At 73.4% G+C, this 57671-nt stretch carries 42 protein-coding genes, 2 pseudogenes and 1 riboswitch (1 of these 45 only partly in view); of the genes and pseudogenes, 16 read left to right on the top strand and 28 right to left on the bottom strand.

The genetic code is table 11. The annotated features are described in order from the left end of the window. Positions 1 to 212: the start of a cell division protein PerM gene (locus ACZ5CZ_RS23430; RefSeq protein WP_468945636.1), read on the bottom strand. It extends 1651 nt beyond the left edge of the window; only the first 212 of its 1863 coding nucleotides appear in the window; its start codon is at positions 210 to 212; the stop codon falls past the left edge of the window. Positions 213 to 274: 62 nt separating this feature from the next. Between ACZ5CZ_RS23430 and ACZ5CZ_RS23425 the strand changes: the two genes are divergently transcribed. Further along, positions 275 to 1246 (top strand): RNA polymerase sigma factor, encoded by a 972-nt coding sequence (locus ACZ5CZ_RS23425; protein WP_385843449.1) that lies wholly within the window; start codon positions 275 to 277, stop codon positions 1244 to 1246. A gap of 115 nt (positions 1247 to 1361) precedes the next feature. Here ACZ5CZ_RS23425 and sucD read toward each other — a convergent pair whose 3' ends face one another. The 5 genes from sucD to ACZ5CZ_RS23400 all read right to left on the bottom strand — a co-directional run bounded on the left by sucD (position 1362) and on the right by ACZ5CZ_RS23400 (position 8486). After that, positions 1362 to 2246: a succinate--CoA ligase subunit alpha gene (gene sucD, locus ACZ5CZ_RS23420; protein WP_450788581.1), complete on the bottom strand. Its 885-nt coding sequence runs from the start codon at positions 2244 to 2246 to the stop codon at positions 1362 to 1364. Between the two features lie 28 nt (positions 2247 to 2274). Beyond that, on the bottom strand, positions 2275 to 3453 hold the full coding sequence (sucC, locus tag ACZ5CZ_RS23415) for an ADP-forming succinate--CoA ligase subunit beta (RefSeq protein WP_385843446.1): 1179 nt from the start codon (positions 3451 to 3453) through the stop codon (positions 2275 to 2277). Positions 3454 to 3778: 325 nt separating this feature from the next. Beyond that, positions 3779 to 4969, bottom strand: a complete 1191-nt coding sequence (locus ACZ5CZ_RS23410) for a VWA domain-containing protein (RefSeq protein WP_468945631.1) — start codon at positions 4967 to 4969, stop codon at positions 3779 to 3781. After that, positions 4966 to 7359 (bottom strand): DUF5682 family protein, encoded by a 2394-nt coding sequence (locus tag ACZ5CZ_RS23405; protein WP_468945629.1) that lies wholly within the window; start codon positions 7357 to 7359, stop codon positions 4966 to 4968. Before ACZ5CZ_RS23405 ends, ACZ5CZ_RS23410 begins: the two co-directional genes overlap by 4 nt. Then, on the bottom strand, positions 7356 to 8486 hold the full coding sequence (locus ACZ5CZ_RS23400) for an ATP-binding protein (RefSeq protein WP_468945627.1): 1131 nt from the start codon (positions 8484 to 8486) through the stop codon (positions 7356 to 7358). The genes ACZ5CZ_RS23405 and ACZ5CZ_RS23400 overlap by 4 nt, the downstream gene beginning before the upstream one ends. A gap of 131 nt (positions 8487 to 8617) precedes the next feature. Here ACZ5CZ_RS23400 and ACZ5CZ_RS23395 point away from each other — a divergent pair, with 131 nt between their 5' ends. Then, positions 8618 to 9988, top strand: a complete 1371-nt coding sequence (locus ACZ5CZ_RS23395; protein WP_468945625.1) for an SWIM zinc finger family protein — start codon at positions 8618 to 8620, stop codon at positions 9986 to 9988. Between the two features lie 58 nt (positions 9989 to 10046). Beyond that, complete coding sequence (locus tag ACZ5CZ_RS23390; protein WP_385843438.1) at positions 10047 to 11669, top strand: DUF5691 domain-containing protein; 1623 nt, start codon at positions 10047 to 10049, stop codon at positions 11667 to 11669. Between the two features lie 263 nt (positions 11670 to 11932). Here ACZ5CZ_RS23390 and ACZ5CZ_RS23385 read toward each other — a convergent pair whose 3' ends face one another. Continuing rightward, complete coding sequence (locus ACZ5CZ_RS23385; RefSeq protein WP_385843437.1) at positions 11933 to 12355, bottom strand: cobalamin B12-binding domain-containing protein; 423 nt, start codon at positions 12353 to 12355, stop codon at positions 11933 to 11935. A 223-nt stretch (positions 12356 to 12578) separates the two neighbouring features. On the opposite strand from ACZ5CZ_RS23385, the gene ACZ5CZ_RS23380 reads away from it, so the two are divergent. Together ACZ5CZ_RS23380 and ACZ5CZ_RS23375 are read left to right on the top strand one after the other, a co-directional pair. Beyond that, positions 12579 to 13430 carry an esterase/lipase family protein gene (locus tag ACZ5CZ_RS23380; RefSeq protein WP_468945621.1) on the top strand — a complete coding sequence of 284 codons (852 nt, stop codon included), beginning with the start codon at positions 12579 to 12581 and terminating at the stop codon, positions 13428 to 13430. A gap of 220 nt (positions 13431 to 13650) precedes the next feature. After that, complete coding sequence (locus ACZ5CZ_RS23375) at positions 13651 to 15084, top strand: M23 family metallopeptidase (RefSeq protein WP_468945618.1); 1434 nt, start codon at positions 13651 to 13653, stop codon at positions 15082 to 15084. A gap of 288 nt (positions 15085 to 15372) precedes the next feature. Here ACZ5CZ_RS23375 and pcrA read toward each other — a convergent pair whose 3' ends face one another. After that, positions 15373 to 17841 carry a DNA helicase PcrA gene (gene pcrA / locus ACZ5CZ_RS23370; protein ID WP_385843432.1) on the bottom strand — a complete coding sequence of 823 codons (2469 nt, stop codon included), beginning with the start codon at positions 17839 to 17841 and terminating at the stop codon, positions 15373 to 15375. 262 nt (positions 17842 to 18103) lie between these two features. Further along, a riboswitch (cyclic di-AMP (ydaO/yuaA leader) is annotated at positions 18104 to 18276 on the top strand. 7 nt (positions 18277 to 18283) lie between these two features. Here pcrA and ACZ5CZ_RS23365 point away from each other — a divergent pair. Continuing rightward, positions 18284 to 19642 carry a C40 family peptidase gene (locus tag ACZ5CZ_RS23365; protein ID WP_468945614.1) on the top strand — a complete coding sequence of 453 codons (1359 nt, stop codon included), beginning with the start codon at positions 18284 to 18286 and terminating at the stop codon, positions 19640 to 19642. Positions 19643 to 19689: 47 nt separating this feature from the next. On the opposite strand, the gene ACZ5CZ_RS23360 is transcribed toward ACZ5CZ_RS23365, so the two are convergent. Both ACZ5CZ_RS23360 and ACZ5CZ_RS23355 read right to left on the bottom strand, forming a co-directional pair. Then, entirely contained in the window at positions 19690 to 20043 is a 354-nt protein-coding gene (locus tag ACZ5CZ_RS23360; RefSeq protein WP_385843430.1) for a hypothetical protein, read from the bottom strand. Between the two features lie 86 nt (positions 20044 to 20129). Continuing rightward, positions 20130 to 20549 (bottom strand): hypothetical protein, encoded by a 420-nt coding sequence (locus tag ACZ5CZ_RS23355; protein WP_468945612.1) that lies wholly within the window; start codon positions 20547 to 20549, stop codon positions 20130 to 20132. Positions 20550 to 20924: 375 nt separating this feature from the next. On the opposite strand from ACZ5CZ_RS23355, the gene ACZ5CZ_RS23350 reads away from it, so the two are divergent. Beyond that, positions 20925 to 21992 (top strand): C40 family peptidase, encoded by a 1068-nt coding sequence (locus ACZ5CZ_RS23350; protein ID WP_468945710.1) that lies wholly within the window; start codon positions 20925 to 20927, stop codon positions 21990 to 21992. A gap of 11 nt (positions 21993 to 22003) precedes the next feature. Here the strand turns inward: ACZ5CZ_RS23350 and ACZ5CZ_RS23345 are convergent, their stop codons facing one another. Both ACZ5CZ_RS23345 and ACZ5CZ_RS23340 read right to left on the bottom strand, forming a co-directional pair. Beyond that, positions 22004 to 22717, bottom strand: a complete 714-nt coding sequence (locus tag ACZ5CZ_RS23345; RefSeq protein ID WP_385843427.1) for a LuxR C-terminal-related transcriptional regulator — start codon at positions 22715 to 22717, stop codon at positions 22004 to 22006. Then, positions 22714 to 24003: a PspC domain-containing protein gene (locus tag ACZ5CZ_RS23340; protein ID WP_385843425.1), complete on the bottom strand. Its 1290-nt coding sequence runs from the start codon at positions 24001 to 24003 to the stop codon at positions 22714 to 22716. Before ACZ5CZ_RS23340 ends, ACZ5CZ_RS23345 begins: the two co-directional genes overlap by 4 nt. 212 nt (positions 24004 to 24215) lie before the next feature. On the opposite strand from ACZ5CZ_RS23340, the gene ACZ5CZ_RS23335 reads away from it, so the two are divergent. Continuing rightward, positions 24216 to 25769: a PspC domain-containing protein gene (locus tag ACZ5CZ_RS23335; RefSeq protein WP_468945610.1), complete on the top strand. Its 1554-nt coding sequence runs from the start codon at positions 24216 to 24218 to the stop codon at positions 25767 to 25769. Continuing rightward, positions 25756 to 25971: a hypothetical protein gene (locus ACZ5CZ_RS23330; RefSeq protein ID WP_468945607.1), complete on the top strand. Its 216-nt coding sequence runs from the start codon at positions 25756 to 25758 to the stop codon at positions 25969 to 25971. Before ACZ5CZ_RS23335 ends, ACZ5CZ_RS23330 begins: the two co-directional genes overlap by 14 nt. Here ACZ5CZ_RS23330 and ACZ5CZ_RS23325 read toward each other — a convergent pair. Both ACZ5CZ_RS23325 and ACZ5CZ_RS23320 read right to left on the bottom strand, forming a co-directional pair. Then, positions 25962 to 26492 carry a DoxX family membrane protein gene (locus ACZ5CZ_RS23325; protein WP_468945605.1) on the bottom strand — a complete coding sequence of 177 codons (531 nt, stop codon included), beginning with the start codon at positions 26490 to 26492 and terminating at the stop codon, positions 25962 to 25964. The two genes, ACZ5CZ_RS23330 and ACZ5CZ_RS23325, sit on opposite strands and share 10 nt — an antisense overlap. 102 nt (positions 26493 to 26594) lie before the next feature. Further along, a complete protein-coding gene (locus tag ACZ5CZ_RS23320; RefSeq protein ID WP_468945602.1) occupies positions 26595 to 27875 on the bottom strand; it encodes a hypothetical protein in 1281 nt (426 codons plus the stop codon). 190 nt (positions 27876 to 28065) lie between these two features. Between ACZ5CZ_RS23320 and ACZ5CZ_RS23315 the strand changes: the two genes are divergently transcribed. Next, positions 28066 to 28956, top strand: a complete 891-nt coding sequence (locus ACZ5CZ_RS23315) for a DUF4429 domain-containing protein (RefSeq protein ID WP_468945599.1) — start codon at positions 28066 to 28068, stop codon at positions 28954 to 28956. A gap of 106 nt (positions 28957 to 29062) precedes the next feature. On the opposite strand, the gene ACZ5CZ_RS23310 is transcribed toward ACZ5CZ_RS23315, so the two are convergent. Next, positions 29063 to 29857: a class II aldolase/adducin family protein gene (locus ACZ5CZ_RS23310; RefSeq protein WP_385843417.1), complete on the bottom strand. Its 795-nt coding sequence runs from the start codon at positions 29855 to 29857 to the stop codon at positions 29063 to 29065. 189 nt (positions 29858 to 30046) lie between these two features. Then, entirely contained in the window at positions 30047 to 31627 is a 1581-nt protein-coding gene (gene guaA, locus ACZ5CZ_RS23305) for a glutamine-hydrolyzing GMP synthase (RefSeq protein WP_385843416.1), read from the bottom strand. Between the two features lie 387 nt (positions 31628 to 32014). Here guaA and ACZ5CZ_RS23300 point away from each other — a divergent pair, with 387 nt between their 5' ends. Further along, positions 32015 to 32272 carry a chorismate mutase gene (locus ACZ5CZ_RS23300; RefSeq protein ID WP_385843415.1) on the top strand — a complete coding sequence of 86 codons (258 nt, stop codon included), beginning with the start codon at positions 32015 to 32017 and terminating at the stop codon, positions 32270 to 32272. Between the two features lie 452 nt (positions 32273 to 32724). Further along, the gene (locus ACZ5CZ_RS23295; protein ID WP_468945595.1) at positions 32725 to 33807 is read left to right on the top strand and encodes an LPXTG cell wall anchor domain-containing protein; all 1083 of its coding nucleotides are present in this window, start codon (positions 32725 to 32727) and stop codon (positions 33805 to 33807) included. A 153-nt stretch (positions 33808 to 33960) separates the two neighbouring features. Here ACZ5CZ_RS23295 and ACZ5CZ_RS23290 read toward each other — a convergent pair whose 3' ends face one another. The 4 genes from ACZ5CZ_RS23290 to ACZ5CZ_RS23275 form a co-directional block, all read right to left on the bottom strand. Next, the gene (locus ACZ5CZ_RS23290) at positions 33961 to 35739 is read right to left on the bottom strand and encodes a GMC family oxidoreductase N-terminal domain-containing protein (protein ID WP_468945593.1); all 1779 of its coding nucleotides are present in this window, start codon (positions 35737 to 35739) and stop codon (positions 33961 to 33963) included. Positions 35740 to 35812: 73 nt separating this feature from the next. Then, the gene (locus tag ACZ5CZ_RS23285) at positions 35813 to 37426 is read right to left on the bottom strand and encodes a succinic semialdehyde dehydrogenase (protein ID WP_385843411.1); all 1614 of its coding nucleotides are present in this window, start codon (positions 37424 to 37426) and stop codon (positions 35813 to 35815) included. Between the two features lie 137 nt (positions 37427 to 37563). Next, positions 37564 to 38436, bottom strand: a complete 873-nt coding sequence (locus ACZ5CZ_RS23280) for a serine/threonine-protein kinase (protein WP_468945589.1) — start codon at positions 38434 to 38436, stop codon at positions 37564 to 37566. Between the two features lie 54 nt (positions 38437 to 38490). Then, complete coding sequence (locus ACZ5CZ_RS23275; protein ID WP_468945588.1) at positions 38491 to 39399, bottom strand: MBL fold metallo-hydrolase; 909 nt, start codon at positions 39397 to 39399, stop codon at positions 38491 to 38493. A gap of 71 nt (positions 39400 to 39470) precedes the next feature. On the opposite strand from ACZ5CZ_RS23275, the pseudogene ACZ5CZ_RS23270 reads away from it, so the two are divergent. Beyond that, positions 39471 to 40388: pseudogene (locus ACZ5CZ_RS23270) on the top strand (AraC family transcriptional regulator); the annotation flags it as partial. Between the two features lie 5 nt (positions 40389 to 40393). On the opposite strand, the gene ACZ5CZ_RS23265 reads toward ACZ5CZ_RS23270, so the two are convergent. The 5 genes from ACZ5CZ_RS23265 to ACZ5CZ_RS23245 form a co-directional block, all read right to left on the bottom strand. Beyond that, the gene (locus ACZ5CZ_RS23265; protein ID WP_385843407.1) at positions 40394 to 42163 is read right to left on the bottom strand and encodes a serine/threonine-protein kinase; all 1770 of its coding nucleotides are present in this window, start codon (positions 42161 to 42163) and stop codon (positions 40394 to 40396) included. 108 nt (positions 42164 to 42271) lie between these two features. Further along, positions 42272 to 43975, bottom strand: coding sequence for a serine/threonine-protein kinase (locus ACZ5CZ_RS23260; RefSeq protein WP_468945584.1), 1704 nt, complete (start codon positions 43973 to 43975; stop codon positions 42272 to 42274). A 127-nt stretch (positions 43976 to 44102) separates the two neighbouring features. Continuing rightward, entirely contained in the window at positions 44103 to 46667 is a 2565-nt protein-coding gene (locus tag ACZ5CZ_RS23255) for a protein kinase (RefSeq protein ID WP_468945582.1), read from the bottom strand. A gap of 186 nt (positions 46668 to 46853) precedes the next feature. Continuing rightward, positions 46854 to 48911 (bottom strand): serine/threonine-protein kinase, encoded by a 2058-nt coding sequence (locus ACZ5CZ_RS23250; protein ID WP_468945579.1) that lies wholly within the window; start codon positions 48909 to 48911, stop codon positions 46854 to 46856. A 231-nt stretch (positions 48912 to 49142) separates the two neighbouring features. Beyond that, positions 49143 to 50849 (bottom strand): glycerol-3-phosphate dehydrogenase/oxidase, encoded by a 1707-nt coding sequence (locus ACZ5CZ_RS23245; protein ID WP_385843402.1) that lies wholly within the window; start codon positions 50847 to 50849, stop codon positions 49143 to 49145. Positions 50850 to 51131: 282 nt separating this feature from the next. On the opposite strand from ACZ5CZ_RS23245, the gene ACZ5CZ_RS23240 reads away from it, so the two are divergent. After that, positions 51132 to 52340 carry a nucleotide sugar dehydrogenase gene (locus ACZ5CZ_RS23240; RefSeq protein WP_385843401.1) on the top strand — a complete coding sequence of 403 codons (1209 nt, stop codon included), beginning with the start codon at positions 51132 to 51134 and terminating at the stop codon, positions 52338 to 52340. Between the two features lie 170 nt (positions 52341 to 52510). Then, entirely contained in the window at positions 52511 to 53071 is a 561-nt protein-coding gene (locus ACZ5CZ_RS23235; protein WP_385843399.1) for a hypothetical protein, read from the top strand. 84 nt (positions 53072 to 53155) lie between these two features. Here ACZ5CZ_RS23235 and ACZ5CZ_RS23230 read toward each other — a convergent pair whose 3' ends face one another. From ACZ5CZ_RS23230 to ACZ5CZ_RS23220, 3 genes are all read right to left on the bottom strand, one after another. Next, on the bottom strand, positions 53156 to 54280 hold the full coding sequence (locus tag ACZ5CZ_RS23230; protein WP_450788628.1) for a GuaB3 family IMP dehydrogenase-related protein: 1125 nt from the start codon (positions 54278 to 54280) through the stop codon (positions 53156 to 53158). A gap of 161 nt (positions 54281 to 54441) precedes the next feature. Beyond that, on the bottom strand, positions 54442 to 55947 hold the full coding sequence (gene guaB / locus ACZ5CZ_RS23225; RefSeq protein ID WP_450788630.1) for an IMP dehydrogenase: 1506 nt from the start codon (positions 55945 to 55947) through the stop codon (positions 54442 to 54444). 163 nt (positions 55948 to 56110) lie between these two features. After that, positions 56111 to 56698 carry a sigma-70 family RNA polymerase sigma factor gene (locus ACZ5CZ_RS23220; RefSeq protein WP_385843395.1) on the bottom strand — a complete coding sequence of 196 codons (588 nt, stop codon included), beginning with the start codon at positions 56696 to 56698 and terminating at the stop codon, positions 56111 to 56113. 653 nt (positions 56699 to 57351) lie between these two features. Here ACZ5CZ_RS23220 and ACZ5CZ_RS23215 point away from each other — a divergent pair. Next, positions 57352 to 57671, top strand: a pseudogene (locus ACZ5CZ_RS23215) (hypothetical protein); the annotation flags it as partial.

Raw genomic sequence — 57671 nt, 5'->3', positions numbered from 1 at the left:
AGGAGCCACAGCGCGGCGGCGACATGCAGCGCGCCGTCCGGTCCGCTGTCCGGGTACGGAGAGCTGATCCACATGCCGAGGACGAGCACGGCGAGCGAGCCGAGGCCGAGTCCGGCCGCGACCACGCCGGCCAGGAGGCTCGCGGCCAGCCCGGGCGAGCGGTCGCGCACCCGGGCGAGCAGGGATGTCGGCGACGGTCGGCGAGCGGTCATCTGGGTCACCCCGCCATGCTCCCAACGACACGCGCTTTCCTGTCGTAACAGGCGAACCCCCGATGTGTCGCTCAATATACGTTTATGTTCTTTTTCGCACGGAAGGACGGTGCCGCACGGTGACGACGCAGAGCACTGCCGGCCCGCTGCCGCCGCCGAAGGAACGCCGACGCCTGCGCGCGGCCCGCTCTCTGACACGGGATCAGGAGCCGTCGGCGCCGGAGGCGGAGGGTCCGGCGCCGCTGACGCCCGCTCAGGCCTTCGACGCGCTGTACGCCTTCTGCGCCCCCGCCCTCGTACGCCAGACCTATCTGCTCACCGGGCGGCGCGAACTGGCCCGCGAGGCCGTGGAGCGGGCCTTCCAGCTCGCCTGGCAGCGCTGGCCCGAGGTGGCCGCGGACCGGGACCCGGCGGGGTGGGTGCGGGCGGTGGCGTACGACTGCGCGCTCTCCCCCTGGCACCGCTTCCGCCCGCGCTACCGCGCCCCGGAGCCACCGCCCGCCGACCCGGCGGACCGGGCGCTGCTGCACGCCCTGCTCCGGCTCCCGCCCTCCTACCGCCGCACCCTCGTGCTGTACGACGGGGTGGGCCTCGATCTGCCGGAGACGGCGGCGGAGACGGAGGCCAGCACTCCGGCGGCCGCCAACCGGCTGACCCATGCGCGCGAGGCGGTGGCCGCGCGGGTGCCGGAGCTGGCCGACACCGCGCTGCTGCACCGGCGGCTCGCCGAGCTGGCCTCCACGGAGCGGCTGCGCGCGGCGCGGGCGGAGCCGGTACGGCGGGAGTGCGAACGCCGGAACGCGTTCTGGACGCGGGCGGCGATCGCGTTCACGGTGACGATCATCGGCGCGACGACGCTCACGCTGCGGACGGCGCCGACGCACTACGAGGCGCCGATCGCCCCGGCGCAGGCGGTGCGGGGTGTTCCGGCGCCGGTCGCCCTGGGGCCGCTGTCGCGCGAGCAGCAGGCCCTGCGGGCGAAGCTGCGCGCGGCGCCGGGCGGGCGGGAGAGGGTGCTGCCGGAGGCGTGGTGAGGGCCGGTTGTGCCTCTCATGGGCCCCGTGGGGCTGGCCGTGGGGCTGCCGATACGCCGGTAGGCCCGTCCCGGGGAAGCGGGACGGGCCTACCGGCGTTCTACTGCTGCGACGCTCAGGCGCTCAGGATCTCCCGAGCCAGCTTCGCCGTCTCGGTCGGCGTCTTGCCGACCTTGACGCCGGCGGCCTCCAGGGCCTCCTTCTTGGCCTGTGCGGTGCCGGAGGAGCCGGAGACGATGGCGCCGGCGTGACCCATGGTCTTGCCCTCGGGCGCCGTGAAGCCCGCGACGTAGCCGACGACCGGCTTGGTCACGTTCTTCGCGATGAAGTCCGCGGCACGCTCCTCGGCGTCGCCACCGATCTCACCGATCATGACGATCAGCTCGGTGTCGGGGTCGGCCTCGAACGCGGCGAGCGCGTCGATGTGCGTGGTGCCGATGATCGGGTCGCCACCGATGCCGACGGCGGTCGAGAAGCCGATGTCACGCAGCTCGTACATCATCTGGTACGTCAGCGTGCCGGACTTCGAGACCAGGCCGATGCGGCCCGGCTTGGTGATGTCGCCCGGGATGATGCCGACGTTCGACTGGCCCGGGGTGATGATGCCGGGGCAGTTCGGGCCGATGATCCGGGTCTTGTTGCCCTTCTTGCCGGCGTACGCCCAGAAGTTCGCCGAGTCGTGCACGGCGATGCCCTCGGTGATCACGACGGCCAGCGGGATCTCGGCGTCGATGGCCTCGACGACCGCGTCCTTGGTGAACTTCTCCGGCACGAAGATGACGGAGACGTTGGCGCCGGTCTTCTCGATGGCCTCGGCGACCGTCCCGAAGACGGGTACCTCGGTGCCGTCGAAGTCCACGGTCTGACCCGCCTTGCGCGGGTTCACGCCGCCCACGACGTTCGTGCCGTCCCCGAGCATGAGCTTGGTGTGCTTCATGCCGGTGGCGCCGGTCATGCCCTGGACGATGACCTTGCTGTCCTTGTTGAGCCAGATAGCCATGGTGTGTTGGTGTCCTCGTCCTGAGTGCTTACTTGGCGGCGTGGGCCAGCTCGGCGGCCTTGTCGGCCGCGCCGTCCATGGTGTCGACGCGCTGCACCAGCGGGTGGTTGGCGTCGGTGAGGATCTGCCGGCCCAGCTCGGCGTTGTTGCCGTCGAGGCGGACGACGAGCGGCTTGGTGACGTTCTCGCCGCGGTCCTCGAGGAGCTTCAGGGCCTGCACGATGCCGTTGGCGACCTCGTCACAGGCGGTGATGCCACCGAAGACGTTCACGAAGACGGACTTGACGTCCGGGTCGCCCAGGATGATCTCCAGGCCGTTCGCCATCACCTGGGCGGAGGCGCCACCGCCGATGTCCAGGAAGTTGGCGGGCTTGACGCCACCGTGGTTCTCACCGGCGTACGCGACGACGTCCAGGGTGCTCATGACGAGACCCGCGCCGTTGCCGATGATGCCGACCTCGCCGTCGAGCTTGACGTAGTTGAGGCCCTTCTCCTTGGCGGCCGCCTCGAGCGGGTTGGCGGCAGCCTTGTCGTGGAGCTCGTCCCACTCGTGACGGAACTCGGCGTTGTCGTCCAGCGACACCTTGCCGTCGAGGGCGATGACGTCACCGGAGGCGACCTTGGCCAGCGGGTTGACCTCGACCAGGAGGGCGTCTTCCTTGATGAAGGTGTCCCACAGGCGGACGAGGACGTTCACGACCTTGTCGGCGACCTCGGCCGGGAACTTCGCGGCCTCGACGATCTCACGGGCCTTCGCCTCGTCCACGCCGTCGATGGCGTCGATCGGCGTCTTGGCGACGGCCTCGGGGCGGGTGGCCGCCACCTCCTCGATCTCCATGCCGCCCTCGACGGAGGCGATGGAGAGGAAGGTGCGGTTGGCGCGGTCCAGGAGGAAGGAGACGTAGTACTCCTCGACGATCTCCGGAGCCGTCTCGGCGATCATCACCTTGTGGACCGTGTGGCCCTTGATGTCCATGCCGAGGATGTTCTCGGCGTGCTTGACGGCCTCGTCCGTGGAGGCGGCCAGCTTGACGCCGCCGGCCTTGCCGCGGCCACCGACCTTCACCTGGGCCTTGACGACAGACTTGCCACCGAGGCGCTCGGTGGCTGCGCGGGCCGCCTCAGGCGTGTCGATGACTTCACCGGCCAGCACCGGTACATCGTGCTTGGCGAAGAGGTCCCTCGCCTGGTACTCGAACAGGTCCACGCGCTTCCGTCCCTATCAGTGATCTCGCGGTTCGTTGGATGCGTGGGCGTGCCGCGAAGGGCAACGTGACGTCCGCTTGTCACAAGGGAGGCGCACACGGTGTCCGAGCGCGCGGCATGTCCGTCTCGCAGGTTATCTCTGCTTGCGGGGGCCCTCTAAATCGCGGGTCACACCCGAGCGGTGATACCTGTCACATGATGCCGGGTTTCCTGACACAGGGTGCCGTAATCCATGTGAATCGCAGTGATCTGCCCCGCACGGACCGAGGGCGTTCGGCCGTCCGGGTGCACCCGCCGCGGCGGCCTCCTGCCGCTGCGGAGCCGCGTCACGCCGGGTCCGGTATCGGCAGCGGCCGCTTTTCCAGGGCCGCCGCCATCACCTCCGGGAACAGATCCGGGGTGCAGGCGAAGGCCGGCGCGCCGAGCGCCGCGAGCGCCGCCGCGTGCTCCCTGTCGTAGGCGGGCGCGCCCTCGTCGGACAGCGCCAGCAGCGCCACGAACTGCACGCCGGACGCCTTCATCGCCGCGACCCGCTTGAGCATCTCGTCGCGGATGCCGCCCTCGTACAGGTCGCTGATCAGCACCACCACGGTCTCGGCGGGCCGGGTGATCTGCGCCTGGCAGTAGGCGAGCGCCCGGTTGATGTCCGTGCCCCCGCCCAGCTGGGTGCCGAAGAGCACGTCGACCGGGTCGTCCAGCTGGTCGGTGAGGTCGACCACCGCGGTGTCGAAGACGACCAGCCGGGTGCTGATCGACCGCATGGAGGCGAGGACCACGCCGAACACCGACGCGTAGACCACGGACGCGGCCATCGAACCGGACTGGTCGATGCAGAGGACGACCTCCTTCTTCACTGATCGCGCCGCCCGCCCGTAGCCGATGAGCCGCTCCGGTACGACCGTGCGGTGCTCGGGGAGGTAGTGCTTGAGGTTGGCCGCGATGGTGCGGTTCCAGTCGATGTCGTGATGGCGCGGGCGGTGCACCCGGGCGCTGCGGTCGAGGGCGCCGGTGAGCGTGGCCCGGGTGCGGGTCGCGAGCCGCTTCTCCAGCTCCTCGACCACCTTGCGCACCACCGCGCGCGCCGTCTCCCTGGTCGTCTCCGGCATGGCCTGGTTGAGCGAGAGCAGGGTGCCGACCAGATGGACGTCGGCCTCAACCGCCTCCAGCATCTCCGGTTCCAGCAGCAGCGAGGCGAGCCCCAGCCGGTCGATGGCGTCGCGCTGCATGACCTGGACGACGGAGGACGGGAAGTAGGTGCGGATGTCCCCGAGCCAGCGCGCCACGGACGGCGCCGACGCCCCGAGCCCCGCCGCACGGTCCCGCCCCGCCTGCGGTCTGTCCCCCTTGCCGTAGAGCGCGGCGAGTGTGCCGTCCATCGCGGCGTCCCGGCCGGACAGCGCGCATCCGGTGCCGTCGGCCTGGTCGCCGCCGAGCACCAGCCGCCAGCGCCGCAGCCGCTCCCGCGCCGGGTCACCGCCCGTCTCCAGCGCCGTCGCCGCCGGTTCGCTCGTCGTCATGTCCCCACCCCCGCAAAGCTGTTGTCGTCCCTTGTCGCCGGCTCCCCGTCCAGGCCCAGCAGCAGCCGCAGCACCGGCAGCACCGCGTCCGCGCGCTCGGTGTCGGGCTCGGCGGCGAAGCCCGGTGCCGGGGCGGTCCCGGCCGGCCGGCCGTCCGGCGCCCCGGGTCCGCGCCGGACCAGCTCGCCGAGCGTGCGGCGCACACCGGGGTCGTACGCCGCGAAGGTGCGCCGCAGCAGCGGCAGCACGTCGACGAACGCCTCCGCCGGTACGGCCGTCAGCCAGCTGTCGACCAGGCCCAGCAGCCGCTCGTCGTGCACCAGCAGCATCCCGCCCCCGCCGCCGACGAAGCCCTCGATCCAGGCGGCGGCGTCGGCGGGCGGGGTGCCCGGGGACAGCGCCAGTCCCATGAGCCGCGCCGCCTCCTCGGGCCGCACCGCCCCGTCGTCCAGCAGCAGCCGCACCGCCCGCCCCCGGACCACTCCGGGCACGCTGTCCCGCGACGACAGCGTCCGCAGCACGGCGCGCCAGCGGCCCCGCAGATCGCCGTGTCCGCCGGCGGCCGGTGTCTCCGCCAGCATGGCGACCGCGGTGTGCACGGCGTCCACATGGCCGCGCATCTCCTCCGCCGCGTCGGCGTCGAGGGCGGCGCAGGCCGGTGGCAGGCCGACGAAGATCCGCTCGGCGAGGCCCGCCGCGACCCCGCTCAGCGCGCCGGTGTCGGTGCCGCGGACATCTCCGTAGCGCAGCGAGCGGACCAGGGCGGGCAGCGCCTGGGCGAGGTGGCCGACGTCGGTGGCGAGGGCCGCCCGGTCGGCGAGCACCCGCATGACCACGGGCAGGACGTCCGGCAGGCCGGCCAGCAGGCACCGCTCGGCGAGGGCGGTGACCTCGGCGAGGGCACGCGCGGCGGTGGCGTCGGCCTCCGCCCTCGCTTGTGCCGCGGCGAGCACGGTCGTCCCCCAGACTCCCGCCTCGGCCACCCGCACCGACAGCTCCGGCTCCCAGCGCAGCCGCCAGGTCTCCCGGAAGGTGCCCGTGCTCCCCCGGGACCGGGACGGCTCGCCCCAGTCGATCCCGAGCAGCCGCAGCCGGTGCAGCAGTCTGCTGCGGGCCGTGTCGGTCTCCTTGCGCAGGTCCAGCTCCAGCTCGCGCTCGAGCGCCTCCGGCTTGAGCCGCAGGGTGCGCTGCTGCTTGGCCAGGTCGCGCTGGAGGGGTACGGCGGGGGCCGCGTCCGGGACCACGCCGAGGACGTCCCCGACCACCAGCCGGTCGTGCACCAGCGCCAGCGGCACGTCCGAGCCGTCGCACATCACCGCGCGCACCGCGTCGGTGGTCTCACCCAGGCCGGGCAGCGGGCGGCCGCGCATCGCCGCGAGCGTCTCGGCGAGCCGTACGGCCTCGATGACGTGCGCGGAGGACACGATCCGGTCCTCCTCGCGCAGCAGCCCGGCCACCTTGGTCAGCCACCGCTCCACGGGGCGGTCGGGGGCCCGGAACAGATGGCCGTACCAGCCCGGGGAGTCGATGCCCGCGCCGTATCCGCCCGCCCGGGCCAGCCGGCGGTGGGTCCAGGGCACCCAGGTCATGTCCGTCTTGACCTTGGGCAGCCCCTTGAGCAGGGCGCGGTCGGCGGTGACGGTGGTCCTCTGCCGCAGCGCGGGCACATGCCAGGCTCCGCAGACCACGGCCACCGCGTCGCCGAACTCCTTGGCGGCCGCGCGGAGCCGGAGCCGCATGTGCGCCTCCCGCACCAGATCCCGGGGGCGCCCGCCCGCGCCGTACCGCTCGCGCAGCGCCTCCATGGCCTCGGCCAGCGCCGCGAAGGGGGCGAAGGGCTCCCGGTCGCCGGGGCCCCGGTGCTCGACGACGTCCTCCCACCAGCGCTCGGGGTCGTCGTACCCGGCGGCCTCGGCCAGCACGGCGAGAGGATCGACCCGGACGTCCTCCGCGGCCCCGGCCGCGTCCGCCCCGGCCTCTGCGTCGGCGGCGCGGGGCTCCCCACCCTCCCCGGCCTCCTCTGCCTGCTCCCGGTCCTGCCAGGCGAGCGTGTGGGTCGCCGGGAGGTCGATGAAGCGGGCCGGGACCCCGTGCTCCAGGGCCCAGCGGACGGCCACCCACTCGGGGCTGAACTCGGCGAACGGCCAGAACGCCGAGCGGCCCGGCTCGTCCACGGCATGGGCGAGAAGCGCGACCGGCGGCCGCATCCCCGGGTCGGCGGCCAGCGGGATCAGCGCGTCGGCCTCGGGCGGGCCCTCGATCAGGACGGCGGCCGGGCGGGCGGCGTCCAGCGCGGCCCGCACCGCGCGCGCGGAACCCGGCCCGTGGTGCCGCACGCCCAGCAGGAGCGGCCCGCCCCCCGATCCGGTGGGCCGGCTCGGGCCGGTCATGCGCTCACCTCCCGGCAGGCCCGGTAGAAGTCGGTCCAGCCGTCGCGCTCGCGCACCACGGTCTCCAGGTACTCCTGCCAGACGACCCGGTCGGCCGCCGGATCACGGACGACGGCACCGAGAATGCCGGCGGCGACATCGCCGGGGCGCAGCACGCCGTCGCCGAAGTGGGCCGCGAGCGCCAGGCCGTTGGTGACGACCGAGATCGCCTCGGCCGTGGACAGCGTGCCGCTCGGCGACTTCACCTTCGTACGGCCGTCGGCGGTGATGCCGTCGCGCAGCTCGCGGAAGACGGTCACCACCCGGCGGATCTCCTCGATGCCGTCGGGCGCGGCCGGCAGGTCCAGGGAGCGGCCGAGCTGCTCGACCCGGCGGGTGACGATGTCGACCTCGGCGTCGGCGCTCTCGGGCAGCGGCAGCACGACCGTGTTGAAGCGGCGGCGCAGGGCGCTGGACAGGTCGTTGACGCCCCGGTCGCGGTCGTTGGCGGTGGCGATGAGGTTGAAGCCGCGGACCGCCTGGACCTCCTCGCCCAGCTCGGGGACGGGCAGGGTCTTCTCGGACAGGATCGTGATCAGCGTGTCCTGCACATCGGCCGGGATCCGGGTCAGCTCCTCCACCCGGGCCGTCATGCCCTCGGCCATGGCCCGCATGACGGGGCTGGGGACGAGCGCGTCGCGGCTCGGACCGTGCGCGAGCAGCTGCGCGTAGTTCCAGCCGTACCGGATCGCCTCCTCCGGGGTGCCCGCGGTGCCCTGCACGAGCAGCGTGGAGTCGCCGCTGACGGCGGCCGCCAGATGCTCCGACACCCATGTCTTGGCGGTGCCGGGCACGCCCAGCAGGAGCAGCGCCCGGTCGGTGGCGAGCGTGGTGACGGCGACCTCGACGATCCGCCGCGGGCCCACGTACTTCGGTGTGATCACGGTGCCGTCCGGCAGGGTGCCGCCGAGCAGGTACGTCGCCACCGCCCACGGCGACAGCTTCCAGCGGGCCGGGCGCGGCCGGTCGTCCTGCACGGCGAGCGCGGCGAGTTCGGCGGCGAAGGCGTGCTCGGCATGCGGGCGAAGCACCTGTGCGCCCTCGCCGCGCTGCGTTTCAGCGGTCGTCGGTTCCACGGTCACGGTCATGGCTGAGGCCCCCTCCAGCTCGGCCGGTTCGGTCTGGCATCCACCGTGCACCACGCCACTGACAATCGCTCTGACCTGCGCAAACGTGCCCGCCGGGCCGATTGTCAGTGGGGGGACCTACCGTCGGTGGCATGACTGAGCACGGGGAGCGCTGGACCGTGGAGCAGGTGCTGACACTGGCGCCTGACGCCGCGTCACGCACAGCGGGGAGCAGGCTCGCTACGGCCGGGCCGTGGTCCGGGACGGGGTGCGGGAAGGAGACGGTGTGGGGGCTGTGCAAGGGCAGCGGCAGCAAGCCGTACCAGACGGTGGTGGACCTCACCGGGCCGGCGTACAGGTGCAGTTGCCCCAGCCGTAAGTTCCCGTGCAAGCACGCGCTCGGGCTGCTTCTGCTGTGGGCGGACGAGGGCGGCACGGTGCCGCGGGCGCAGCAGCCCCCGGACTGGGCCGAGCAGTGGCTCGCAGGCCGCCGCAGCCGGACGGAGAAGGGGGACAAGGGGGAGAACGGCGAGGACGGGGAGGACGGTCGGGCGTCGGCCGACGGCGGTTCCGCCGACCCGGAGGCGGCGCGGCGCCGGGCCGAGCGCCGTGCCGAGCGGGTCACGGCGGGCGCCACGGAGCTGGAGCAGCGCCTGGCCGACCTGCTGCGCGGCGGCCTGGCCGCGGCCGAGCAGGCGGGGTACGGCCTGTGGGACGAGACGGCGGCCCGCATGGTCGACGCCCAGGCGCCCGGACTCGCTGCCCGGGTACGGGAGTTGGGGGCGATACCGGCCTCCGGCGCGGGCTGGCCGGCGCGGCTGCTGGAGGAGTGCGCGCTGCTGCACCTGCTGGACCAGGGCTGGCTGCACCGCGACCGGCTGCCGGACGCGCTCGCGGCCACGGTCCGCGCCCGGATCGGCCTGCCCGGCACGGCGGACGGCCCGCCGGTGCGCGACCGCTGGCTGGTCCTCGCCCAGTACGACACCGTGGACCCGAAACTGACGACGCGCCGGATCTGGCTGCACGGCGCCGCGTCCGGAGACACCCGGCTGCTGCTGTCCTACGGCGCGGCCGGCCGCGCCCCGGAGCTGTCCCTGCCGGTCGGCCTGGCGCTGGAGGCGGAGCTGTCCGCGTACCCGGGCGGCGGACAGTCCCGGTCCGCACTGGGCGAGCGGTTCACCGCGCCCGCACCGGCCGGGTTCCGCCCGTCGGGGGTGGACACGGGCGAGGCGGCCGCCCGGTACGGCGCGGCGCTGCGCGACGACCCGTGGCTGGAGGCGGTCCCGGTGACGCTGGACCGGGTGATACCGGTCCAGGACGGCGACCGGTGGCAGCTGGCCGACGCCGACACCGACAGCGCGCTTCCGCTGACCCCGGCCGCCCGCTCCCGCCCCGGCCTGTGGCGGCTGGTCGCCCTGTCCGGCGGCGCGCCGGTACGGGTCTTCGGCGAGTGCGGTCACCGCGGTTTCACCCCGCTCACCGCCTGGGCGGAGGGGCCGGGCGAGGCGGTGCCGCTGTGCTGACCGGGCCTGCCTCCACGAAGACGAGCGGACACCGCGCACCCCACCGGAAGGGACGGCCATGAACGCGTTCTCCCCCACCAGCCCGTCACCCGCCCCCGCCTGGGACGACCTGGTCACGGCCGCCCTCCTGGGCACCGACCGGCGGCCGGCGGCCCGTGGCGCGGCCGGGCGGCCGGCCCCGGTCGCCCTGCTGGACGAGGCCGCCCTGGCGACCGTACGGCGGCGGGCCGGGCTGCGTCCCGGGCGCGCCGCGCGGCGGCCGGAGCGGGCGCCCGAGGACCCGCGCCCCGCACTGCCCGCGCCGGCGGAGCGCAGACTCGTGACGCTGCTCGCCGACCGGTCCGGCGGCGCGTCCGGGGGCCGCCGGGGCAGCTCCCCGGACCTGACGGAACTGCTCCCGCAGTGGCTCGCGACAGCCAACGCACAGGGGTACGCGGCCCCGCCGCAGACCCTCCCCGCGCTGCTGGACGCGGCCCGCGGCCGTACGGATCTGCGCCCGGCGGCGCTGGCGTTCGCGGGCCCGCGGGCGCTGTGGCTGGCCCGGCTCAACCCGGACTGGCGGTTCGCCCTGCGCGCGGCCCCCGGCGGCGGCATGTCGCTGCCCGGCCCCGAGGACGACGAGGGCACCCGGCGGCTGTGGCAGGAAGGGCTGTTCGCCGAGCGGGTGGCCCTGCTCGGCGCGCTGCGCGCCCGGACCCCGGCACACGCGCGCGAACTGCTCGCCTCGACCTGGGCGACGGAGCGCGCGGAGGACCGGCTGATGTTCCTGGACTCGCTGCGCCTCAACCTGTCCGCGGCGGACGAGCCGTTCCTGGAGCAGGCACTGGCCGACCGCAGTCGCAACGTCCGGGCGACCGCCGCCGAACTGCTGTCCGCGCTGCCGGGTTCGGCGCTGGCCGCGCGCATGGCCGTACGGGCCACCGCGTGCGTGGCCGTGGACCGTACCGGGGACGCTCCGGTGCTCGTGGTGGAGGCGCCGCACGAGTGCGACGCCGGCATGGAGCGGGACGGCGTCGTGGCCAAGCCGCCCACGGGCCGGGGGGAGCGGTCGTGGTGGCTGGGGCAGCTGGTGGAGGCGGCCCCGCTCGGGATCTGGCCGGGGCGGCTCGGCGGGCGCACGGCCGAGCAGATCGTGGCGCTGCCGGTGGCGGACGGCTGGCAGGGCGAGCTGCACGCGGCCTGGTGCCGGGCGGCGGTCCGGCAGCGGGACGCCGAGTGGTCACGGGCGCTGCTCGGCTCGCCGTCGGCGCCGGAGGCGGGCGGCCCGGGCGCGGTGTCGCTGGCGGAGCGGGCCAAGCTGCTGGCCGCGCTGGAACCGGCGGAACGCGCCGAGTGGGTCGCCGGGTTCATCGCCGTGCACGGCCTGTCGGAGGCGTTCCAACTGCTCGGCGTGTGCGCGGTGCCGTGGGCCGGCCCGCTCGGCCGGGCCGTCGTGGACGCCCTCAACATCGCCCGGGACGCCGGGAGTTACCCGTGGAGCTTCAGCGGGGTGATGGGGCTGGCCGAGCGCTGCCTCGACCCGGCGGAGGCCGGCCGGCTCCAGGCGCTGCTCGCGATACCCGACGAGCGCGAGGACGCGGCGCCGGGCGCCGGGGGCTACTGGGCGGAGGCGTTCCAGCGGCTGGTCACCACACTGCGGTTGCGGTCCGCCATGACCGAGGAGCTGACGAGGGCCGAGTGAGCCGTCCCGGCCATCGGGCACCGGGCACCGGGCACCGGGCACCGGGCACCGGGCAGTGCGTACCGGTCACCGGCCATCGAGCACCGGGTTTCCGGCTCGCGCAGCCCGGCGATCACGTCGCCCGGCCGTCGCGTCCGCAGCCCGGTCCGCGGCGGACGGCACCGCACAGCTCCCGGCGCGCCCCGGCCGGCCGGTGGTGCCGCTCGCCGGCCCGGCCCGGTCCGCGGCGGCCGGGCTCCCGGCCGCATCCCGGACCTGCCCGCTCAGTTCCCGGACGCCGCCGGCTGGCGGACGTTCTCCCGCACCCACTCCACGATCGACGTGGTCGTCGCGCCCGGCGTGAAGATGGCCGCGACGCCCTTCTCCTTCAGCGGCGCGATGTCCTCCTCCGGGATGATGCCGCCGCCGAAGACCAGGATGTCCTCGGCCTCGCGCTCCTTGAGCAGGTCGATGACCGCCGCGAACAGCGTGTTGTGGGCGCCGGAGAGGATGGACAGACCGATCGCGTCGGCGTCCTCCTGGATGGCGGTGTCGACGATCTGCTCCGGGGTCTGGTGGAGCCCGGTGTAGATGACCTCCATACCGCCGTCGCGCAGGGCGCGCGCGATGACCTTGGCGCCGCGGTCGTGGCCGTCGAGCCCCGGCTTGGCGACCACCACGCGGATCGGACCGGCTGCCACACCCATCACTGCCTCCATCACAGGACCACGGAAGCGATCGCTTCCGTCCGTACCGACAAGTACCGCACTTTTGATGCGTTCCGCCACCGTCACGAAGTGAACGAACGTTATCCACAGCATCCCGCAACCGGCAGTTTTACGGGGGGCACCGAGGGGGAAATCACATGGTGGGACATGAGGGCACACGGGGGAGCGGGCCGTCCCCCGGCGTGCCGACAGGAGGTCGGCCATGAAGGTCACCGGGGTAGTGCCGCTGTTCCTCCCGCTGTGCCGTCGGCTGTGGCCGGGCAGACTGGCCGGACTCTCCGTGGCGCTGCTCAAGGCGACCGCCCTCGAGGCCGCGATCCTGACCGGACATCTGCTGCTGTATCCGACCGGCCTGTCCCAGGAGCGCCGCCCGGCCGGCCCGCCCGCCGCGGACGGCACGGCACAGCTGCCGGTGCGGCCGGGACCGCCGGTGGTGCTGCTGCACGGCTTCATCGACAACCGCTCGGTGTTCGTGCTGCTCCGCCGCCATCTCGCCCAGCACGGCCGGCAGCGGGTGGAATCGCTCAACTACTCTCCGCTGACCCGGGACATCCGCACCGCGGCGGAGCTGCTCGGGCGGCACATCGAGGAGCTGTGCGAGCGCACCGGCAGCGCGCAGGTCGACATCGTGGGGCACAGCCTCGGCGGCCTGATCGCGCGGTACTACGTGCAGTGCCTCGGCGGCGATCTGCGGGTGCGCATGCTGGTCACCCTCGGCACGCCGCACTCCGGGACCCGGGTGGCGCCGCTGGCCGACGCCCATCCGATCGTGCGCCAGATGCGGCCGGGCTCCGCGGTCATCGAGGAGCTGGCCCGGCCCGCGCCCGGCTGCCATACCCGCTTCGTCAGCTTCTGGAGCGACCTGGACTCCATCATGGAGCCGCTGGAGACGGCCTGCCTGGACCATCCCGATCTGGACGCGCAGAACATCCGGGTCTCCGGCATCGGGCATCTCGCCCTGCCGGTGCACCCGGCCGTCGCGGCGGGGATACGCGAGGCCCTCGACTCGGCACCCGCCGGGGACCTGAGCGCGGGCGGTCTGACGGTGGCCTGAGACGCGGTCCGGCACCGGCCCGCCGGTGACGCACGGTCACCCGACCTCGAACGCTCATCGAACAGAAGGCCAAGGTCGCGTCCGGCCTCCCCCGAAACACGGCCGATTGCCCGTTTCCCGCCACCTCGAAACCAGCCGAAGATTGTCGCGCCCGTATACCGCCGGGTACAGTCGCCGCACTGCTCTGGCAGCCCCTGTTGTCGAGGCGAAAGAGAAGTTGGTGAACGACCGTCACCCGTCGGGGACCATGACCACCCCGGCCCCGGCTTCCGACGCCTCGACCGCGCACTACGCGCCGTACGGGACACCGGAAGTCCATTACGACGACCTCACCACGTACGGCGGCCACGGCGCCACCGGATTTCCCGGCGGGGCCGGGAACGGCACGGCCTTCGACACGGACCCGCTCTTCGGCAGCCTCCCCGGCGACCCGCACTCCACCGGCGCGTACGACACCACGCAGTGGCAGACCGGCACCGGCCAGGTCCCGGCCCACGACGCGTACGCGGCCCAGCACCACACCGGCTACGACTCCGGCGCCTACGACAGCACCGCCTGGACCTTCCCCGCGCAGGCCACGGGCAACGACGTCAGCGGTGAGTGGGACGCGAGCGCCTGGCTCCAGCCCGAGCAGTCCGGCGCCGCCGACGCCACCCAGCAGTGGGAGTGGGGCACCCAGGCCTTCGACACCGGCGCGTACGACGCCACCCAGTGGAACCCGGCCGAGCAGACGGCCGTACCGGCGGAGCCCGAGCAGGGTGCCGAACCGTTCGACCAGCAGCCCACGGCGACGTTCGAGCAGGTGGCGTACGACGATCCCGCCGCGGACGAACTCCCCGAGCAGCCCGAGCTGTTGGAGGAGCAGGAAGAGGTCACCCCGGCGCCGGTGACCCGCGCGGGTGCGCGCGGCGGGACGCGTTCCCGGCGCCGTACGCCCGCCAAGCGCTCCGCGCTGCTGACCATCGCCGTGCCCTCCGCGTGTGTGATGGGGGTCGCCGGGATCGCCGCCGCCTCCGTCGGCGCGCTGACGGACGACGGCGGCAAGGACACCACCGCCACGGCCTCGGACGCGCACGCGGTTGCGCCCTCGGTCGCCAACAGCAAGCTGGACACCCAGCTGCGGACGCTCTCCGCCGGCGCCGACGACTTCGCCGACCGGGCGAGCCGTACCCAGGAGCGGATCGACCTCAAGAACCAGCAGGAGCTCCAGAAGAAGAAGGCGGCCGCGGAGGCCGCGCTCAAGGAGCGGCTGCGGCCCAAGTTCGTGCTGCCGGTGACGCAGAAGGGGCTCAGCGCCTACTTCGGGCAGGCGGGCGTGAACTGGATGTCGGTGCACACCGGCATCGACTTCCCCGTCGCCTACGGCACCACGGTGATGGCCGCCACCGACGGCACCGTCACCACCAAGTGGAACAGCGCCTACGGCAACATGCTGATCCTGACGGCGAAGGACGGCACGCAGACCTGGTACTGCCACCTGTCCAGCTATCGCGTCCCCTCCGGTACGACCGTGAAGGCCGGCGATCCGATCGCCTACTCCGGCAACTCGGGCAACTCCACCGGCCCGCACCTGCACTTCGAGGTGCGGCCGGCGGGCGGGGCGGCCATAGACCCCCTGCCGTGGCTGCGCAGCCACGGCCTGGACCCGACGTAGGGCACCGGACGGAGGGCCCCCCGGTGCGACGTAAGGCACCGGACGGACGGCCGCCGGTGCCGTCCTGCTAGGGCCTTTCTTTCGGATCAGGTCGGCTGCGGTGCCGGTGCCTTCTGGCTAACCCGAGCGGGGTCTGGTGCGTGCAGATGCAAGGCGGAGGACCGAGTCGACGCGATGGGGGTCCCCCCGCGCGAGCGAAGCCGAGCGTGGGGGAGTCGGCGAGGGACGACAACGCCGCAGATGTGCGTGCCAGGGCCCGCGACGCCGGCAAGATCGGAAAGAGAGGCCCTAGAGCTTCTCGACCGGCGCGTACCGCAGCAGCAGCCGCTTGGCCTTGCCGTCGCCGAAGTCGATCGTCGCCTGGGCCTTGTCGCCCACGCCGGACACGGCGACGACCGTGCCGAGTCCGAACTGGTCGTGCGTGACCCGGTCGCCGACCGCCAGGGACACCACCGGCTTCTCGGAGGCGCGCCGGGTGGCGAATCCGGAGGCACCCGACGCCGAGGAGCGGGAGCGGGTGGTGGACAGCGAGGCCGCCACCCCGGACGAGACCGGCGCGGTCGCCCCGGTCCGCTTCCACTCCACATGGGTGGGCGGGATCTCCTCCAGGAAGCGGGAGGGCGGGTTGTACGACGGCTGACCCCAGGCGCTGCGCATCGCCGACCGCGTGAGATACAGCCGCTCCCGCGCGCGCGTGATGCCGACGTACGCCAGGCGCCGCTCCTCCTCCAGCTCCTTGGTCTGGCCGAGGGCGCGCATGTGCGGGAAGACGCCGTCCTCCATGCCGGTCAGGAACACGACCGGGAACTCCAGGCCCTTGGCGGTGTGCAGGGTCATCAGGGTGATGACGCCGTCGCCGTCCTCCTCGTCGGGGATCTGGTCGGAGTCGGCGACCAGGGCGACCTGCTCCAGGAAGTCGGCGAGCGTCCCCCGCTCCTCCTCGCCGCGCTCCTGCTCGAACTCCAGGGCGACGGAGGCGAGCTCCTGGAGGTTCTCGATCCGGGTCTCGTCCTGCGGGTCGGTGGAGGCCTGCAACTCGGCCAGGTAGCCGGTGCGTTCGAGCACCGCCTCCAGGACGGTCGCGGGTCCGGCGCCGGACTCGACGATCGTGCGCAGATCCTCCATCAGCGTGTTGAACCGCTTGACCGCGTTGGTGGAGCGCGCGGCCATGCCGTACGCCTCGTCCACCCGCTTCAGTGCCTGCGGGAAGCTGATCTTCTCGCGCTGGGCGAGGGCGTCGACCATCGCCTCGGCGCGCTCGCCGATGCCCCGCTTGGGGACGTTGAGGATCCGGCGCAGCGGCACCGAGTCCTCCGGGTTGGCGAGCACCCGCAGGTAGGCGAGGACGTCCCGGACCTCCTTGCGCTCGTAGAAGCGGACGCCGCCGACGACCTTGTAGGGCAGGCCGACGCGGATGAAGACCTCTTCGAAGACACGGGACTGGGCGTTGGTGCGGTAGAAGACGGCGACGTCTCCCGCGCGTGCCTCGCCCGCGTCCGTGAGGCGGTCTATCTCGTCGGCGACGAACTGGGCCTCGTCGTGCTCGGTGTCGGCGACATAGCCGGTGATCCGGGCGCCCTGGCCGGCGTTGGTCCACAGGTTCTTCGGGCGGCGGGACTCGTTGCGCTCGATGACCGCGTTGGCGGCGGACAGGATGGTCTGTGTGGAGCGGTAGTTCTGCTCCAGCAGGATCGTGGTCGCGTTCGGGTAGTCCTCCTCGAACTGGAGGATGTTGCGGATCGTCGCACCGCGGAAGGCGTAGATCGACTGGTCCGCGTCACCCACGACGCACAGCTCGGCGGGCGGGATGTCGTACTCGCCGGGCGGGACGTCCTCGTCGTGTTCCCCGGTGCCGACCAGTTCGCGCACCAGCGCGTACTGGGCGTGGTTGGTGTCCTGGTACTCGTCCACCAGGACGTGCCGGAAGCGGCGGCGGTAGTGCTCGGCGACGTCGGGGAAGGCGCGCAGCAGGTTGACCGTCGTCATGATCAGGTCGTCGAAGTCGAGCGCGTTGGCCTCGCGCAGCCGCGACTGGTAGAGCGCGTAGGCCTGGGCGAGGGTCTTCTCGAAGCCGTCGGTGGCCTGGGCGGCGAAGTCCTCCTCGTCGATCAGCTCGTTCTTCAGGTTGCTGATCTTGGCGCTGAAGGACTTCGGCGGGAAGCGCTTGGGGTCGAGGTCCAGGTCGCGGCAGACCAGGGCCATCAGGCGCTTGCTGTCGGCGGCGTCGTAGATCGAGAACGACGAGGTGAAGCCGAGCTTCTTCGACTCGCGGCGCAGGATGCGCACGCACGCGCTGTGGAAGGTCATCACCCACATCGCGTTCGCGCGCGGGCCGACGAGCTGCTCCACGCGCTCCTTCATCTCGCCCGCGGCCTTGTTGGTGAAGGTGATCGCGAGGATCTGGCCGGGGTGGACATGCCGCTCGCCGAGCAGGTGGGCGATGCGGTGGGTGAGCACGCGGGTCTTGCCGGAGCCGGCGCCGGCGACGATGAGCAGCGGGGAGCCGGCGTGCACGACCGCGGCGCGCTGGTTCTCGTTCAGCCCCTCCAGGAGGGCCGCCGAGTCGATGGCGGGACGCGGGGCGCCGTCGCGGTAGTAGGAATCCCGGTCCGGCGGCACGTCGAACTTCCCGCCGAACAGATCGTCCGGAAGCGGCTCCGGAGCGTGATCGTCCTCGGTCGGCGGCGGGGGCTCCTCCTCGTGCCCACGCGGGGGCTGGAGGTCCGCCAGGAAGCTGTCGTCAAAGAGGCTGCTCATCGCTCTCCGAGTCTAGGGTGCCCCACCGACAACCGGTCGCCGTCCCCGGAACCCGGCCGACCGACGACCCCGCCGATCACGGCCCGCGGGGCGCCCGCCGACCGCTCACGCTGCGGAAGCGCCTGCTCACGCGCGTAGACAAGCGCCCCCAGGTCACGGAAATGTATCGGACATACCTCGCACCAACCTTCACAGGACGCACACGAGTTGGCTAGGTTGCCGTCAGGCCGCACGACCCCTCTCCGGCGAACCTCGCCGGGCCGCGCGGCCTCCGCCGAATCCGGCGCGCCCCGCAGGGTGCCCGGAGCCGGGGACCCACCGATCCTGGGGTGAATCGGCCGACCTCCCGCCCGGGACGACGCCGTAGGGCAACCCTTCCGAAGCACCCGCCCGAACCCGACAGCTAACCCGGTAGGCGGCGTGTTGGAAGGAGTCGCCTCTTTTGGCGTCGCACCGCAAGCCGTGGCCCGGCGGCACCCATGGACCGGGCCTGCGCGGCCCCGCCCTGGCCACCGCCGCGTTCACCTCCGTGGCCGTCCTGTCCCAGACGGCCGAGGCCGTCCCCGCCCCCGACGGCAGGCCCAGCCTGGAGGAGATCGAGAAGAAGATCGACGAGTTCTACCGCCGCGCCGACTCGGCCGCGGAGGCGGAACCGGCGGCCCGGCAGCGCGCACGCTCGCAGGAGTCGGCGGCCGCCCGCCAGCGCGCCCGCGCGGAGGCGGCGGAGGCTGCCCGGCAGGGGGCGCCCTTCGAGGAGCGGGGAGCCGCCCGGCAGGGCACCCGCTTCGAGGAGCCGGGAGCCGCCCGGCAGGGGGCCCATGCCGCTTCCGCGGAGGCGTCGGCCGCGCGGCGACCGGCGCACGCGGCGGAAGCGCGCCGGGACGACCCGGGCCAGGACGACCCGCGCGCGGGGGGCGCCCGGCCCGCGGGGCGGCACGCCCGGGCCCGCGCGGGCCTGGTGCCGTTCGCCGCTGCGCCGGACGTGGCCGCTTCGCTGCTCGATGAGTTCCCGCAGGACCACTTCGCGCCGAGCCGGGTGATGAACCGGCTGGCCTCACGCGTGAAGGACGCGGCGGAGCGGACCAGGGCCACCACCGGCGGGAACGCGCGCGGCCGGGACGCGGGCCGGGACGCGCTCGGCGAGGTCACCGATGCGGGTCCGCGGGGCGAGCGCCCTGGCACGCGCGCGATGGCCGACCGGGGCGCGCTGGCATCGGCTGTCGCCAACCGGGGCACGCCGATACCGGCTGCCGCCGACCGGGGCACGGCGACATCGGCCGCCGCCCCGTACGACGTGAAGACCGCCAAGGCCGCCGTCCAGCGCAAGCTCGCCACCGCGCGGGAGCTGCTGTTCCGGCTGACCGCCGAGGCGGACGCCCGCTCGGCCGCGCTCGCGGGGCGGAAGCGGGCGGAGGGTGCCGGTCCGGCGTACGGGGCCCAGGTCACCCGGGCCGAGCTGGCGGTCGCCTTCGCCCGCGCCCAGATCGGCAGGCCGTACGTGTCCGGTGCCAGCGGCCCCGGCTCCTACGACGCCTCCGGCCTCACCCAGGCCGCCTGGAAGGCCGCCGGCGTCACCCTTCCGCGCTCCGCCCGGGACCAGGCGGCCTCCGGCACGCCCGTGCCGCTCGCCGACGCCCGCCCCGGTGACCTGGTCTTCTTCTACGACGACAGCAGCCACGTCGGCCTCTGCACGGGCAACGGCATGATGATCCACTCCCCCGAGCCGGGCGCGTACATCCGTGAGGACTCCGTGTACCGCTGGGGTGAGTCACTCGTCCACAGCGTGGTGCGCCCGGGCTGACCGGTGACGACCGGGGCGCGCGACTCGCTTCATGGCACCGGCGGCCGTCAGGTCCACAGCACGGCGATGAACACGTTCGTCGCCGTGAGGGCGCCGACCAGGCCGAACTGGCCCTTGTCGATCGTCTCCTCGTCGCGCTTCACATAGACCAGGCCGAGGATCACGATCAGCAGCGCCAGCTTGATGCCGATCTTGATGGTGTTGATGTGCGCGCCCTGGGCCTGGTTCAGGCCGACCAGGGCCACGCCGGTGACCAGCATGGTCAGCGCGCCGTGCAGCATCCCGGGGACGAACCGGGCCGTGCCCTGGCCCATCGCCTTCATCTGGGTGAGGAAACCGCCGAGCAGCGCGGCGATACCGATGATGTGCAGGCCGACGAAGAGATGGATGAGTACGTCCATGGGGCCGGAGCCTAATTCGTCCCCCACAGCCCCCCGGACGGCAGGGTGCCGTGCCCGCCAGGCGGGGGGCCACCCGCCCGGTTCTCCTACAGCGCCGGCGGCCGTACCCACGGCGCGAACCGCTGCCCGGGAACCGCGTCGGCACGCCAGTACCGCAGGACGGTTTCCTGTACGACCTCAACCCGCTCCGCAGCGATCAGACAGGAGACCGGCTCCGGCCCGCCCGCGTCCGCCTCGAAGGCGAGGAGCACGGGCGGTATCTCACCAAGCTGACGAGTGACTCTCGCGAGCTCGTCTTCCGACGGGGTGCGAAAGACCGGGTCGGCGAACTGCGCCGGACACGTGACGAAGGCCGGGTCCCCGAAGACCAGTTCCAGGCCGTGGGAGTAGCTGAGGTCATACCCGGCCGCCAGCCGGAACTCGGCCGCGTCCCAGGCAATGACGTCCCAGTCCCACCAGGACCCTTCAGGAAGCCGGATGCCGGCATGCCGGTGTCCCGGGTCCACTCTCGGCTCCCTACACCGCTGTCGATCTTGCATATATCCGTGCCATAGCACCCCATCACCCTCCCCCGTCTCCCTTTTCCGCGCTTCGGTCACCACGCTGCGTGAAGGCGACGACTCCGGGCGGCGCATTCGGTCATCCTCGGTTGGGATCCGGTCCCTCCCGACCAGTTCCGTACACCGCGTTACCGACTTGTCACCGTCAGGCCTAGCGTCCTCCCCCAGGTGACCGGCTCCCCAACGCCGCCCGGCCAGGGGCGGCAGCCGGCCACCACCGCCGAGAAAGGCCCGGCGGCGGCCCGCTCCCCCTGTGCCGGCCGCCGCCGGGGCCCGGACGGCCCGCTCGTACGACCCGGACGGAAGGACGTGACGGTCCAGGTGGCAGCGCATCGCAAGCCCCGGCAACGCCCCCTCGGAGGCCATACGGCCCGCACGGCCGCGACCCTCGCCCTGGCGGGCGCGGCCACCGCGACCGCCTTCGACGGCACGGGACACGCGGAGCCGCAGCTGACGCCGGCGCAGGTAAAGGCGAAGGTGGACAAGCTGTACCAGGAGGCCGAGGACGCCACCGAGAAGTACGACGGGGCGAAGGAGAAGGCGGACGCCGGGCAGCGGCGGCTGAACTCACTGCGCGACGAGGCCGCCCGCAAGGAGCAGAAACTCAACTCGGCCCGGGAGGCGCTCGGTTCGTTCGCCGCGGCGCAGTACCGCTCCGGCGGCATCGATCCGGCCTGGCAACTCGCCCTGTCCAGCGACCCGGACCGGTATCTGGACGGCGCCGCCTTCGCCGAGCGGGCCGGCGACCGGCAGGCGGCCGCGGTCTCGCGGGTACGGCAACAGCTGCGGGAGATCGAGCGGTTGCGCGGCGCCGCCCGCGTCGAGCTGGCGTCGCTGCGCTCCCGGCAGGCGGAGCTGCGACGGCAGAAGACCACCATCACCCGCAAGCTGGACGAGGCCCGGCGACTGCTCGCCGGGCTCACCCCGCGCCAGCGCGACCACATCACCGGCGCCACCGGCACCGGCTCCGGGCCCGCCTCGCGGTCGGCCCCGGAGCCCCGGCAGCCGCTGGACCCGACCGGCTCCGTCACCGCCCCGGACCCCCGCGCGGCGACGGCCGTCGCCTACGCCTACGCCAAACTCGGCAGCCCCTATGTGTGGGGCGCCACCGGCCCGAACGCCTTCGACTGCTCAGGCCTGGTCCAGGCCGCCTACCGCTCCGCCGGGGTCTCCCTGCCCCGCACCACCTACTCCCAGATCAACGCCGGCCGGCGCGTCTCCCGCTCCGAACTCCAGCCGGGCGACCTGGTGTTCTTCTACTCCGGCATCAGCCATGTCGGGCTCTACATCGGCAACGGACAGATGATCCACGCCCCGAACCCGTCGGCGCCGGTGCGGATCGCCCCCGTCGACGAGATGCCGTTCGCGGGAGCGACCCGGGTGGTCTGAGGCGCCCCGGCTCAGACCAGCCGGCGGGCCGTCGCCCAGCGGGTCAGCTCATGGCGGTTGGACAGCTGGAGCTTGCGCAGCACCGCCGAGACATGGGACTCGACCGTCTTCACCGAGATGTACAGCTGCTTGGCGATCTCCTTGTAGGCATAGCCGCGGGCGATCAGGCGCAGCACCTCGCGTTCGCGCTGGGTGAGGCGGTCCAGGTCCTCGTCCACCGGCGGGGCGTCGGTGGAGGCGAAGGCGTCCAGCACGAACCCGGCCAGCCGCGGGGAGAAGACGGCGTCGCCCTCCTGGACGCGGAAGATGGAGTCGACCAGATCGGAGCCGGTGATGGTCTTGGTGACATAGCCTCGGGCGCCGCCGCGGATCACGCCGATCACATCCTCCGCCGCGTCCGACACGGACAGCGCGAGAAAGCGGACGGGCTGCTCGGCGTCCGCCATCAGCGCCGCGCACCGGCGCAGCACCTCGACCCCGCCGCCGCCCGGCAGATGCACATCGAGGAGGACCACCTCGGGCCGGGTCGCGGTGATGACCGTGACCGCCTGGTCGACGTCCGCGGCCTCGCCGACCACCTCGACCCCGGTCTCGGCGGTCTGGCCGATCTCGGCCTGCACTCCGGCGCGGAACATCCGGTGGTCGTCGACGAGCACCACCCGTACGTGCCGCCCGGCCGGCTCCCCCGCCCCCGCCGTGCCGTTCGCCTCGTTCGCGTCGCTCATGACGTCCTCTCCGCCCTCTCCATCTCCAGCTCCACCTCGGTGCCGCCGCCCGGCACCGCCCGCAGCCGGGCCGTGCCGCCGTTGCGCTCCATGCGACCGATGATCGATTCTCTGACACCCATGCGGTCGGCGGGTATCGAGTCGAAGTCGAAGCCCGGGCCGCGGTCGCGCACGGACACGAAGACCGTCGCCCCCTCGACCTCGGCGTAGACCTGTACGGCACCGCCCTCGCCACCGTACTTGGCGGCGTTCACCATCGCCTCGCGCGCGGCCTGCATCTGCGCGCCGGTCCTGTCGTCCAGCGGGCAGTCGCCGACGACGACGACCTCGATGGGCACTCCGTGCTTGTCCTCCACCTCGGCGGCGCTGCGCCGCACGGCCTCGGCGACCGTGTCCGGCTCGTCGGCCTCGTCCTTGCCGGTGCCCTCCGGCTTGTAGAGCCAGGTGCGCAGGTCGCGCTCCTGGGCGCGGGCCAGGCGGCGCACCTCGCCGGCGTTGTCGGCGTTGCGCTGGATCAGGGTCAGGGTGTGCAGCACGGAGTCGTGGACATGGGCGGCGACCTCGGCGCGCTCCTGGGCGCGGATGCGCATCAGGCGTTCCTCGGACAGGTCCTGGGTCATCCGGACCAGGTACGGGCCGGCGAGCAGGGTGATGCCGACGAGGACGGCGAGCGCCGCCTGGAGGACCGCGCCGAGATGGGCGGCCGAGCCCTGGAGGACGAAGATGGCGGAGACACCGGCCGTGACGAGCAGGACGCCTGCGGCCGCGCGCACCAGGGTGAGGGTGCGGCGGCGCCGGCCGGCCTCGACCCAGCGGGCCCGGCGGGCGTTGTCCGCCTGCCGCCAGACCAGGGCGACACCGGCCGCGACGAGCACGGCGGGCAGCAGATACGCCTTGGCCACGCCGCCGAGGTCGACGCTGGTCACGAAGACCACGGACACGACGACCATGAGGAGCAGGGCGACGATCTGGCCCCGGTCGGGCTTGCGGGTCACGAGTCTTCGGCGGCCGTCCGGCGCGGTCTCGGTGGCGACGAGCGACTGCTTCTGCGCCGCGACCCCGCCGACGCCGAGCGGGACGAAGAACCAGAACGCCGCGTACAGCAGCGCTCCGTATCCGTGGGCCATGAACAGGCCCGCGAAGGCGAGCCGGACCCAGACGACGGGCAGCCCGAGGTGCCCGGCGAGGCCCCGCGCCACTCCGCCGAGCCAGCGTCCGTCGCTGCTGCGGTAGAGCTTGCGCGGCGGCCGCGGGTCGTCGAGGGGCGGGCTTGCGGCTTCCGGCATGGCATCGATGGTCACACGGGGTGGCGGGGCGGGGCATCAGGGTCGGCCCCGGAGACACCCCTGATCTTCCCCGAGCAGGGGCCGGGGCTGCGGTGTCCTGGGCCCGCCGGGGCCGCTCGACCGCTGCCCTGGCTCGTGTCAGGGCCGATCTCAGGGTTCGGCCAGGGTCTTCCCGACTGCCGTGGCGGCGGCCGGGCCGTCACCATGGACGCATGACGGATCACGAGCACGCCGCGACGGGTCCGGGACCCGGCCCCGGCCCGCGCCCGGCCCCGGGCACCGGGCCGACGGATGCCGCGCCCGCCGCGACGGGGAAGACGGACGCGGCCGGCACCGGCGCCACCGACACCGCCAGCCCGGGCACCGGAACCGCCGGCACCGGCAGCACCGACCCGCGCCCCGGCGGCCGCGGCACCCGCCCGGGCACCGACGCGCAGGAGCAGCCGGGCACCGGCCCGCAGGAGCCGGAGCAGGACGCCGGCGCGGCCTTCGGCCGGTTCCAGCGCGACCGTGGGCACAAGATGATCGCGGGCGTGTGCGCGGGCCTGGGCCGGCACACCGACATGGACCCGGTGATCTTCCGGATCACGCTGGCCGTGCTCTCCGCGACCGGCGGAATCGGCCTCATCTTCTACGGCTTCGCCTGGCTCCTGGTGCCGTACGCGGACGAGGAGGAGAACGAGCTGCGCAAGCTCCTGACCGGCCGGGTGGACGGCCAGGCCCTGGCCGCCGTGCTGTTCGCGCTGGTCGGCTGCGGGCTCTTCCTGACCATGCTGAGAAACGGCGGGGTGCTGGCCTTCACCGTGGTCCTCTCGCTGCTGCTGGCGGGCGCCGGGTACTGGTCGCGGCGCCGCGGCGCCTCCGATCCCGACCCTCTCGCCGCGCAGGCCGCCGCCGACGCCCCGCCGGAGGCCCAGGCGCCACCCGTCGTCATCTCCTACCCCTCGTGGTGGCGGGACCCGATCGTCAAGGACGGCACCCATGTCGGCGGCACCGGGTATCTGTGGGGACCCGGGGACGCCCGCGACCGGGACGTGCCCTCGGGCGTCGACCTCGGCATCCCCCTCCCCTGGACCCACCCCGGCGCCCGGCAGCAGCCGCCGCCCGCGCCCCCGAGACCGAGCGGCCCGCGCGGCCCGCGCTGGATCGGCGGCTGGGTGTTCCTGCTGGCGCTGGTCGCGGGTGGCCTGGGCACCGGGCTGACCTGGGACACGCATCCGCTGGGCGCCACCTTGGAGGCCGGTCTGGCCTGCGCGTTGGCGGTCTTCGGGCTGGGTCTCGCGGTCAGCTCGCTGCTGGGCCGCACCGGTGCCGGGACGGTGTTCCTGGCGATCGTCACCGCCGCGCTGCTCGCCGGTGCGGCGGCCCTCCCCCAAGACATCACCACGCACTGGCGGAACACCACCTGGACGCCCACCGCGACGGCCCCGATACATCCGGCGTACGACCTCGGGACCGGACGCGGGACGCTGGACCTGACCGGTGTGCACCCGGCCAAGGGGCAGACGGTCGCCACGAAGGCCCATGTGGGCGCGGGACAGCTGAAGGTGATCGTGCCCGCCGGGTCGGCCGTCCGGATGAAGATCGATGTGGGCGTGGGCGACATCCGGTTGCCCGGTGACAGCAGCAAGGATGTGGACGTGCAGCCGAGCAGGCACAGGACGGTGACGCTGGCCCCGGTCAAGGGAGCCCGGGGCACCGGCACCCTGGACCTCACGCTCGGGGTCGGTGTGGGACAGGTGGAGGTCAGTCGTGCTGCGTCATGAGTTCCAGCCGGGAAGGCTGGTCGCCGGGCTCTTCCTCACCGCGACCGGCGTGGTCTTCGCCGGGGATGCGGCCGGCTGGTGGAACGCACCGTGGTTCGGTGTTCTGCCGCTGGTCGTGGGCGGGCTCTGTCTGGCGGTTGTCACGGCGGCCGTCTCCCGGGGCATACGCAGACGGGCCGGCGCCGGGGAAGGTCAACGGTAGCCGCCGGTGCGGGCGCGGCGGCGGGCTCGCCAGGCCGCGTCCAGTGAGAGGTAGGGGGCGCCGGCCAGGACCAGGGGCAGCCAGGCCATCAGGTAGGCGAGGTCGTTGCCGTAGTAGTAGGGGGTGGTGGCCCAGCTGACGGTCAGCCAGAGACTGAGGGAGATCAGGGCGCCGCCGAGCGCGGCCACCCGGCCGAGCAGTCCGAGCAGGGTGCCGATGCCGACGGCCAGTTCGCCGAGGGCGATGCCGTAGCCGAAGCCGACCGGGCTCTTCAGGGCCAGGTCGATCAGGGCCGGGACGGCGGCGGAGTCGCGGGCCGCGCGCATGGTGTCGCCGATCGAACCGGCGCCGCCGGACTTCAGGAAGGCGCTGTCCGTGAGCTTGTTCAGCCCGGCGTAGACGAAGGTGACGCCGAGGAAGACGCGCAGGGGCAGCAGGGCGTAGTGGGCGGCGGTGTCCCGCAGTCCGCGGCGGTCGCCAAGCCAGGCTGGATGCGTGTCGGATCGCATACCGTGAGTCATCGCCGTCAGCCGCCTCTCTCCCGCACTGCCCCCTTGTCCGACGATACGTAGGGCGGGCGGGGCCGGTTCAACCCCCGGGCCGGATGTCCTGCCGTGTTTCGTTCACTCGGTGATGTGGACGATGCACCGGTTGGTCGCCACCCCGGCCGCGGTCACCACCTGGATCTCGGCGGTGCCGGGCTCCACATCGGCCGGTACCGGCACGGTCAGGACGGTGTCCGTGGGGTTGCGGAAGCCACCCGTGACGGGGACCAGCGGGACATGGACGTCGACGGCGCCGATCCGGACGACCGTGCGCGCCAGCCGGTCGGCGGTGTGCGCGCCGGGCGGGACGAAGCCGCTGCCGCGGATCTCGATGTCGTCGCCGGTGCGGATCGGACCGTCCAGGTCGCCGGGTTCCCGGGCGCGGACCACGGAGAGGATGACCGGGCGGCCGCCCTCGGCGTACTTGCCGGCCAGGTAGGTCGCGGCCGAGATCAGCACGACGGTGGCCAGTCCCCACGGCAGGTCGGGGAGCTGGTCGGGGCGGCGGGCGAGCCGTACGGCGGCGAACAGCAGGGCGACGGCGCTGATGGCGACGTACTGGATGTCGGTGAAGGCGCCCCGGCCGGAGTCGTCGGTGAGCAGGTCGGCGGCGCGCGGCCGGTGAGCCGGCAGCTTCTGGAGCCGCTGGGCGAGGATGCGCAGGCCGACCACCCGGCGGACCAGGACGGCGATGCCGCAGACCACGGCGAGGACGGTCACCGTGCCCGCTCCGCGCGCCAGGTCGAGGCCGGAGATGAGGGCGTCGCGTTCGGCGTGGTCGGAGGCGGCGGCCAGGCGGCCGGCCAGCAGCAGGATCGCGTAACCGAGGAACAGCACCCAGCAGACGGCGACCGTACGGGAGGTGGACATGCGATTGTCCTCGCCGATCACCGGGGCGAGCGCCCCGCCGCGGGCCCGGTGGAACCAGCAGGCGGCACTGAGCGAGAGGGCGGTGACGAGCGCGGCGAGCAGGGCCGCGGTGCGGGCGTCCGTCCAGCCGGCGCCGACCGCGGTGAACGCCTCGCCGAGCAGCAGGCCGAGCACCGCGCCCCACACCACGGCCAGGGTCCGCAGCCACAGCCGGGCCAGCCAGGCCTCGCCCTCGGCGCGGCCGCGGTCGGCGACGGCCTCCGCCCGCTGGGTCAGCTCCTCGGAGACCCAGCTCCGGGAGGCCGAGGCCGAGTGGACCACGGCCGCGGGCAGTCCCTGCCCGGCCGCGAACTCGTCGCGCCGGCGCAGAAACGCGGCGACGGCCCGCCGATGTCCCTCGCGTGCACCGTGCGGACAGTCCCCGCAGGTGCAGCCGCCCTCATGGATTCCGTCGGGGCCCGTGCCCCCTCTCGCCTCCTGCACCGCCACGCCCGACGCCCGCCTTCCCCGCGACCTTCCGGCACGGCCGGCGGCACCCTCGGTGCGCGCGCCACGGCCATGCAACTGCCCAGTGCCGTCAGCGAATTGTGCCCTACATCGGGGCCTGTGGGGCCGCCGGAGCGGGTCATGACGGGTGATGCGGGAGCCGGCGTGTTGACCCGACTGCGAGAATGTGCGTATGGCCGAGATCATCCAGCGGGACGGGACCTGGGCCTTCGACGGCAGCACGATCCGGATCACCCCGGGACTGCACCGCTCGGTGCCGCTGTTCCGGCAGACGTACGGGGAGATCGCCGTACCGCTGGAAGCGGTGTCCGGGGTCGGCTACGAACCGGAGCGCAAGCGCGGCCGGCTGCGGATGCGGTTGCGCGAGGGCGCCGACCCGCTGTTGCAGGCCACCGGCGGCCGGCTGCCGGAGGCGGCCGATCCCTACCGGCTGGCGGTGGACGCGGACCGGGGGGCGAACGCGGAGTACATCGCCGAGGAGATCCGGCACGCGCTGCTCATCGAGCAGGTGCCCAGGGAGCCGACGCACTCCTATCTGCTGCCGGGACCGCCGGTTCCGGTGTCGGTGCGGTCCTCCGACGGTACGGCCTCCTTCGACGGCACCCAGGTCCGCATCGACTGGGCCGACACCTCCGACCGGGTCAAGCGCGCGACCGGCCCGCGGATCATCGCGCTCGGGGAGATCGTGCAGGTGGAGTGGCTGCCCAACTCGGGGGGCGAGGGCGGGTTCCTGCGGTTCGTGACCCCGGAGACGGCGTTCTCCAAGCTGCCGCCCGAGCGGGACCCCTACACCCTGGACCTGTGGGGCAGCGTGCGCCGCGATCTGCTGACGGCGCTGGTCGCCGCGGCCGTCACCGCCCGGCTGCCGCATCCCTCGGCCCGCGCGGGCGGGGGGCACGGCGGCGGTGCGGGCCGGGCGCGGGCGGGCGTACCGGCACAGGGCGACCGTCATGACGTACTGCTCCGCCGACTGCGGGAGTTGGGCCGGCTGCACCGGGAGGGGGTGCTCACGGACGAGGAGTTCGCGCGGACCAAGGCGGTGGTACTGAGGGAGTTCTGCTGACGGGTGCCGCTATAGGGCCTCTCTTTCGGATCTTGCCGGCGTCGCGGTCGGTCAGAAAGGGCGCCGGTGCCGCAGCCGACCTGATCCGAAAGAAAGGCCCTCGGGGTCAGCTGAGCAGGTCGGGTTCGGTGCGGCTGATGTCCTGCCACATCGGCTGGTAGTTGATCCAGGCCACGAGGTCGCCGCCGAGCTGTTCGCGGGTGGCGACGGCGAGCTTGTGGTCGATGAGCACCGGGCGCCCGGCGGCCTTGGCCATGAGCTGCACCTGGCAGGACCGTTCCAGGGACAGGAACCACCAGGCGGCCGCGTCCACCGAGTCGCCGACGGTGAGCAGCCCGTGATTGCGCAGCACCAGCGCCTTGCGGGAGCCGAGCGCGAGCGCGATCCGGCGGCCCTCCTCGGCGTCCACGGTGACACCGCTGTAGGCGTCGTAGAGCGCGAGGTCCTCGTAGAAGGCGCAGCTCTCCTGGGTGATGGGATCGATCAGGTCGCCGAGGGCGGCGACGGCCCGGCCGTGCACGGAGTGGCAGTGGGCGACGGCGACGACGTCCGGGCGCGCGGCGTGCACCTGGGCGTGCACGGTGAAGGCGGCCTGGTTGACGTGGTAGCGGCCCTCGACGACCTGCCCGTCCTGGTTGGCGAGGACCAGGTCGCTGACGGTGACGTGCCGGAACGGCATGCCGAAGGGGTTGACCCAGAAGCAGTCGGTGAACTCCGGGTCGCGGGCGGTGATGTGCCCGGAGACCCCGTCCTCGAAGCCGCTGCGCCCGAAGATCCGCAGGGCACCGGCGAGCCGTTCCTTGCGGTGCCGGCGCTCGTCCTCGACCGACTCGAACATCTGCGGCATGGCGAACCGCAGCTGGTCGGTGGGGAGCGGCCGGGGCGGGGTGGGCCCGTGCATAGGTCCTCCAGCGCTGGGATTGCTCTCTGCGCGGGAAGTTACCGCCGGTCAGCGCAGAAGGGCAGAGCTGTTCTTGTGAAGATGACGTACGCGAAAAAGAGGTGGAACCGCCGCAGCCGTTCCACCTCTTCCGTACCGGGCCTGGATCCTGCGGCCCGGTGAGTCCCCGCGCCCGTCAGGCGCGGGTGGTCACTCCCACTCGATGGTGCCCGGGGGCTTCGAGGTCACGTCGAGGACGACGCGGTTGACGTCCCGGACCTCGTTGGTGATGCGGGTCGAGATGCGGGCGAGGACGTCGTACGGCAGCCGGGACCAGTCGGCGGTCATGGCGTCCTCGGAGGAGACCGGGCGCAGCACGATCGGGTGGCCGTAGGTGCGGCCGTCGCCCTGGACGCCCACGGAGCGGACGTCGGCGAGCAGGACCACCGGGCACTGCCAGATGTCCCGGTCCAGGCCGGCCGCGGTCAGCTCCTCGCGGGCGATGGCGTCGGCCTCGCGGAGCAGGTCCAGCCGCTCCTTGGTGACCTCGCCGACGATGCGGATGCCGAGGCCGGGGCCCGGGAAGGGCTGGCGCTGGACGATCTCCTCCGGCAGGCCCAGCTCCTGGCCGACCATGCGGACCTCGTCCTTGAACAGCTTGCGCAGCGGCTCGATCAGCTTGAACTCGAGGTCCTCGGGCAGGCCGCCGACGTTGTGGTGCGACTTGATGTTCGCGGTGCCGGTGCCGCCGCCGGACTCCACCACGTCCGGGTAGAGGGTGCCCTGGACGAGGAACTCCACGGCCGGGCCCTCGTCGGCGATGATCTCGGCCTGCGCCTGCTCGAAGACGCGGATGAACTCACGGCCGATGATCTTGCGCTTCTCCTCGGGGTCGCTGACCCCCTTGAGCGCGGTGAGGAAGCGCTCCTCGGCGTCGACGACCTTCAGCTGGACGCCGGTGGCCGCGACGAAGTCCTTCTCGACCTGCTCGGTCTCGCCCTTGCGCATCAGGCCGTGGTCGACGTAGACGCAGGTCAGCTGGGAGCCGATGGCCTTCTGGACCAGGGCGGCGGCGACCGCGGAGTCCACACCGCCGGACAGGCCGCAGATCGCGCGCTTGTCGCCGACCAGCTCGCGGATGGCCTCGACCTGCTCCTCGATCACATTGCCGGTGGTCCAGGTCGGCTTCAGGCCCGCGCCGCGGTACAGGAAGTGCTCCAGGACCTGCTGGCCGTGCGTGGAGTGCATGACCTCGGGGTGGTACTGGACGCCGTAGAGCTTCTTCTCGTCGTTCTCGAAGGCGGCGACCGGGACGACGTCCGTGGACGCGGTGACGGTGAAGCCCTCGGGGGCGGCGGAGCAGGCGTCGCCGTGCGACATCCACACGTGCTGCTCGTCCGGGGTGCCCTCGAAGAGGGTGGAGGAGGGGCGGGAGACGTGCAGGTCAGTACGGCCGTACTCACGGGCGCCGGTGTTGTCGACGGTGCCGCCGAGCTTCTGCGCCATCAGCTGGAAGCCGTAGCACATGCCGAAGACGGGGACACCGGCCTCGAAGATCTCGCGGTCGAGGTGGGGGGCACCCTCCTCGTAGACCGAGGACGGGCCGCCGGAGAGGATGATCGCCGCGGGGTTCTTGGCGAGCATCTCCCGGACCGGCATGGTGCTCGGCACGATCTCGCTGTAGACCCGCGCCTCGCGGACGCGACGGGCGATGAGCTGGGCGTACTGTGCGCCGAAGTCGACGACCAGGACGGTGTCGGGAGCGGCGGCAGCGGGGTTCGCTGATGACACGGGGTGCCTTCTGGTGGTCGGGCGGGGGTCGGTGTCTACGAGTCTACCGGGGTGGCCGCGGGTGGCCCGGACGTCCCTGGGCCGCCCCTCCCGGAGGCCGGAAGCCGACCGGAGCCGGGGGCCGGGTCCAGGGTTGTCCAGGGTTGTCCAGGGAGTGGACGCCCCCGGGCGGGCGCGTACCGCCGTGGCATACTGGTCACATGCTCCAGCACCAGACCTTCGTCTTTACCTATGGCACCCGGCCCGCCGGCTGCCATGGTCGTGCTGCTTGAGCTGAACGAACGCCAAGCGACTTCCCAGGCGCCCCGGGCCGACAAGGCCCGGGGCGCCTGTCGTTCTCCGGGTTCCGTCGTTCCGGGACGCTCATCCCACCCGAGGAGCCCCGACATGACCACCACCACACCGGAAGCGACCATCAGCGACGCCCGGGAGCGCATCGACGCGCTCGACGACCGGATCATCGGTCTGATCCAGGAGCGGATGGCCGTCTCCGCCGTCGTGCAGCAGACCCGGATCGCCGCCGGCGGGCGGCGCGTGCACCTGTCCCGGGAGATGGAGATCCTCGGCCGCTACCGGGACGCCCTGGGCAAGCCGGGTACGGCCCTCGCCATGACGCTGCTGGAGCTGTGCCGGGGTCGCATCTGAGTTCGGTCCCGCTCTCACCCGTACGGCGCGTGACCGGCCCGCGCACCGCCTCGTTGAGGGGGGTGTCCGTGCCAGCCAGGGGCGGGCCCGAACAGAACCACGCGTGGCTCGCTGGAGCGATGAGGCGTACGGGTCGTGCCGTACGCCGTGGGACCTCGCTCCAGGAAGTGACCGGACGGCAGGGGACAGCAGCCCGGTCACCCAAAGAACGACCGGCTCCGGGGACGCCCGGGGCCGGTCGCCGGGACAACTGAACAGATGCGCGGGATGTCCGAGCCGGCACGGCCGGTGAGTGATCCAGGTCATATAAAGATCCCGTCAGGGCGGCGCAACCATCCCCCCGGGCCCCAGGTCTCCTCTGCGAAACCAACGGCCACGCCCGCGCCCCACACGCGGAGGCCTCCCGACACGTGCTGCGGTCTGTGCGGCACGCCCGCCCATCAGAGGTCTTCATGAAGCTTCGCCGCGCCATGGTCACCGTGGCCGCGACGGCAGCCGTCGCACCGATCGCCCTACTGTCCGCTCCGACGGCGTACGCCGAGACCGGCGAGTCCCCCACCACCACGGTGAGCAGCCCGGCCGCCGACGACAGCTCCCCCAGCGGCGACACCAGCCCCACGGCCGGGGACGACAGCTCCCCCACCGGGGAGAGCAGCCCGACGGACGGGACCGGCGGCTCGCCCTCCGGCTCCCCCTCCCCGACCGCTTCGCAGTCCGACTCCGCCTCGCCCACCGCCTCCGGCTCCGCGACCGGCAGCGCGAGCGCCTCGGCGTCGGCTTCGACGTCCGCCTCGGCCTCGGCGTCCCCGAGCGCCAGGCCCACCGCCGAGCCCAGCGAGTGCCCGGTGGACGGCGACCTGTCCGACCCCGACTCCCAGCTGACCCTCTCCCTCTCCGGCCTGCCCGGGAAGATCGTCGCGGGCAGCGGCTGGCACTACTTCTCGATGACGGCCGCCAACCACAGCGACCAGTCGCTCGGCACCGTGCAGTGGCTCGCGGTCGTGGACAACGACACGGAGAGCGCCGACGAGAAGGACTGGCTGAGCACCTACGCCAAGCTGGAGTACTTCAACCCGCAGACCAAGGCCTGGGAGTCCATGGACGACGAGGTCGGCGGCGGCCTCTACTTCGGCGAGACCCCGCTCGGCCCCAAGCAGACGGTCGGCATCAAGCTGCGGGTCGACATCACCGCGCAGGCCCCCGCCGGCGACGGCTTCAGCATGGGCTTCGGCGGTTACCTCGACGCGGAGAAGAACTGCGTCCACGACGCGTTCGCCTCCTACGAGTTCACCGTGCTCAAGCCGGGCAGCAGCAACCCGGACCCGGGCAAGGCCAAGCCCGGCAAGGGCACCGAGCCGGCCGGCGGCAAGGAGCCGCAGGGCGGTGCCACCGAGATCGCGCCCACCGGCACCCTCGCGCACACCGGTGCCAGCTCCATGCTGCCGACCATCGGTCTCGTCGGCGGTGTCGCCGTCGTGGTCGGCGCCGGGGCGATCTACACGGTCCGGCGCCGCAAGGGGAACGCCGCCGCGTAACCGCGTCACACCCGTCGGGCGGGGCGGCATCCGTCGCCCCGCCCGCGGACACGCCGAGGGGGCCTGCGCCAGGAGGGGGGTGCAGGCCCCCTCGGCGTACCCGGGACCGGGCAGGACGTACCCCCCGGGCAGGACGTGCCCCCCCGGGCCGGGCTACTGCTTCGGCGGGACCGTCGGCATCCCCAGGAACGGCAGGCGCAGGGCGGCGAAGGCCTCCGCCGGGACGGCCGGGGTCCGCGGCTCCACCGGCTTCAGCCGCTCGTACGCCGCGCCCGGCGCCGGACGCGGGTCCTCCTCGCCCTTGTTCGGCCAGAAGGACATCGCCCGCTCGGCCTGCGCGGTGATCGTCAGCGACGGGTTCACACCCAGGTTCGCCGAGACCGCGGCGCCGTCCACGACCGAGATTCCGGGGTGGCCGTAGAGCCGGTGGTAGGGGTCGATGACGCCCGTCTCCGGCGAGTCGCCGATGGGGCAGCCGCCGAGGAAGTGCGCGGTGAGCGGGGTGCCCATCAGCTCGCCGACATTGCTGCCGGCGAAGCCGTTGATCTCGGCGGCCAGCGCGCTCGCGGCCTCCGTGGCGGCCCTGATCTGCTTGGGGTTGGGGGCGCCGTGGCCCTGGCGGGCGGTGAGCAGGCCCTTGCCGACGCCGCCGGGCTTGAGATACGTGGTCAGCGAGTTGTCCAGCGACTGCATGACCAGGCCGATGATCGTCCGCTCGGACCAGCGCCGGTTGGACAGGGAGCGGGCGACCAGCACGGGGTGGCGGGCCGCGTTCGCCAGCCAGGCCAGGGCCCGGGAGGAGCCCTCGGCGTACGGCACCTGGAGGATCGACAGGCTGCCCATCGCGTTCGAGCCCTTGCCATAGCGGACCGGCTCGATGTGGGTGTTCTCGTCGGGGTGGATCGAGGAGGTGATGGCGACACCGCGGGTGAAGTCCGCCCGGGGCTCGCCGGTCGCCTTGCGGTAGCGGCGGTTGTCGGTCTGCGCGCCGACCAGCGCCTCGGAGTTGGTCCGGGTCAGCCGGCCGAGCAGAGCGGAGAGGTACGGCAGCTGGCCGCCCGCCTTCATCCGGTGCAGCAGGGTCTGGGTGCCGTAGGTGCCGGCCGCGAGGACGACCCGGCGCGCGGTGAAGGTCCGGCCCGCGCCCTTCTTCTTCCGGTCCGTCGGCAGGGTCGCCACCGCGTAGCCGCCCCGGGAGTCGTCCGTGACGGACACGACCGTGGTCATGGGGTGGACGACGGCGCCGGCCCGTTCGGCGAGGTGGAGGTAGTTCTCGTTGAGGGTGTTCTTCGCGCCGTGCCGGCAGCCGGTCATGCACTCGCCGCACTCGGTGCAGGCCCTGCGGGCGGGTCCGGCGCCGCCGAAGTACGGGTCGTCCACCTGCTCGCCGGGGGCGGCCTTCGCCGTGCCGTCGGCGTCCTTGCCGTCGCCGAAGAAGACGCCGACCGGGGCGATGTGGAAGGTGTCGCCGACGCCCATCCGCTGCGCCGCGGCCTTCAGATGGACGTCGGACGGGGTCATGGTCGGGTTCAGCCGGACGCCGAGCATGCGCTGGGCCTGGTCGTAGTACGGCTTCAGCTCCTCCTGCCAGTCGGTGATGTCCCGCCACTGCGGGTCGTCGAAGAAGGCCTTCGGCGGGACGTAGAGGGTGTTGGCGTAGTTGAGGGAGCCGCCGCCGACGCCCGCGCCCGCCAGCACCATCACGTTGCCCAGCAGGTGGATGCGCTGGATGCCGTAGCAGCCGAGCTTGGGGGCCCAGAGGTAGTTCTTCAGGTCCCAGGAGTTCTTCGGGAGGGTGTCGCGGGTGAAGCGGCGGCCCGCCTCCAGCACGCCGACCTTGTAGCCCTTTTCCGTCAGGCGCAGGGCGGATACGGAGCCGCCGAAGCCGGAACCGACCACAACGACGTCGTAGTCGTAGGCGTCTTGGGGCACGGGTGTCTCCTCGTTGAGTTTCGCGTGCGGGCCGTCGGTGGTTGATCGCGCAGTTCCCCGCGCCCCCAGGGGGTCACCTGAACCGGAATGCCTTCATCACCCGGAGACTCGTGCTCATGAATCGGGCGTAGGCCTCGTCCGTCATGCCCAGCGACGGCGCCATCGGCAGCAACCGCTGCTGGGCCACCGTCTGGGCCTCGGTGTACTTGAGGATGCCCTCGGAGCCGTGGCGGCGGCCGAGGCCGGAGTCCTTCATGCCGCCCATCGGGGACTGGACGCTGCCGTAGGCGGGCGCGTAGCCCTCGTTGACGTTGACCGTGCCGGTACGGAGGCGGGCGGCGACCTCGGCGCCACGGCGGGCGTTCTTCGTCCAGACGGAGGAGTTCAGGCCGTACGGCGTGGCGTTGGCGCGGTCGATCGCCTCGTCGTCGGTGGCGAAGCGGTAGACCGACACGACCGGGCCGAAGGTCTCCTCCTCGCACACCGCCATGGAGTCCGCCACACCGTCGAGGATGGTGGGTTCGAAGAAGTACGGGCCGATGTCCGGGCGGGCCACTCCGCCCGCGATCGCCTTGGCGCCCTTGGCCAGGGCCTCCTGCACATGCCGTTCCACGGTCTTCAGCTGGCGCTCGCCCACCAGCGAGCCCATGTCGGCGCCGTAGGCGAGGGAGTTGCCGAGCCGCATCGCCCTGGTGCGGGCGGCGAAGCGCTCCAGGAAGGCGTCGGCGACCGACTCGTGGACGTAGAGCCGCTCGATGGAGATGCAGAGCTGGCCGGCGGAGGAGAAGCAGGCCCGTACGGCGCCCGCGGCGGCCTTCTCGATGTCGGCGTCGTCCAGCACCAGCATGGCGTTCTTGCCGCCGAGTTCGAGGGACACGCCGACCAGGCGGGCGGCGGCGCTCTGGGCGACCTCGCGGCCGGTGCGGGTGGAGCCGGTGAAGGAGACGTAGTCGGCGTGCCGGACCACCTCGGGGCCGACGACCGGGCCCTCGCCGAGGACGACCTGGAAGACGCCCTCGGGCAGACCGGCCTCGATCAGCAGGTCGCGGGCCCACAGCGCGGTCAGGCAGGTCTCCGTGTCCGGCTTCATCACCACGGCGTTGCCGGCCACGAAGGCGGGCAGGGCGTCGCCGACGGACAGCTCCAGGGGGTAGTTCCAGGGGACGATCTGGCCGACGACACCGCGCGGGTGACGGAGTTCGGTGACCTTGGTCAGGGTCGGCATGGCGCCGGCGTGCCGCTTGGGCCGCAGATAGGCGGGGGCCTTCCTGCCGTAGTGGCGGGAGGCGATGGCGACGGCCTGGATCTCCTCGTGCGCGTGCAGCCGGGCCTTGCCGGTCTCCAGCTGGATCAGGTCCAGGACCTCGGCCTGCCGCTCCAGGAGCAGATCGTGGAAGCGGAGCAGGACGGCGGCCCGCTGCCGTACCGGGGTCCGCTCCCAGACGGCCTGCGCGGTCCGGGCCGCCGCGAAGGCCTCGCGGACGTCCTCGGGGGTGGACTCGGGCAGGTCGGCCAGCTTCTCGCCGGTGAAGGGGGTGTGGTTGGCGGTACGGCCGGAGCCCACGACCCCCTTGGTGAGCCGGGCCACCAGTTCCGGCGTGACCACGTCGACGGCGGTGCGGGCGCCTTCGGGGGCGGGCGCGAGGGGATTGGTACCGGCGATGTCCTGGGACTGCGTGTCCGTCATGACGCGCAGGGTATGCCGCGGCGGAGCCTTTGTGTACCCGTCGGTAACGGGGATTCACCGAGCGCTCACACACCGCCAGCGATCACTGGCAGAGAATGCGCTGATCAGGGCGGCGACGGGCGGGGAGCGCCGGACGATCATTCGACTCCGGGTTTCTTCGCCAGCAGCAGGCCGAGGGCGGCGAGGGGGGTACGGCGGCGGGGGTCGGGGGCGGGGCTGGGGGTGGGGGAAGGGGTCGGGGTGGGGTGCGGGTCGGGGTCCGGTACGGCGGTCAGGCCGAGGTGGTCGCGCAGTGCGGCGTCCACCTCCGCCGCGCCGGGCCGGGCCTCGGGCTCCTCGGCCTGGAGCCGGTCCAGCAGCGGTGCCAGCGGGCCGGGGTCCGCGGGCCCGAGGGCGGTGCGCAGCAGCGCGCCCAGCGACCACAGGTCGGAGGCGGGTCCGGCGCCGGGCCCCGCGGCGCGCTCCGGGGCGACGAACCCGGCGGCGGTGTCACCGGCGGAGCTGCCACCCGTGCCGAAGCCGGTGAGGACGACACGCCCGGTGGCGGTCTCCAGGAGGACGTTGGACGGCTTGACGTTCCGGTGCACGATGCCGACGGTGTGCGCGGCGCGCAGGGCACCGAGCACGGCGAGTCCCATCCGGGCGGCCTCGGCGGGCGGGAGCGGGCCGCGCCGCAGGGCCTCCCGCAGGGACTCGCCCGCGACCAGCTCCATGACGGTCCAGGGCACCCCGGCCTCGGTGACGACGTCGTACACCGTGACGGCGGAGGGGTGCCGCACCAGGGTGGCGGCCCGGGCCTCGTGGTACAGCCGGCGGGCGAGGCGCCGGCTCGCCTCGTCCGTCGCCGGGTCTCCGGGCAGCAACGGCTGTCTGACGGCGACGTCCCGGTGCTCCTGCTCGTCCCGGGCCCGCCAGACGGTGCCGGACGGACCGGCCCCGAGCCGCCCGGCCAACCGGTAGCGGCCGCCGATCAGGCGTGCGTCGGGCGGGTGTTCGCCGTCTTCGGTCATGTCCCATGAGTACCGTGCCCGCCACGCCCTTGTCGAAGCGGACGGGCGTGGCGGTCAGGCCGTCTCCCGCCGGTGGAAGGTGAAGCCGCCGAGCTCACTCCGGACCTCCACGGCGCCCGTGCCGCCGAAGTGCGCCGGCACCACCAACGCCCGCTCCTGCGCCGCGCGTTCCAGGACCTGCCGCCGGGTCGCCGCCGCCTGCCGCGGGTCGAGGCAGAAGCAGCTGTTGCACTCGGGGTGCAGGATCTGGACCGGGCTGTGCAGCAGGTCGCCGACGAACACCGCGTGTTCGCCCCGGGATTCGAGGCGCAGTACCGAGGAGCCCGGGGTGTGTCCGGGGGCCGGCTCCAGCACCAGGTGTCCGTCGATCCGGTACGTGTCCTCCCACAACTCCGCCTGCCCGGCCCGGTGCACGGGGGCGACGCTGTCCTCGTAGACGAGCCGGTCGTCGGGCCGTACGCCGCCCGCGTAGCCGCCCGCCGGGCCGAAGTAGCGGTCGTCGGCGGCCGGCAGCAGATACCGCGCCCGGGGGAACGCCGGCACCCACTCCCCGCCGGCGTCCACGGTGTTCCAGCCGACGTGGTCGGCGTGCAGGTGGGTGTTGACCACGATGTCGACGTCCCCCGGCCGGATCCCGGCCCGCTCCAGCCGGTCCAGGAAGTCGCCCTGCCGGTGGTGGAAGAGCGGGTTGCCGGGCCGTTCGCGGCCGTTGCCCACCCCGGTGTCGACCAGCACGGTGGGTCCGTCGCCGCGCACCACCCAGGTCTGGAGCGCCACCACGGCCCGGTCCGAGCCGGGTTCCCGGTGGTCGGGGACGAGCTGGTCCGCGTGCGCCTGCCACACCTGAGGGCCGACCTCGGGGACGAGGGTGGCGGCGGGCACGTACGGTCCCCGCCACTCCACGATCCGCAGCACCTCGACGTCCCCGATCAGGAAACGCTGTACGTCGTCTTCTTCAGCCATGTCCACGACCCTAGGCGCCGGGAGTGAGCGTCCCAATGCTCTTGTGGCTCACACGGATACGCTGACGTCTCATGGACGTGTTGAGCGATGCGATCTCCGCGGTCCGGGTGGGCAGCCCCTCCTCCGACCGGCTCCGGGTCGGGGGCGACTGGTCCGTGCGGCTGGCGCCGTACGAGGGCGCGGGCTTCCATGTCGTGCTGAGCGGAGCCTGTCAGCTGCTGCCGGACGGGGGCGGCACGCCGGTGCGCCTCGGCCGGGGAGACGTGGTGCTGCTGCCGCACGGGGCCGGTCATGTGCTCGCCGACGCGGCGGCGGGCCCGGACGCGGCACGCCGGGCGGTGCCCTTCGAGACCGTCTCGGCACGCCGGGCGGCGCCCTTCCCGACCGTGTCGGAAGATCTGCCGCGGCCGGCCCCCGAGGTCGAGCTGCTGTGCGGCAAGTACCGGCTCGACCGCAGCCGCACCCATCCCCTGCTGGCCGAACTGCCGCAGGTCGTGCATCTGCCGCACCGGGCCGGCGAGCAGCCCGAACTGCGCGCGGCCGTCGACCTGCTGGCGCGGGAGCTGGAGGACCGGCGGCCCGGCGGCTGTCTGGCCCTGCCGAGCCTGCTGGACCTGCTGCTGATCTACATGATCCGCGCCTGGACCGCCCGCGCGGACACCGGCGCCTGGCCCGCGGTGCTGGCCGACCCGGTGACGACGGCCGCGCTGCGCGCCCTGCACACCGACCCGGCGGCGCCCTGGACGGCCGGCCGGCTGGCCGCCGCGGCCGGGGTGTCGCGCGCCACCCTCGCCCGCCGCTTCACCGCCCTGGTGGGCCGGCCGCCGATGGCCTACCTCACCTGGTGGCGGCTGACGCTGGCGGCGCGGCGGCTGCGCGAGACGGACGCGCCGCTCGCGGCGGTCGCGCGCGAGACCGGGTACGGCAGCCCGTACGCCCTCTCGCACGCCTTCAGCCGGGAGTTCGGCATCACTCCGGGCCGGTACCGGGCGCGTCAGTCTCCCGTGGCCGTGAAGGTGTCGACCGCCACGTCGAAGTACTCCCGCGCCTCCCGCACCCTGCCGACCGGCGCCGACACCCACACGTCGTACAGCCGCCCGCCCTCCTCCCAGCACAGGTCGTAGGTGTGCCGCGGGCCCTGTGCCGCGCTGAAGCCGTCCCAGGTGAACTCCCAGAGCGCGGCGGGGTGTCCGTGGTGGGTGGTCGCCGTGACCCGGCCGTCGCGGTAACCGGGGTTCGTCGCGGGCCCGTTGGCGGCCGACGCCTCCATCACGGCCTGCGGCCCGCCCGGCTGCGGGTCGCCCGCCCGGACGCCGAGGCGGTACGTCTCCCCGGGCGAGAGATAGAAGACCCGCTCGCCCTCGGGACTGCGGACGAAGTCCTGCGGCACGGCGAGGGAGAAGCCCGCCGGGTCGTGGGCCGTGCGGTACCCGGAGGGCGCCGGGCGGACGGCCGCGTGCGACGCGGTGGCCCCGGGCCCGGTGGACCCCGGCCGGCGCGTCCCGGTGGCCGTCGGGGAGGACGGTCCGCTGCCGCTGGTTCCGGGGCTGGTCGCCGGTGCCGTCGCCGTACCGCCCGGGGTTCCGCCGCCCCCGCCGCCGCGGCCGTGCAGCAGCAGCGTGGCGGCCGACACGCCGGCCCCGGCCAGGGCGGCGACGAGCAGGGCCGCGATCAGCACACCGCGCGTGGAGGACCGGGCCGGCGACTGCTCCGCCGGCGGGTGCGGGGAGGATCCGTGGTGCGGCAGGTCCCGCTCGGTCGGCGGGTGGTGCGCCGCGGCCTTCACCGCCCGGACCGCGTCGCCGAACCGGTGGCCGTGCCCGGCCGGCGGCGATCCGGCCACGCCCGGTGCCTGCGGGGTGCGGCCCGTCTCCAGATAGGCCCGCAGCATCTCCTCGGCCTCCGCCGCGCGCAGCCGCCGGTCCGGGTCGCGCTCCAGCAGGCCCCGTACGACGGGCAGCAGCGGCTCGGCCTGCGCGGGTGGCCGGATGTCATCGGTGACGACGGCGTGCAGGATGCCGCCGAGCGAGTCGCGCCGGAAGGGCGACTCGCCGCTGAGCGCCGTACACAGCAGCGCACCCAGCGACCACAGGTCGGACTCCGGACCGCTGCGCAGCCCCGCCATCCGTTCCGGCGCGGTGTACTCGGGCGAGCCGACGAAGGACCCGGTCTCGGTGAGCGTGGTCGCGCCGGAGACCTGCGCGATACCGAAGTCGGTGAGCACCACCCGGCCGGTGCCGGACTCGATCAGGACGTTCGCGGGTTTGATGTCCCGGTGCAGCACCCCGGCCTCGTGCGCGGTGCGCACCGCGCTGAGCAGCGCGATCCCGATCCGCGCGGCCTCGGCGGCGTCCACCGGGCCCTGCCGGGCGATCCGGTCCGCGAGCGAGCCGCCGTCGATCAGCTCCATCACCAGATACGGCCGTCCGCCCTGCTCGACGACGTCGTGCACGACGACGATGTGCGGATGGCTCAACTGGGCCACCGCACGGGCCTCGCGGAGGATGCGGTCGCGGCGGCGGCGCGCCTCGTCGTCCGCGCGCGCCTCCTCCGCCGCGCGCGGGTCGCCCGCGGAACGCGCGTCGCCCTCCGGGCGTGTGTCCTGGGCCGGCGCGTCGTCCCCGAGGAGTTCCTTGACCGCGACCCGCCGTCCCAGCACCTGATCGCTCGCCCGCCACACGACACCCATGCCGCCGCGCCCGATCCGTGCCTCCAGTCGGTAACGGCCCGCGATCACCCGGCAGTCGGCGCCCTCGGTCCCCATGCGCCCCATCATGCCGCACGGGGCGCATGCGCTCCGGGGCACCGATCGGCCAACCGGGCGGTCCAGCCTGCGGTTTTCAGCCGTCTCGGTCCGGCGCCCCGGCCCCGGTCAGCCCGTCTGCGGCTCCTGCCAGCCCTGCAACACCCAGGTGAACTGCTTGCTCGCCGTCGCCCAGTCGGCGGCGGGCGACGACATGTAGAGCGCGTACTCGGTGCCCGTGCGCGAGAAGTACGTCTCCTCGACGGCGTGCCGCGGCCCGGGGACGTACGGCGGGTCCTTCTTCAGCGCGGTCCAGGTGTACTCCCACCGCGAGCCCTTGCGGTCGCGGTAGATGTTCGCCTTCATCTTCACGCGGCGGTAGTCGACCAGCCGCTGAAGCTGCTGCTCCAGGTCCACCTGGTGCTGGTAGGCGTCGGCGAAGTCGGGCGAGCTGTCGATGGCGATGCGGACGAAGTGCTTGCCGTTGTCGGGCGTGTAGTCGATCTGCTTGAGCGCGCCCGAGATCTCGTAGACCTTCCGCTTCCAGCCCTTGGGCAGGGAGAGGCTGAAGCCCAGCGGGTCGTGGTGGACCACCCAGTTGTCCGGGATCGTGCCCGAGGCCGTCGTGGTGTTCGTGGTCGCGGGGGCCGGGTCGGTGGGGCCGTTCGCCACGGTGTCCTGCTGCATCGCGTTCCACTGCTGGACACCGACGGCGGCGCCTCCGCCGAGGACGGCCGCGAGGGCGACGACCAGCGCGAGCGTCCGCAGCCGGCGGCGCGGGCGGCCCGCCCGTCCGGAAGCGCCGCCCGCCGGGCCGGCGGGTGCGGAGGGCGGCGCGGGCGCCACGGCGGTCGGGCCGGTGACGGACGGGTGACCGGATGCCTGAGTGGGCGGATACCCGGACGCGGTGGCGCCGGGGCCGTAGCCCGGGCCCGGTGCGCCCGGGGTGGGCCGGTACCCGGCACCGGTCATCGTGCCCGTGCTCTGCGTCGGCACGAACGCCTGGGCCGCGCTGGGCCGTCGGCCCTCCGCCGCCTCGGCGAGCATCTGCTCGGTCTCCTCGGCGGTCGGCCGCTGAGCGGGCTCCTTGCGCAGCAGCGCGGCTATCACCGGCGCCAGCGGACCGGCGTGCCGCGGCTCGGCGGCGTCCTCCTCGACCACCGCCTGCATGGTGCTCAGCGGCGAGGTACGGCGGAACGGCGACCGTCCCTCGACCGCCGTGTACAGCGTGGCGCCGAGCGCCCACAGGTCGGAGGACGCGCCCGGGTCGTGGCCGCGCACCCGCTCCGGCGCGAGGTAGTCCACCGAGCCGACGACCTCCCCGGTGCGGGTGATGGTCGTGTCGCCGTCGATCTGGGCGATGCCGAAGTCGGTGAGCAGCACCCGCCCGTCGCGGCCGAGGAGAACGTTGCCGGGCTTGACGTCCCGGTGCAGCACACCGGCGGAGTGCGCGGCGCGCAGCGCCCGCAGCACCCACAGCCCGATGCGGGCGGCCTCCCTCGGCTCCAGCCGCCCCCGCTCCTTGACCGCGTCGGCCAGCGAGTGGCCCTCGACCAGCTCCATCACGATCCACGGGCGGCCGTCGTGGTCGAGGACGTCGTGCACGGTGACGACGGCGGAGTGGTTGATCCGGGCGGCGGCCCGCGCCTCGGCCCGGGTGCGGGCGAGCAGGACGGCCTGGTCGCTGTCGGAGACGTAGAGCGCGGCGGTCAGCTCCTTGATCGCGACCGTCCGGTGCAACACCTCGTCGTGGGCGCGCCACACCCGGCCCATGCCGCCGCTGCCGATGGAATCGGCGAGCCGGTAGCGGCCCGCTATGAGCAGGCCCTGCATCTGATTCACGTTGCCCCGCAATGCTCTTGACAGGGTCAGACTAAGGACCGGCCCCCGGTCAGGGAACCGGCGGGGTGCCAAGGTGACAGCACTGTGACGGTTGGCGCTACGCGCGTGTACGGGGCGCTCAACCCGTGTAGCGGTACGTCGCCGTGGCCTGCTCGTACAGCCGGGTCACCGCGTCGCGCTGTGCGTCCGGACCGCGCACCTGGATGATGTGGTAGCGACCGTCGAGCAGGATCGCCATGTTGCGCACGAACAGGTCGCGGCCCTGGCCGTCGGTCCAGGTGAACTGCCCCTCGGCCATGGTCCGTCCACCCACCTCGATGGTTCTCAGCCCGGTCGCCGTGGCCCAGCTGGAATCGCGGTACGGCTGGAGTTCACGCTCCTTGTCCCGCTGGTAGGCCATCGGATCGCCGCCGTAGGCCGCCGCGCCGTCCCGCCCGGGTACGACGATCAGCTCCAAGTCGCCGTGCGCGTAGACCACCTGACCGCTGCCGTTCTTCGGGGTGCGGTCCCAGCCCTCGGGGACGGCGACCTGGAAGCCCTCCGGGTCCTTGCGCAGGGTGAAGCCGGAGGCGACGGAAGGGTCGCCGCCGGTCTGGGTCTGGGTTCCGGTGGCGGGCGTGCTGCTCTCCGGCGTGCTCTGCCCGGCGCTCGGCTGCCCCGACGGCTGTCCGGCGGAGTGCTGCCCGGCGCGCGAGGGTACGGGTCCGGTCCGGCCGACGGCCCCGGTCCGGTCCGCCCCGCCCTGCTTGGGCATGAACAGCATGGCGTAGGCGATCGCGCCGGCCAGCAGCAGGAGGATCAGCAGGAGCAGGATGCGGCCGAGGCTGCGGGGTGAACGCTCCGGCTCCCGGCCGCGCTTGTGCCGGCCGTGCGGGTGGGTCGCGGGCAGTCCGGCGCGCCGGCGCCGCACCAGTTCGCCGCGGCGCCGGACGATCGGCAGCCGCCTCGGGTCGGCGGACGGTACGGGCACCACATGCCTGCCCGCGTCCGGCTCCGGTGCGGAACGCACCAGGGAGCGCAGCCAGCCGCTCAGCTCCTCGACGTCCGGCCGCTCGGTCGGGTCCTGCCGCAGCAGCGACTCCACGACCGGCCGCAGCGGTCCGCACTCCTCGGCGAACGCGGGCGGCTCCGCGCACACCAGCTGCACCAGCTCGGCCGTGGACTCCTCCGGGTAGGGGGCGTGCCCCTGCACGGCCCGGAACAGCAGCGCGCCCAGCGCCCACAGGTCGGTGGCGGGCCCGACCGGCGCGGCGAGCTGCCAGTTCTCGTGCACGGGCCCGGCCTGTTCCGGCGCCCATCGCTCGGTCACCGGCCCGACGACGGTCATCCGCAGCTGCCGCGCCCGCTCCGCGGCCAGCGCGGTCCCGGGCCCGCGCCGCCCACCGCCCCCGCGCTCGTCCCACCGGGCCTGCGCGGGCAGCACGGAACCGTCCCCTGCCCCGGGATACGGCGAGTCGGCCTTCTCGGCCGGGACAGGGACGCGCCCGGAGCCGGGGCGCGGGACGGCGGCACGGGCGCCCGCCGCGCCGTAGGGGTCGGCTGTCGGTCCCGTCCCGGAGCCGTACGGCGCCTGCGCCGCGCCGTCGGCCGTCCGGCCGGGCGGTGGCGTGGGTCCCGTCCCGGAGCCGTACGGCGCCTGCGCCGCGCCGTTGGCCGTCCGGCCAGGCGGTGGCGTGGGTCCCGTCCCGGAGCCGTACGGCGCCTGCGCCGCGCCGTCGGCCCGGTCGGCACCGGTGCCGCTGTCGGCGGGGGTGCGGGCGCCGGGCAGGGCGGCGCGCCCGCTCTGCCGGTCGTCCTGGACCCGGGCGGCGGCACGGGTACCCGCCCGGTAAGCGGCGATCGCCCCGGCCCGGGCCGCCCGGATGTCGGCGCCGCTCTCCAGCGCCCGCGGCCCGGCCGGCCTGGACGCGCCGTTCGCCCCCGGCGCCGGCAGTCCTCCGGCCGCCCTCGCCTGGATCGCGGCCCGCCGCGCGGCCTCGGGATCACGATGGGCACCGGCATCGATGTCGGCGGACAGCCCACCGGCCGTCCCCGGCGCCGCTTCCTCGTCGTCCTCGGCGTCGTCGGCCGGCACCGGGTCGTACCCGCACAGGGCCTCCTCCGCCGCGCCGGTGGCGAGGCCGGTCAGCAGCACCCGGCCGTCGTCGCAGACCAGCACCGTGCGGGCGGTGACATTGCGGTGCACCCAGCCGTGGGCGTGCAGCACCCTCAGCGCCATGAGCACATCGGAGGCGACCTCGGCGGCCCGGTACGGCGTCAGCGGTTTCTCGGCGAGCAGCGCGGACAGCGGGCGCGCGGCCACCCACTCGCTGACGATCCACAGCGAACCGCCCTCGGCGAACACGTCGAAGACCTGGTCCAGCCGCGGATGGTCGGGTATGCGGGCCGCCGCCTGGGCGGCCTCGACGGCGCGCCGCACCGCGGGGTCGGCGGGCCGCCGGGTGGCGGCTCGGGCCTCGGGCGCCCGGCGGGTCCCGCGCGCACGCGCCGTGAACCCCTCGGGCAGCCCCTCCGCGTCGAGCACCTCGGCCTCGACCACCTCGGGCAACGGCACCTGCCGGACCAGGACTTCCTGTCCGCTGTAGGTGTCGAAGGCGCGGGTCTCGGTGAGTTCGTACTCGTCGGCCGGCGGCAGCGGCAGGCGGTAGCGGTCGGCGAGCACCCGCCCCGCGTAGTCCTCCACTGTGCCTCCCCCGGCCGCCCGGTTGCTCACATCCGTTCGCCTCGCGACCCGTTTCGCACAGACATCCGGCTGCGTACGGTCCGCAACCATTCACGATACGTGCCGGAGGCAACCCTCATGGAGAGGATGCCGGATTATCCCGGCCCGAACCGGTACGCCCTGCTCTGCAATACGCCCTGCCCTGCATTACGACTTGGGCTCGAAGGACTTCCGCAGCGTCTTCCAGGTGTCCTTGCGCAGCTCACTGTCCCAGTTCGCGGCTTTCGCGGTGTACATCAACGCATAGCCGAGATGACCGTTCACCACGAAACCCCGGTCGATGGTGCGGTACTTGGTGCCGCCGTCGACGTAGGTGAACTCCCAGTCGGCCGTGTTCCAGCCGCGGTAGCCGACCTTCTCGATCCGGATCCGCTGGTACTGGGGGCGGATCATGGCGTGTTCCTGGTTCTTCCAGTCCGCCACCGGGTCACCCTTGGGCGTGCCGGTCCAGGCCACGAGCAGCTTCTGTCCGTCGGGGCCGGTGTAGCGGTCGCCGGCCCCGTCGCTGGACTTGTACGCCCACCCCTTGGGCAGCCCGATCGAGTAGCCCTGGCCGCCCTTGCGCGTGCTGACGGCCGGCGCACTGCCGGCGTCCTTCGCCGCGGCGGAGGCGGAGGCCTCGGCGGACGCGCTCGCACCGGAGGCCGCCGTGCCGCCCGGCGCCGCTCCGGTGCCGGTGGGGGCCGAACTCGCGCCGTCCGTCCGGGCTCCGGTGTCCGCGCTCGCGTCCTTGCCCTTCTGCTGCCGGGTGGTGGCCCCGGCCGTCGTACCGGACGTGGCCGAGGCGCCCTTGTCGCCGCTGTCGTCACCGTTCAGCGCGAAGGCCAGTACGGTGCCCAGCACCGCGAGCGCGACCACCACCGCGATGACCACCAGCGTGCGCCGGGGCACCACATCGGTCAGCGGGGCCCGCGGCACCGGGCGCGGCGGCAGGTCCAGGTCCGGCGGCGGCACCACGGGCCAGCCCGTGCCGGGCTTGTTGCCGGAGCCGGAGTTCGGCACGGTGGCGGAACCGGCGGCCGGACCCGCCGGTCTTGTTATGCCGTCCGCAGCCGCCCTGGCCGGGGGCACGGCCGGTCGCGTCCCGCGGGGTCCGGCCCCGCCCGCGCCGGGCGCACCACCGGCGCCCGGCACGGCCGTGCCGCTGCCACTACCGCTGCTGCCGCTGCCGCTTCGGGCCCGCGTCGCGCCCCCGGCGGTGGCCGCGCCGGCCGCCTTGCGCACCGACCGCAGCGCCCCGCGGAGCTTGTCCGCGGCGTCCTCGCCCCGCTTGCCCTCGCCCCCGCCGGGCGGCACCGGCAGCGGCACCACCCGGGTGGCGTCCATCGGCTCCGGCTCGGGCGCGTGGATCACGGCGTTGAGCATGGCCCGGGCCCCGGCGTCGTCGAGCCGCTTGGCCGGGTCCTTGGTGAGCAGACCGTAGATGACGTCCCTGAGCGGGCCCGCGTGCTTGGGCTCGTCCAGGGGCTCGGTCATCACCGCGGTGAGCGTGGCGATCGCCGAGCCCTTGTCGTACGGCGGGACGCCCTCGACCGCCGCGTAGAGCAGGCCGCCGAGCGACCACAGGTCGGCCGCCGGGCCGGGCTTGTGGCCGCGGGCGCGCTCCGGGGCGATGTAGGAGGGGGCGCCGACGAGCATGCCGGTGGAGGTGATGGACGGGTCGCCCTCGACCTGGGCGATGCCGAAGTCGGTGAGCACGACCCGGCCGTCCTCGGCGATGAGCACGTTGGAGGGCTTCACGTCCCGGTGCAGGATGCCCTGGCGGTGCGCGGAGCGGAGCACGTCCAGGATGGCGAGCCCCACCTCGGCGGCACGCCTCGGCTCCAGCAGGCCGTCCTCGCGGATGACCTCGGCGAGGGACTTGCCCTCCACCAGTTCCATGACGATCCAGGGCCGGTCGTCCTCGTCGACCACGTCGAAGACCGTGACCGCGCTGTTGTTGCGGATCCGGGCGATCGCCTTGGCCTCACGCAGGGTGCGCGTGATCAGGCGCCGCTTCTCGTCCTCGTCGATGTTCGACGGGAACCGCAGCTCCTTGACCGCGACCGTACGGCCCAGGGTCTCGTCCTCGGCGCGCCAGACCGTGCCCATGCCGCCGCGGCCCAGCACGTCTCCCAGCCGGTACCGCCCGGCGAGGAGACGCCGTTCGCTCTTGTCCTGACGAGTCTCCTGACGAGATGTACCCGCCCGCTCCGCCTCCGACATGCGTCCCCTCATACAACCCGCCCTGACAGAGCCTCCATTGTCTCTCACCCGACAAGTGGCCGACGCCCAGGGGCCCCGGCACCGGCCCACGCCTCCGTACGCCGGAAGCCCTGATGAAGGACGAATTCCGCTTACCGGAACGACAGTCCGCGCGAAAGTGCGTGCGAAAGGGAGGAACCGCCACCGAAGCCACCCCTGGCGCCGTGCCGCTGACTTCCTTTCAGGCGGTTCTCACAGCGGCACGATGTCCGGTGCGCCCAGCCGGGCCGCGTCCGCCGTCTGGTCGTCCGGCTGGAGCTGGGACTCCCGCTCTGCCTCCACCCGCTTCTCGTAGTGCTCGACCTCGCGCTCGATCTGGTCCTTGCCCCAGCCGAGCACCGGCGCCATCAGCTCGGCCGCCTCGCGGGCGCTGCGGGTGCCCCGGTCGAAGGTCTCGATGGAGATGCGGGTGCGCCGGGTGAGGACGTCGTCCAGGTGTCGGGCGCCCTCGTGCGAGGCCGCGTACACCACTTCGGCGCGCAGATAGTCGTCCGCGCACCGGAGCGGTTCGCCGAGCGAGGGGTCGGCGGCGACGAGGTCGAGGACCTCCTCGGCCATCGAACCGTACCGGTTCAGCAGGTGCTCGACGCGGACCACGTGCAGTCCGGTGCGGGCGGCGATCCGGGCGCGGGCGTTCCACAGCGCCTGGTAGCCCTCCGCGCCGAGCAGCGGGGTCTCCTCGGTCACGCAGTCGGCGACGCGCCGGTCCAGTCCGTGCACGGCCTCGTCGACGGCGTCCTTGGCCATCACCCGGTAGGTGGTGTACTTGCCGCCCGCCACGACCACCAGCCCCGGTGCCGGGTGGGCGACCGTGTGCTCGCGGGACAGCTTGCTGGTGGCGTCGGACTCGCCGGCCAGCAGCGGGCGCAGACCCGCGTACACGCCCTGCACGTCGTCGCGGCTGAGCGGCACCGAGAGCACCGAGTTGACGTGCTCCAGCAGATAGTCGATGTCGGCGCTGGACGCGGCCGGATGGGCCTTGTCGAGGTCCCAGTCGGTGTCGGTGGTGCCGACGATCCAGTGCCGCCCCCAGGGGATGACGAACAGGACGGACTTCTCGGTGCGCAGGATCAGCCCGGTGGTGGAGTGGATGCGGTCCTTGGGCACGACCAGGTGGATGCCCTTGGAGGCGCGGACGTGGAACCGGCCCCGCTCCCCCACCATGGCCTGCGTGTCGTCGGTCCACACGCCGGTGGCGTTGACGATCTGCTGGGCGCGGATCTCGTACTCGCCGCCGCCTTCCACGTCCCGCACCCGGGCGCCGACGACCCGCTCGCCCTCGCGCAGGAACGCCGTCACGCGCGCGCGGTTGGCCGCCTGGGCGCCGTAGGACACGGCCGTGCGCACCAGGGTGGCGACGAAGCGGGCGTCGTCCATCTGGGCGTCGTAGTACTGGAGGGCGCCGACCAGGGAGTCCTTCTTCAGGCAGGGGGCCACGCGCAGGGCGTGACGGCGGGTCAGGTGGCGGTGCAGGGGCAGGCCCCGGCCGTGCCCGCGGGCCATGGACATCGCGTCGTAGAGGGCCACGCCCGAGCCGGCGTACCACCGCTCCCAGCCCCGGTGCTGGAGCGGATAGAGGAAGGGCACCGGTTTGACCAGGTGCGGGGCGAGCCGCTCCAGGAGCAGGCCGCGCTCCTTCAGCGCCTCGCGGACCAGCGCGAAGTCGAGCATCTCCAGATAGCGCAGGCCGCCGTGGATGAGCTTGCTGGACCGGCTGGAGGTGCCGGACGCCCAGTCGCGGGCTTCGACCAGGCCGGTGGACAGGCCGCGGGTGACGGCGTCCAGCGCGGTGCCGGCGCCGACCACGCCGCCGCCCACGACCAGTACGTCCAGCTCGCGCTCCGCCATCGCCGCCAGTGCCCCGGCGCGCTGCGCCGGGCCCAGAGTCGCTGTCCTCACCGCTGCCTCCCGCTGTCGCTGACCCGCTCGCGTCGGCCGCACCCGGGTGGGCGAAGCCCGGTTCATCCCCTCCTCATGCCCAAATTCTGACCGGCTTGCCCGGCTTCAGCCACCAGAGGCCGGGGCGCTGTGGACAACTCGTGCAGCCCCCTGGAAAGACACACGAACACAATCCCACATAACGGTCATATTTACTCCTAGTGTGACAGTGCGCTCGCTCATCTTGTCCACAGCGGTTGCGCACCTGTCCCGCTTCGGCTACTGGGAAGGACGGCTCACGCCATGCCCGCAGACCTCGCCGTCATCGGACTCGGTCCCTACGGTTTGCCGCTCGCCCAGGCCGCCGTCGCCGCAGGCATCCCCACCATCGGCTATGCCACCGGTCCGGAGGCGGGCTCACTCAGCCCGGCCGAGCTGCGCCGGATGCACGCCTCCGGCTTCCGGCCCGCCACCGACCCGGCCCAGCTCGGCCGGGTGCGTACGGCGGTGATCTGCGCGCCGACCCCGCGCGGCGCCGACGGCGGCCTCGACCTCGGCCAGGTGGAGGCCGCCGCCCGCGCCCTCGCCGAACGGCTCCGCCCGCACACCACGGTCATCCTGGAGTCGCCGGTGCCGCCCGGCACCACCGAGGAGTTCCTGCGGCCGCTGCTGGAGCAGGGTTCGGGGCTGAGGGCCGGCCGCGACTTCCACCTCGCCTACTCGCCCAGCCGGGTCGACCCCGGCAACCGCGAGCACACCCCCGCCAACACCCCGAAGGTCATCGGCGGCCTCACGCCCGCGTGCACCGAGTCGGCCGCCGCCTTCTACGGCCGGCTCACCGACAAGGTGGTACGCGCGCGCGGCCTGCGCGAGGCGGAGACCGTGCAGCTGCTGGAGACCAACTTCCGGCACGTCAACATCGCCCTCGTCAACGAGATGGCCGTCCTCTGCCACGAGCTGGGCGTGGACCTGTGGGACGTCATCCGGTGCGCGGAGACCAGACCGTTCGGCTTCCAGGCGTTCCGGCCCGGCCCCGGCGTCGGCGGCCACGGCGTCCCGCAGGACCTCACCGGGCAGACCCCCCGCGCGCTGCGCATGGTGGAACTGGCCCAGCAGGTCAACCACCGGATGCCGCGGTACGTCGTACAGCGCGCCGCCGCGCTCCTGAACGAGCACGGCAAGTCCGCCCGTGGTGCGCGCGTGCTGCTGCTCGGCGTGACCTACAAGGCCGACCTCGCCGACCAACAGGGCACGCCGGCCCACGAGATCGCCGTACGGCTGATGGAACTCGGCGCGTCCGTCAGCTATCACGACCCGTACGTGCCCGCGTGGAGCGTCCTGGACCGCCCGGTGCCGCGCGCGGACTCCCTCTACGAGGCCGCCGCGGACGCCGACCTGACGATCCTGCTCCAGCAGCACCGCACATACGACCTCCAGGGTCTGTCGGTGAAGGCCCAGTTGCTGCTGGACACCCGCGGGGCCACGCCCACCGGGGCGGCGCACCGGCTCTGAGTGCGGGTCACGAACGGAGAACAGCCGTCACGAACGGAAAACGGCCGGGGGCTTTGTCGCCCCCGGCTGTTAGTCTCCCCCGGACTCGCCGCACACGCGCGTGTGTGTGCGAGCAAACGTTCTCCGTCTGTCCTTCAGCAGCCATGCTCCACCATCGGGGGGTTCCTGTCATGAGCCAGTCAGTTCCACCGCCGCACCAGCCCGGTCCCGCGGACGGCAACCCGTACGCGCAGCAGCCGCCGGCCGGCCAGCCGTACCCGCCGGCCGGGCAGCCGTATCCGCCGCAGCCGGGCGGCTTCGCCGGTCCGCCGGCGCCGCCCGCGCCGGGCCGCGACAACCTCGTCGGCGGCCTGCTCGCCGCCGTCGCGGCCGCCGTGATCGCCGCCGCGGTCTACGGCATCGTCATCGGCCTCACCAAGCACGAGATCGGCTGGGCGGCCGTCGGCGTCGGCTTCGTCATCGGTCTCGCGGCCGGCAAGGTCGGCGGCCGCAACCCCGCCCTGGCGGTGGTGAGCGCTCTGCTCGCGCTCGGCTCGGTCTACATGGGCCAGCTGGTCGGCGAGGCCGTGATCGGCGCCAACGCGCTCGACGTGAGCTTCACCGAGGTGTTCTTCCAGCACTTCGACGTCGTCCAGGAGGCCTGGAAGCAGGACGCGGACCCGCTGACCTTCGTGTTCTTCGCGATCGCCGCGGCCGCCGCGTTCTCCGGCACCAAGAAGGCCGCCCAGTAACCCAGCGCCCCTACGGGAGCACCCCCACGCGAAAGGGCCCGGCCACCGCATCGGTGGCCGGGCCCTCGCGTCATCGCACAGCGGTCAGCGGCGGTGCTGGCTGTCCGCCACCGTCACCTCGACCCGCTGGAACTCCTTCAGCTCGCTGTAGCCGGTGGTGGCCATGGCGCGGCGCAGGGCACCGAAGAGGTTCATCGAGCCGTCCGGGGTGTGCGACGGGCCGGTGAGCACCTCCTCGATGGTGCCGACCGTGCCGAGGTCGACCTTCTTGCCGCGCGGCAGCTCCTCGTTGACCGCCTCCATGCCCCAGTGGTGGCCCTTGCCGGGCGCGTCCGTGGCGCGGGCCAGCGGGGAACCCATCATCACCGCGTCGGCGCCGCAGGCGATCGCCTTCGGCAGGTCACCGGACCAGCCGACACCGCCGTCCGCGATCACGTGCACATAGCGGCCACCGGACTCGTCCATGTAGTCACGGCGGGCCGCCGCCACATCGGCCACCGCGGTGGCCATCGGGACCTGGATGCCCAGCACGTTCCGCGTGGTGTGCGCGGCGCCGCCGCCGAAGCCGACCAGCACGCCGGCCGCACCGGTACGCATCAGGTGCAGGGCCGCGGTGTAGGTGGCGCAGCCGCCGACGATCACCGGGACGTCCAGCTCGTAGATGAACTGCTTCAGGTTCAGCGGCTCGGCCGCGGACGACACGTGCTCCGCCGAGACCGTCGTACCGCGGATGACGAAGATGTCCACGCCCGCGTCCACGACCGCCTTGGAGAACTGGGCGGTGCGCTGCGGGGAGAGCGCGGCCGCCGTGACCACGCCGGAGTCGCGCACCTCCTTGATTCGGGCGCCGATCAGCTCTTCCTTGATGGGCGCCGCGTAGATCTCCTGGAGCCTGCGGGTGGCCCGCTCGGCCGGCAGCTCGGCGATCTCGTCGAGCAGCGGCTGCGGGTCCTCGTACCGCGTCCACAGGCCCTCGAGGTTGAGCACCCCCAGACCGCCCAGCTCGCCGATGCGGATCGCGGTGGCCGGCGATACGACGGAGTCCATGGGGGCGGCCAGGAAGGGCAGCTCGAAGCGGTAGGCATCGATCTGCCAGGCGATCGAGACCTCCTTCGGGTCCCGCGTACGGCGGCTGGGGACGACGGCGATGTCGTCGAAGGCGTACGCCCGGCGGCCGCGCTTGCCGCGCCCGATCTCGATCTCAGTCACGTCTGTGGCCTTTCCCTGATGCGTTTCAGCGCCTTCCAGTATCGCCGACGGCTACGACACCGGCCCTCCGCGGGGACCACAAGGGCGGCCCCGGATGCTCCGGAGCCGCCCTGGGCCGCGCTCACGCGCACGCGTGGAGGTGCGCGCGTGCTACCTGAGAGCTACTTCCTGCTGTAGTTCGGCGCCTCGACCGTCATCTGGATGTCGTGCGGGTGGCTCTCCTTCAGACCCGCCGAGGTGATCCGCACGAACCGCCCGTTGGCCTGGAGCTCGGGCACGGTCTTGCCGCCGACGTAGAACATCGACTGGCGCAGACCGCCGACCAGCTGGTGGACCACGGAGGACAGCGGGCCGCGGTAGGGCACCTGGCCCTCGATGCCCTCGGGGATCAGCTGCTCGTCGGAGGCGACGCCCTCCTGGAAGTAGCGGTCCTTGGAGAAGGACTTGCGGTCGCCGCGGGACTGCATCGCGCCGAGCGAACCCATACCGCGGTACGACTTGAACTGCTTGCCGTTGATGAACAGCAGCTCGCCCGGGGACTCCTCGCAGCCCGCGAGCAGCGAGCCCAGCATCACCGTGTCGGCGCCCGCGACCAGGGCCTTCGCGATGTCGCCGGAGTACTGGAGGCCACCGTCGCCGATCACCGGGACACCGGCGGCCCGGGCGGCGAGCGCGGCCTCGTAGATCGCGGTGACCTGCGGGACGCCGACACCGGCGACCACGCGGGTGGTGCAGATGGAGCCCGGGCCGACACCGACCTTGATGCCGTCGGCGCCCGCGTCCACCAGCGCCTGGGCGCCGTCGCGCGTGGCGATGTTGCCGCCGATGACGTCCACCCCGGAGGAGTTCGACTTGATCTTGGCGATCATGTCGCCGACCAGCCGGGAGTGGCCGTGCGCGGTGTCCACGACGATGAAGTCGACACCGGCCTCGATCAGCGCCTGGGCGCGCTCGAAGGAGTCACCGGCCACACCGACCGCCGCGCCGACCAGCAGCCGGCCCTCGGCGTCCTTGGCCGCGTTCGGGTACTTCTCCGCCTTGACGAAGTCCTTGACCGTGATCAGGCCCTTGAGGACGCCCGAGTCGTCCACCAGCGGCAGCTTCTCGATCTTGTGCTTGCGCAGCAGCTCCATGGCCTCCGGGCCGGAGATGCCGACCTTGCCGGTGACCAGCGGCATCGGGGTCATGACCTCGTGCACGCGGCGGCTGCGGTCGCTCTCGAAGGCCATGTCACGGTTGGTGACGATGCCGAGGAGCTTCTTGTCGTTGTCCGTCACCGGGACGCCGCTGATGCGGAACCTGCCGCACAGCGCGTCCGCCTCGGCGAGCGTGGCCTCGGGGTGGATGGTGATGGGGTCGGTGACCATGCCGGACTCGGAGCGCTTCACCAGGTCGACCTGGTTGGCCTGGTCCTCGATGGACAGGTTGCGGTGCAGCACGCCGACACCGCCCTGGCGGGCCATCGCGATCGCCATGCGGGACTCGGTCACCTTGTCCATGGCGGCCGACAGCAGCGGGATGTTGACCCGCACGTTCTTGGAGACGTAGGAGGCGGTGTCGATCTCGTCGGGAGCCATGTCCGACGGGCCCGGCAGCAGCAACACGTCGTCGTAGGTCAGCCCGAGTGTCGCGAATTTACCGGGCACTCCGTCGACGTTGGCAGTCATGACACCTTCCCCAAATGGCCTTGATCGGTGCGGATGTCCATGCTAACGGGAAGCATCGCTAGCAAATTCCACGGTACTGGGTCGCTTCAGGCTTCGTATGTTCGTACGACAGCAGGCCTGCGCCTGGTCAGGAAAGGCCGCGGCGGGGGCTTTGCCCAAGGGGTTACTGCTCGGCGAGCGCGCGCAGCCGGCTCAGCGCCCGGTGCTGGGCGACCCGGACGGCTCCGGGTGACATTCCCAACATCTGCCCGGTCTCCTCCGCGGTCAAGCCCACGGCGATGCGCAGCAGCAGCAGTTCCCGCTGGTTCTCGGGCAGGTTGGCCAGCAGCTTCTTGGCCCACTCGGCGTCGCTGCTGAGCAGGGCGCGCTCCTCCGGGCCGAGGGAGTCGTCGGGCCGTTCCGGCATCTCGTCGGAGGGCACCGCCGTCGAACCGGGGTGGCGCATCGCGGCGCGCTGGAGGTCGGCGACCTTGTGGGAGGCGATGGCGAACACGAACGCCTCGAAGGGGCGGCCGGTGTCGCGGTAGCGGGGCAGCGCGAGCAGCACCGCCACGCAGACCTCCTGGGCGAGGTCCTCGACGAAGTGCCGGGCGTCGCCGGGCAGCCGGGACAGCCGGGTGCGGCAGTAGCGCAGCGCGAGGGGGTGGACATGGGCGAGCAGATCGTGCGTGGCCTGCTCGTCACCGTCGACGGCACGATGCACGAGGGAGCCGATCGCCCCCTGGGCTGTGCCCGCCTCGTCGTCGCGCATCGGTCCATGGTGCCCTGCGGCCGTCCGGTCCGTCGCATCGTGCTCGTGGTTGTGCACCGAAGCGTTATGAGCAGGTGCGCCGGCACTCATTCCCTGCGCCCTCCCCTTCCGCTCGACCGACTCGTCCCCGAGAGACTCCACACCTCAAGGATGCGGCATCCGCGCCGAAACGAGCAGCGGGCGTCCGCCAGACCCCCGCACCCCCCACCAACCGGCGCATCCGACCAGCCCGGCAGCGCCTGGCACATCCCGTCGCACGGGCGGCCGTCGAGGGCGGAGGGAATCACCACCGCGGGGGCCGGCGGAGAGGGGGGCGCCGGGCGGGTCGGCGCTGGGGCGGACGCGGTGGCGCCCACGCGGCCGAGGGCGCCTCTCGCCACCCCCGGAACGCTCCGGCCCGGACCGGCCCCCGAGGCAGCACTACACGCAGCGCGTGACTCGGCAGCCGACGCAGCGCCCGTGGCGGAGACAGCACCCGACCCGGCAACGGGCACAACAATCCACCCAGCACCCGGCACAGCAGCCGGAACCCTCACAGCCTCGCCGACAGGCACAGCAGCCGGCACCGGCACGGCCCCACCGGCCCGCACAGCACCCGCCACCGTGCCCGGCACAACGCCGAACGCGCCCACGGCCACCGGCCGGGCGCCCCAGTGATCGCAACGGCAGCCACAGGCGGCGGACACCCCGAGGCGATCGGGCACGGAGACGGCCAGCACGGCAGGCACCCCAAGGCGACCAGCCCCGGAGACAGCCAGCACGGCAGGCACCCCAAGGCGACCAGCCCCGGAGACAGCCAGCACGGCAGGCACCCCAAGGCGACCAGCCCCGGAGACAGCCAGCACGACAGGCACCCCAAGGCGACCGGCCACGGACACCACAGCCACGCCAAACGCCCCGCGCCGACCTGTCACCGACACCGCAACCAGGCCAGACACCCCAAGGCGACCAGCCGCAGAAACGGCCGACACGC

Source organism: Streptomyces sp. NPDC031418, assembly GCF_055581605.1.
This window is presented reverse-complemented; position numbering and strand designations above follow the sequence as displayed.

Bases quoted from the DNA above. Each gene is read 5' to 3' on its own strand.
- ACZ5CZ_RS23265 (WP_385843407.1), bottom strand. From the start codon at position 42,163: ATGGGGACCGAGGGCGCCGACTGCCGGGTGATCGCGGGCCGTTACCGA.
- ACZ5CZ_RS23335 (WP_468945610.1), top strand. From the start codon at position 24,216: ATGACGGATCACGAGCACGCCGCGACGGGTCCGGGACCCGGCCCCGGC.
- ACZ5CZ_RS23380 (WP_468945621.1), top strand. From the start codon at position 12,579: ATGAAGGTCACCGGGGTAGTGCCGCTGTTCCTCCCGCTGTGCCGTCGG.
- ACZ5CZ_RS23295 (WP_468945595.1), top strand. From the start codon at position 32,725: ATGAAGCTTCGCCGCGCCATGGTCACCGTGGCCGCGACGGCAGCCGTC.
- ACZ5CZ_RS23260 (WP_468945584.1), bottom strand. From the start codon at position 43,975: ATGCAGGGCCTGCTCATAGCGGGCCGCTACCGGCTCGCCGATTCCATC.
- ACZ5CZ_RS23385 (WP_385843437.1), bottom strand. From the start codon at position 12,355: ATGGGTGTGGCAGCCGGTCCGATCCGCGTGGTGGTCGCCAAGCCGGGG.
- ACZ5CZ_RS23280 (WP_468945589.1), bottom strand. From the start codon at position 38,436: ATGACCGAAGACGGCGAACACCCGCCCGACGCACGCCTGATCGGCGGC.
- ACZ5CZ_RS23310 (WP_385843417.1), bottom strand. From the start codon at position 29,857: ATGCACGGGCCCACCCCGCCCCGGCCGCTCCCCACCGACCAGCTGCGG.
- ACZ5CZ_RS23235 (WP_385843399.1), top strand. From the start codon at position 52,511: ATGAGCCAGTCAGTTCCACCGCCGCACCAGCCCGGTCCCGCGGACGGC.
- ACZ5CZ_RS23405 (WP_468945629.1), bottom strand. From the start codon at position 7,359: ATGACCGGCCCGAGCCGGCCCACCGGATCGGGGGGCGGGCCGCTCCTG.
- ACZ5CZ_RS23220 (WP_385843395.1), bottom strand. From the start codon at position 56,698: ATGCGCGACGACGAGGCGGGCACAGCCCAGGGGGCGATCGGCTCCCTC.
- ACZ5CZ_RS23395 (WP_468945625.1), top strand. From the start codon at position 8,618: ATGACTGAGCACGGGGAGCGCTGGACCGTGGAGCAGGTGCTGACACTG.
- ACZ5CZ_RS23410 (WP_468945631.1), bottom strand. From the start codon at position 4,969: ATGACGACGAGCGAACCGGCGGCGACGGCGCTGGAGACGGGCGGTGAC.
- ACZ5CZ_RS23325 (WP_468945605.1), bottom strand. From the start codon at position 26,492: ATGACTCACGGTATGCGATCCGACACGCATCCAGCCTGGCTTGGCGAC.
- ACZ5CZ_RS23300 (WP_385843415.1), top strand. From the start codon at position 32,015: ATGACCACCACCACACCGGAAGCGACCATCAGCGACGCCCGGGAGCGC.
- ACZ5CZ_RS23250 (WP_468945579.1), bottom strand. From the start codon at position 48,911: ATGTCGGAGGCGGAGCGGGCGGGTACATCTCGTCAGGAGACTCGTCAG.
- ACZ5CZ_RS23345 (WP_385843427.1), bottom strand. From the start codon at position 22,717: ATGAGCGACGCGAACGAGGCGAACGGCACGGCGGGGGCGGGGGAGCCG.
- ACZ5CZ_RS23400 (WP_468945627.1), bottom strand. From the start codon at position 8,486: ATGACCGTGACCGTGGAACCGACGACCGCTGAAACGCAGCGCGGCGAG.
- ACZ5CZ_RS23340 (WP_385843425.1), bottom strand. From the start codon at position 24,003: ATGCCGGAAGCCGCAAGCCCGCCCCTCGACGACCCGCGGCCGCCGCGC.
- ACZ5CZ_RS23275 (WP_468945588.1), bottom strand. From the start codon at position 39,399: ATGGCTGAAGAAGACGACGTACAGCGTTTCCTGATCGGGGACGTCGAG.
- guaB (WP_450788630.1), bottom strand. From the start codon at position 55,947: ATGACTGCCAACGTCGACGGAGTGCCCGGTAAATTCGCGACACTCGGG.
- ACZ5CZ_RS23360 (WP_385843430.1), bottom strand. From the start codon at position 20,043: ATGGACGTACTCATCCATCTCTTCGTCGGCCTGCACATCATCGGTATC.
- ACZ5CZ_RS23285 (WP_385843411.1), bottom strand. From the start codon at position 37,426: ATGACGGACACGCAGTCCCAGGACATCGCCGGTACCAATCCCCTCGCG.
- ACZ5CZ_RS23425 (WP_385843449.1), top strand. From the start codon at position 275: ATGTGTCGCTCAATATACGTTTATGTTCTTTTTCGCACGGAAGGACGG.
- sucD (WP_450788581.1), bottom strand. From the start codon at position 2,246: ATGGCTATCTGGCTCAACAAGGACAGCAAGGTCATCGTCCAGGGCATG.
- ACZ5CZ_RS23240 (WP_385843401.1), top strand. From the start codon at position 51,132: ATGCCCGCAGACCTCGCCGTCATCGGACTCGGTCCCTACGGTTTGCCG.
- pcrA (WP_385843432.1), bottom strand. From the start codon at position 17,841: ATGAGCAGCCTCTTTGACGACAGCTTCCTGGCGGACCTCCAGCCCCCG.
- ACZ5CZ_RS23315 (WP_468945599.1), top strand. From the start codon at position 28,066: ATGGCCGAGATCATCCAGCGGGACGGGACCTGGGCCTTCGACGGCAGC.
- ACZ5CZ_RS23390 (WP_385843438.1), top strand. From the start codon at position 10,047: ATGAACGCGTTCTCCCCCACCAGCCCGTCACCCGCCCCCGCCTGGGAC.